Source organism: Actinomyces faecalis (genome assembly GCF_013184985.2).
In the GTDB taxonomy this organism is placed as follows: Bacteria; Actinomycetota; Actinomycetes; order Actinomycetales; family Actinomycetaceae; genus Actinomyces; species Actinomyces faecalis.
On record NZ_CP063418.1, the window covers coordinates 2,012,448 to 2,070,118 of the forward strand.

Here is a 57,671-nt window from a genome sequence, read left to right on the forward strand (position 1 = left end):
GTGGTGCCGAGGGTGGTGTGCTGCATGTTCTCTCCTGAGTCTTGGCCCGAGTGTGCGTCTTTCCCGCGAGCGCACAGGGTGCGGCGACGCAGTCGCGGGGAATCTGCACTTCCGACGGCGCTTCTAGCGTGATCGAGGCGCCTCCCCTCTTCCAGGGCCTGGCGAGACCTGGCTGCACAGCCCCGCTTCACCGGGACCCTGCTTTTCTGTCCGGAACCGGTGGTCAGTCCGCGCGTCAGGGCCGGTCCCGAGCGGAAAAGTACGGTCCCGACGGCGGAGAATACCCCTACCGAGTGATCGCCGCCTGACATCCACTGAGGATCTCCCGCCGAGCCCTCACTCCGCAGGCTGGCCTCACTCCTAGGAGTGAGCCAGGTCGTAGAGCACCCGCATCTGCTCGGGCATCTCATCAGGCAGGTTCTGCGCGAAGTCCTCACTACCGTCTTCGATGGCACGTTCGTAGTACCAGCATTTGAATCGGATCATTGCTCTGATCCGTTCCAGGTGGGCGATCTGGGCCTCAACGGTCGCTAGCTGTGTCTCAAAAAGCTCCCGCCGCTGCCCAAAAGTCTCAGACCCCTGTTCACACCAGTCCATGAACCGCCTGATGTCTTTGATCTCGACCCCCGCCCCCTTGAGGCATTCGATGACACGCAGAGCCTCGAGCTGTGTGGGGCCGAAGCGGCGCACGCCGTTACGCCGCTGAAGTCCCGGCAGCAGTCCTTCCCGGTCGTAGTAGCGCAGCGTGGACACCGGCAGATCAAGCATCTGCGCGACATCACCGATGCTCAGGGTGTCTGTATGCACGAGATCACTCCTCCCACTTCCTTGACCTAAAGTCAGGTTTAGGTTCGAGCATAGCGGCATGAGCACACCAGACACGACTCCCGCAACATCAACCTCTGCCCCAGCGACCGCATCCTCGGCCACAGCAACCACCCAGGCAGCGACACCGCCATCCCTCACCATGACCAGCCAGTGGGACAAGACCTTCCCACGCTCACAATCGGTCGAGCACGCGAAGACCTCCTTCCCCACCGGCTACGGCCTCACCCTGGCAGCCGACCTGTACCGCCCCACCAACACCGACGCACCGCTCCCCGCGATTGCCGTGTGCGGGCCGTTCGGCGCCGTCAAGGAGCAGTCCTCGGGGCTGTATGCACAGACGATGGCGGAGCGCGGATTCCTCACAATCGCCTTCGACCCCTCCTACACGGGAGAATCCAGCGGATCTCCGCGGTATATCGCTTCTCCTGACATCAACACTGAGGACTTCATGTCCGCCGTCGACTATCTCACCACCCGCCCCGACGTGGACGCTGACAGGATCGGCATCATTGGCATTTGCGGGTGGGGTGGCATCGCGCTGAACGCTGCCGCTGCGGACCCGCGTATCAAGGCCACCGTAGCCTCCACGATGTACGACATGACGCGCACGGCCGGAAACGGCTATTTCGACGCCGACGACGACCCCACGAAGCGCCTGGAGGCTCGCCGATCGCTTGCCGCGCAACGCACGGCAACAGCGGCAACGGGTGCGCGCCCGCGCATGGGCGGCGTCGTCGATCCGCTACCCGACAACGCGCTGCAGTTCGTCAAGGACTACCACGCCTATTACAAGACCGAGCGTGGCTTCCACCCTCGTTCGCTCAATTCCACCGACGGCTGGGCGACGACCGGCATCCAGGCATACGCCAACGCCCGGTTCCTGTACTACATCGGCGAAATCGAGAACGCCGTGCTCGTCCTGCACGGGGAGAAGGCGCACTCACGCTATATGGGTGAGACGGCCTACGAGAAGATGGCCAGCGGGATCCGGCCCGAGAACAAGGAGCTCGTCATCGTTCCTGGCGCCTCCCACACCGACCTGTACGACGGCGGAGCCAAGCACGCGATCCCGTGGGAGCGCCTGACCTCGTTCTTCACACAGGCCATGCAGCGCTGAGCTCGCCCGACAATCCGGCGGGACCGTACTTTTCTGCTCGGGACCGGCCCCTGCGCACTGCGTCAGGGCCGGTCCCGAGCAGAAAAGTACGGTTTCGATGGGGACATGCCGACGGTGGCCGCCGCTGATGAGCCGAACGATCAGCCAGGCTCACTCCCACTCGATGGTGCCCGGCGGCTTGGAGGTGCAGTCCAGGACGACGCGGTTGACCTCGGGGACCGAGTTGGTGATGCGCGTGGAGATGCGTGCCAGCACGTCGTAGGGCAGGCGGGTCCAGTCAGCCGTCATCGCGTCCTCGGAGGAGACAGGGCGCAGCACGATGGGGTGACCGTAGGTACGGCCATCACCCTGGACCCCCACCGAGCGCACGTCTGCCAGGAGGACGACCGGGCACTGCCAGATCTCCTCGTCCAGTCCGGCAGCCGTTAGCTCCTCACGGGCGATGAGGTCAGCCGCACGCAGGATCTCCAGGTTCTCCCGGGTCACCTCGCCGATCACGCGGATACCCAGGCCAGGGCCCGGGAAGGGCTGACGCGACACGATCTTCTCCGGCACGCCCAGCTCACGGCCGATCGCGCGCACCTCGTCCTTGAACAGGGTGCGCAGCGGCTCGATGAGGTCGAAGTTGAGGTCATCAGGCAGACCACCGACGTTGTGGTGACTCTTGATGTTCGCCGCACCGGTGCCGCCGCCAGACTCGACGACGTCGGGGTAGAGCGTGCCCTGGACGAGGAACTTGATCTCGCCGCCAGACTCACCAACCATCTCGATGACGCGTCGCTGAGCAGCCTCGAAGGAGCGGATGAACTCGCGGCCGATGATCTTGCGCTTGGCCTCCGGGTCGGTCACGCCAGCCAGGGCGCTGAGGAAACGCTCGGACTCGTCCACGGTGATGACGCGGATACCCATGCCTGCCGCATAGTCCTGTTCCACCTGCTCGCGCTCGCCCGCGCGCAGCAGACCGTGGTCAACGAAGATGCAGGTGAGCTGGTCACCCACGGCGCGGTGCACCAGGGCCGCCGCCACCGAGGAGTCCACGCCGCCAGACAGGCCGCAGATCACGTGAGCGTCGCCCACCTGGGCGCGGATCGCCTCGACCTGCTCGTCAATGATGTTGCCCGCGGTCCACGTGGCAGGAATACCGGCAGCAACATGGAGGAAGTTCTCCAGCGCCTTTTGGCCGTGCTCGGAGTGGAGCACCTCGGGGTGCCACTGCAGTCCGTACAGGCCCCGCTCGCGGTTCTCGAAAGCAGCCACGGGAGTCTCGGCGGTCGAAGCGGTCACGGCAAAGCCCTCCGGGGCTGCCTGGACGGCGTCGCCGTGGCTCATCCACACGGCCTGCTCCAGCGGGGTGCCGGAGAACAGGCAGGAGGAGGAGTCCACTGTGGCCTCGGTGTGGCCGTACTCGCGCGTTCCCGTGCGACCAACGGTGCCGCCCAGGGCCTGCGCCATGGCCTGGAAGCCGTAGCAGATTCCGAGCACCGGGACGCCGGCTTCAAAGACTGCCGGGGCGATCCCCGGTGCACCGTCGGCATACACCGACGAGGGGCCACCGGACAGGATGATGGCCGCCGGGCTCTTGGCAAGCATCTGCTCGACCGGCATCGACGAGGGGACGATCTCGGAGAAGACACTGGCCTCGCGCACACGGCGGGCGATGAGCTGAGCGTACTGGGCACCGAAGTCCACGACGAGGACAGGCCCAACAGCATGGGTGTCCGCAGGTGGAGCGGTGGTCTGGTGCGTGGTCGTCACCCGCCCAGGATAGCGGGCAGGGGCGACGCCGGGCACGGCGGGCTGAGCCCGCACGACCGCGGAGCGGAAGGTGCGCTCCAGACCCCCGCTAACCGATCGGTTGAAATAGTGACCCACTCATCAGACTTTGTATGGACAATAACCTCGACATTGGTGACGGGATCTGTCTATGATCAAGCCACCGGCCCACCAGGGTCGGATCCGACCACAACGGTCGGGCACACAGCCGTGCGGGGCCTCCTTCACGGTTCCGCACAACGGAACCGAAAGGATCACACCATGATTGCTCCCGTCATCGACCAGGTCGTCGTCACCACCCCCGAGTCCACCGCCTCCTCCGAGGCTGAGGCCAAGGCCGCGGACCTGCTCACCTTCAAGATCGGCATGGCCGTCGTCGCCGCCGTCATCGCTGTGATGGCCGTCGTCGGCGCAGTCATCGCCTCCGCCCCGCTGCTCATCGCTTCCGGCGTCACCGGCTCGATCGCAGCCTTCGTGGGTGTCTACACCGGCATCAACCTGATGACCGCCTGACACCACCCGAAGAGTTCCGGGAAGCCTCCGGGCTTTCCTGAGCTGCGCGGCCAGCGAAGCCCGCGCAGCGACGTCGACCGGGACGCCACCATCGTGAGGCTATGAGCAGGTCACGTCAGAAACGCGAGCGCCACCCCATGAGGGGTCGGCGCTCTTGTCGTATCAGCCCGTATCTGCGTCAGCTCCGCATCAGCGCGATCGGTCTCACGCCCCAGATGACTCGGCCGCCAGGCGGGCAACCGGCAGTCCAGCATGACGGCGTATGCGGCCGACGACGACGCGGCTAGACCAATGGGAACGCGCTGCGACAGATGGCGACGAGCCCATGCACCGCCGTCAGGCACGCCCCAAAGCCGGTTCGCACGCCCTCAACAGCTCACGCACGTCCTCACCCGCCCAAGCACGTCCTCACCCGCCCAAGCACGCCGCCAACAGACGGACGCCCCATCAGCGCAGTGCTGCGGACAAACGCGGCATCGCCAGCAGAACAAGCAGCAGGCTGGCGACCTGGAAGCCCAGGCAGACCCCCAGCACCACAGAGGCTGGCACCCCCAGAGCCAGCATGAGGGTCGGAGTCAGGACGGAGACCATCTGCACGAGCGGGCGCGTCACCGCCTCGGCTCGACGCTGCGACCGCAGCAGCCACGGCGGCACCAGCGGATCGGTCCCGCCCGTACACGCGGGAGCAATCAGCAGGTAGTGCGCCGTCACCAAAATCGTGGCGACGATCATCAGCACCCACAGATCCCCGCCAGTACCGAATTGCCCCAGCAGAGCGAGCAGCACTAATCCGCACGCCGACAGACCGGTTCCTGCCAAGACCCACGCCAGGAGCATCCGCTCAGGCCGACGGCGGCGCGAGACGAGCCCCAACGCCATCCACACACACGCCAAGACAGCGATCGTCCACACCGGCGCATCCCCACCGGCCCACAGCGCCAGGGCTGCTGGCGTCAAGCAGATGGCCGTCAGTCCGAACGGGAGTCCTTGAATGAGCTCAAGGACTGCACCGACGACGACAGTGCGGCGCACCCGCTCAACACGCAGGTCACCCGCACTCAGCGGCTTCTGCTCACCGAGCATGCCTGCGTCCATCATGACCCAGTCGATTCCGACCGCAGCCTCGAGCGGGTCGGTCATGCGGCGCAGCGAGGCATGCGCCGCCTCTACCTTGCCTTGAGCCACGTACCAGTGCGGGGTCTCGGGGAGACCGATGCTGAGCAGCACCACCATGACGCAGAAGGTCAGCGGGGCGAGCCAGCCACACACGAGCGCCTGGCCAGGAAGAAGCAGCTCCCCGCACTCGCCGGCGAGCAGCGCCAGTCCAGCACCCGCAGGTAGTGAGGCTGCTAGCCGTGGGATCAGCCTGCGATGTCCCCGCTCCGCGAGCTCGTGAGCCAGCTTGGGGGTCACGATGGCGAACCCGCCGATTCCCAGTCCTGCGATCAGCGCGCCGGCGGGCTGCCCCCAGGTGCGAGCGACAGCGCCCACGAGAGCACCCGTCATGACCAGGGTGGCACAGACGAGCGTGGCCGGACGCCGGCCGAGCGCGTGCGAGACCAGGTCGAGAGGCAGGGCGCCGATGAGCGAGCCGATCGGCACGGCAGCCAGGAGGAAGACCACGCGCATCAGGTCATCTGCGGGGATCTGCCCCCGGAGGAGAGCCGAGCTGGCGCTGTCATGCACCAGAGCGAGGGCCACCGATCCCCAGACGCCACCGGCTGCGGCACCGGTGCAGGCGAGTAGGAGGCGCAGACGACGTTGCGCTGGGCTACGTGCGATCTTCATCGATCGTCTCCTGTCGCCGGTGGAGTCAGATCATGGCATCCGGTCATACTTCTCGCCGCGGCGGGTGTACGTGAGACACCTACGGTACTAGGATGCCTTTGTGCTGACAATGTTGTCTACCTCGACCTGGGTGGTCCTCATCATCGCCGCAGCGGCCATCGGGATCTCCAAGACTGCGCTCCCCGGAGCGGCCACTCTCGCCGTCGCCCTGTTCGCCGCAGTGCTTCCCGCCAAAGCGTCCACAGGCACGATGCTGGTACTGCTTCTGGTCGGCGACGTCCTGGCCATCTGGATGTACCGCCGCGACGCCGACTGGCCGACGCTGCGCCGTCTGGTGCCAGGCGTGCTCGCCGGCGTCGTTCTCGGAGCCGTATTCCTGCGCCTGGCATCTGATGCCGCGACGAAGACCTTCATCGGCGCGCTGCTCCTTGTTCTCATCGCCGTCACTCTACTGCTCATGCGTCTGCCCAAGCCGCCCCAGATCCAGGGACGCGTAGGCCGTGCGATCTATGGCACGTTAGCCGGGTTCACCACAATGGCCGCGAACGCTGGCGGTCCAGTGACCACCATGTACTTCCTGGCCTCACGCTTTTCCATCACCACGTTTCTGGGCACCACGGCCTGGTTTTTCTTTCTGGTCAACCTGGTCAAGCTCCCCTTCTCGATCGGCCTGGGGATCATCCACGTCGACACTCTGGTGATGGACGCAGCTCTCGTCCCGGTCGTCATCCTGGCCGCCTTCGCTGGCCGCGCTCTCGCCACGCGCATGAATGAGAAGATCTTCAACCCTCTGGTCACCATCCTGACGATTGGCTCGGCAACCTACCTCCTGGTGTGATCCGCCCTATCCTGAGGGCTGCATCCCACGACCCCCTCGGAGGATCCCGTGCCTGAGGCCACCCCTACCCCGCGCCGCGCGCCTGCCACCCAGCAAGACGTCGCTGACCTTGCTCGGGTCTCACGCGGTCTGGTCTCCCTGGCACTCAAGGGTGAGGGGCGCATGTCCGCCAAGACGCGTCAGCGGATCACGGACGCGGCCAGGACACTGCACTACCGCCCCAATAGCGCCGCTGCGGAGCTGGCGTCGCGGCGCTCGCGGCGCCTGGCGGTGATCGTGCCCTACCTGGATAACCCCTTCTTCGACCTACTGCTGCGCGCTCTGCGCCGTCACGCCTCCCAGGCGGGCTATGTCTTGGCGGCTTTCGTTTCTGACTTAACGGATCGGGTCGAGCGTTCGACCATCGATGATGTCCTGTCGATGCGACCAGAGGGTCTCATCCTGCCTGGCACGTCAATGTCCTTGGCTGAGCTCATTGAACTGGCAGCACAGATCCCGCTGGTGGTCATGGACCGCCACCTCCATGCCGACACGCTCAATGTCGTGCGCCTCGATGAAGACGACGCCGCCGGACAGATCATCGAGCACCTCACCAGTCAGCAGGTGAAGGATCTGGTGTTCTTCAGTCCGAGTGAGTCGATGCACGAGACCCTGGTGGATGAGCGCCGCGAAGCCTGCCGTGCCGCTGCGACTCGTGCGGGCATGAGCTTCACCTCCCTCGTATGCAACGACGGCGCAACACCAGCGCTGGAGCAGGCCCGCACAGTGGTGGGGGGCCGTTTTGGTGCTGTGGCCTATAACGACGTCTTGGCCCTGGACCTCCACACTGCGCTGTTGACAGCCGGTCTGCGCCCCGGGCACGACGTCGCACTCGTGTCCTATGACAACTCGCCGTGGGCTGACCGCTCTGAGTTCCGTCTGACCAGCATCGACCAGTCCCCTGACCTCCTGGCGTCTGAATGTGTGGAGATCCTTTTGCGTGATCCGGATGCGCCACCAGCCCACCGTGAGGTCGCCGCTTCTCTGGTCGTGCGCGCATCCTCCCTTCCTTCCGCGAGCTACTGACGCCGACGGCGCGGTGCGCAGACCTGCACCCACCCCTGCCGCGCGCTCTTCGAACTGTTGCAAGACGGTGGCAGCCGGCTGCTTGACTCGGTTCTTCCGCCGCACACCCATGGGGACTGCGCTGCCCAGCCCCCCCCCGGCAACAGCGACCGCATCTCATTGGTCCTGACAAACCTCTTGCCTTCCCCATCCCATCGCTGCTACTTTTGTGCTCACACATTGATGACGCGCGTTACTAACGACGGTACACGTGGTCACACGCGTTTGCAGATCGACCAATGACGGTACGAAGGAGCCCACTGACCATGGCAAAGAAGAAGATCGGCGTCGGCGTAATCTCCCTGGGATGGATGGGCCGCCTCCACGCCCGTTCCTACCGCTCGGTATCCGAGCGCTTCCCCGAGCTCGGCGTCGAAGCGCGCCTGGTCGCAGCCGCCGACCCCATCGAGGAAGCTCAGCGCGCCGCGGTCGAAGACCTTGGCTTCGAGCGCGCCTACGCCGACTATCGCAAGCTTCTCGCCGACTCTGAGGTTGACGTCGTCTCCATCTGCTCGCCCAACTTCCTCCACGCAGAGATCGCCCTGGCCGCCATCGAAGCAGGTAAGCCGTTCTGGATTGAGAAGCCCATGGGCGTCAGCGCCGAGCAGGCACGCACCGTCGCCCAGGCCGCCGAGAAGGCCGGGCTGGTCACCGCCGTCGGCTTCAACTACCGCCACACCCCCGCCATCGAGTACATGCGCGAGCTCGTCCGCACCGGCACGCTCGGCCGCATCACCAACGTGCGTGTCTGGCTCATCGCCGACTACAACTCCTCCCCACTGGGCCCGCTGACCTGGCGCGCCTCACGCGAGAAGGCCGGGGCGGGCGTCGTGTGTGACCTCATGAGCCACGGCGCTGACCTGGCCCAGTACGTCGTCGGCCGGATCGCCTCCGTCACCGCAGCCACCGACACCTTCATCACCGAACGTCCCATCCCCACCAAGATAGGCTTCGGCCACTCCGGCTTCGAGATCGGCGACGAGCGTGGCCCGGTCGAGAACGAGGACTACGTCTCCATGCTGGTCCGCTTCGACGACGGCGTCATCGGCACGATGGAATCCTCACGCGTCAGCGTCGGCCCCCGCGCCGAGTACGTCGTCGAGGTCTACGGCACCAACGGCTCAGCACGCTGGAACTTCGAGCGTCTCAACGAGCTCGAGGTCTGCACCACCGTCGACGGCGGCCCCACACACGGTTACACCCGCGCGATGGCCGGCCCTGCCTGGGGTGACTGGAGCCGTTACCAGCCCGCCATCGGCACCTCCATGGGCTTTGACGACATGAAGTCCATCGAAGCCGCCCAGTTCCTCACGTCGGTTCTCACCGGCGAGCAGCTTGCCCCCTCCGCCGCAGACGCCTGGTGCGCTGCTGAGGTCGACGAAGCCGTCGTCGCTTCTGCCGCCGACGGCCAGTGGCACGACGTTCCACGCGTCCAGGGCCGCACTACCTTCGACGCCTGAGACCCACCCACCCCACAGCTTTTTTCCTGAGCGGACAAAGACGCCGCACCAGAACAACAGAAAGGACGAGGCATGAGCACCACGGCTCAACGGATCTCCCTCAAGGGGATCACCCGTGAGCAGATGGCCCAGGCCGTCAATGACACTCCACCCTCCGGCAAGCACCGCGGCATCCTCTCCATCGCCGCCGTCGCCACGCTCGGCTCCCTCCTGTTCGGCTACGACACCGGAGTCATCTCCGGCGCCCTGCCGTACATGTACATGCCGGACGCCGCGAAGGGCCTCCAGCTCACCAGCCTCGAAGAAGGCGCCATCGGTGGCACGCTCCTCATCGGCGCCGCGCTCGGTGCACTGTTCGGCGGCCGCCTGTCTGACCGCTACGGTCGCCGCCACAACATCACGCTGCTGGCCGTCATCTTCCTCGTGGGTGCGCTAGGAACGACTTTCGCCCCCAATGTGTGGGTCATGTACCCCTTCCGCGTCATTCTCGGCCTCGCCGTCGGTGGCGCGAGCGCTACCGTGCCGGTCTACCTGGCTGAGACTGCTCCCAAGCGCATCCGCGGCTCGATCGTCGCCATCGACCAGCTCATGATCGTCACCGGTCAGCTCCTGGCCTTCACCATGAACGCGATCATCAACACCGCCAAGGGCGGCCCGCAGGTCACCATCGAGGCTGACCCCTCCGGCCTGTTCTCCCCCGGCACCTACTCCTATGACGCCCTCACCGCCTTGCAGGCGTCCAAGGGCGGGTCAATGACCAGTGAGCAGTTCCACGCGTTCTTGGACAACCTCACCATCGCCTCCGGAAACGGTGAGGCCTGGCGCTACATGCTCGTCCTGTGCTCGATCCCCGCCATCGCCCTGTGGATCGGTATTCGCCTCATGCCCGAGTCCTCGCGCTGGTACATCGCCAAGGAGCGCCTGTACGACGCCATCGGCTCCCTCAAGCGCGTGCGCGAGCCGGAGAAGGACGGCGCCATTGAGGACGAGCTCATGGAGATGGCTGAGTCTCGTCAGCGGGAGCTGGAAGAGGCGAAGCGGGCCAAGGGCCTGGGCTACGTCTGGTCCACCCCCTGGCTGCGCAAGCTCCTGCTTGTCGGTATCTTCCTAGCCGTCATCAACCAGACCACTGGCGTCAACACCGTCATGTACTACGCCCCCAAGGTGCTGGAGTACGCCGGTATGTCCACCTCCGCCTCCATTACGGCGCAGGTCGCCAACGGCGTCATGAGCGTGATCGGCTCCGCCCTGGGCATCTGGCTCATCATGCGCTTCCGCCGTCGTCAGATCCTCATCGCCGACGTCACAGGCGTGGGACTGTGCCTGCTCGGCATCGCGGCCACCTTCCAGCTCGCCATTGCTCCTCACATGGACGCCGGTACCACTCCGCCGGCTTGGGCTGCCTACCTCATCCTGGGCCTCATGGCAGTCTTCATGCTCATCGTCCAGTCCTCCAACGGAACCGTGGTGTGGACGATGATGGGTGAGATCTTCCCCGCCGACGTCCGTGGCGTGATGAACGGGACGGCCATCTTCTGCATGTGGATTGCCAACGCTCTGATCACCTGGACCTTCCCCACCATGATGGAGAGCCTTGGCGGCGGTCTGACCTACACCTTCTACGGCGTGCTCAACCTCGTCGTGGCAGTCGTGCTGTTCAAGATCATGCCGGAGACTTCCGGTCGCTCCCTCGAGCAGATCGAGCGCGACATGGAAGAGCGTTACTCCTGACATGCGCGTTTCCTCGTGCGAGCTACCTGCTGGCCAACGCCCTCGTCATTGACCGCGATTCGTTCGGACAAATAAGATAACTCGCGTGAGCACTCGGAAGGGCGAGCACACCATCACACCTCTTCCGACCGGCCTACGGGCCACCCTCATCCAGCCTCTATCAAAGGAGATTGACATGGCTTTCCGCCTCGACCCTGCTACCGCGATCAAGGACCCGCACGGCATCTCGTGGGGCATGCACCCCATTGCCTGGCGCAACGACGACGTCAAGGAAGTTGGCGCCTACAACACCCTCGAGGACGAGCTGCTCGACCTGGCCGACCTGGGCTTCCTGGGCACCGAGGTCGCCGGCTGGTACCCCTCGAAGGAAGAGACCAAGGAGCGCGCTGACGCCCGCGGCATCACGATCGTTGCCCAGTGGTTCTCCTCCTTCATCATCCGCGACGGAATCGACGCCGTCGTTCCGGAGTTCACCGCCACCTGCGAGTACCTGCAGTACCTGGGCGCCACTCGCGTCGTCGTCTCCGAGCAGACCGGTTCGGTGCAGGGCGACCGCGACATCTGCATCTTCACCAACAAGCCCGTGCTCAAGGAAGAGGAGTGGCCGGTCCTGGCTGAGGGCCTCAACCGCCTGGGCGACATCGCCCACGAGCACGGCCTCGAGCTGGTCTACCACCACCACCTGGGCACCGTTGTCCAGACCAAGGAGGAGACCATCCGCCTCATGGAGCTGACCGACCCGACCAAGGTCTCCCTCCTGTTCGACACCGGCCACGCCTTCGTTGGCGACGGCGACGTCATGGGCCTGCTTGAGGCGACGATCGACCGCGTCAAGCACGTTCACTTCAAGGACGTGCGTCCGGAGAAGATGGAGGAGTCCAAGAAGCTCGAGCGTTCCTTCCTCGACTCCTTCCTCAACGGCATGTTCACCGTCCCCGGCGACGGCATGATCGACTTCACCGAGCCCTACAAGCTCCTCGTTGACCACGGCTACGACAAGTGGATCCTGGTCGAGGCCGAGCAGGACCCGGCTGTGGCGAACCCGCACGAGTACGGCGAGAAGGCTCGCAAGTACATCGAGTCCACGCTCTTCACGCTGTGAGGTTCTGAGACTCGCTGAGCGACTCACTGATGGGGCTGGCTGTGTGACGCAGCCAGCCCCATCACGTATGGGCCGCCCTCCCCTCGGGAGCGGCGGCCCATACGTGTCTGCCGGAGGGGACGACGACGTCGGGCTCCGCACTGCGGGCACCCGTCGCATTCGCCGACACCCACCGCATCTACAGACACCCTGAGTACCCGACTACAGGTGTCCACACGTGCCTCAGAGGTCCACCGGGGAAATCGGTGTCCACACACGGGACTACGGGTGTCCGCCTCACGCAGCCTCACGCAGCCGCCGCAGGCCCGCCGCGCCCCACCTCTTCACGCCCGCGCACCATGAGACAACGTGAGGGGTGCCTACCACCTCACCGGTGGCAGGCACCCCTCACGTGTGCGCGTGCTCGGCTCAGGTGCTCAAACCTGCTGAGCGCTCACAGGCTCATGTCGACGACGGCGCGACCCTGAATCTCGCGGTTGCGCAGCGCCTCGTAGCCAGTGCCAGCCTCCTCGAGCGGGAAGCGACGGGAGACGACGTCCTTGTAGTTGATGATGCCGCGCGCAGCCAGGTCGACCACTGCCGGCAGGTCCTGGCGGGTGCGCGCACCGTAGGAGCCAAGGATCGACTGGGAGCGACGCACGGTGCGGTTGATCTCGACCTCAGCGGTCTGCACACCGGCACCCAGGCCGATCGGGACCATACGGCCACCGTCGGACAGAACATCCAGAGCGGTCTTCCAGGTTGCCGGGATACCCAGGGCCTCGAAAGCCACGTCCACACCCTTGCCGCCGGTGAGCTTGAAGACCTCTTCGCGGGCATCCTGGGTGACGGAGTTAACCACAGCGGTAGCACCGTAGCTGAACATCGGGGCCAGCTTCTCGTCGGAGACGTCGATGGCGATGACCTGGGAGGCACCCATGGCGGAGGCGATCTGGACGATGTTGGTGCCCACACCACCGGTGGCGACGACGGCGACGGTCTCACCGAAGCGCAGGTCGGCACCGCGGCGCACGGCGCCGTAGCCGGTCATCGCAGCGCAGCCGAGGATGGCGGCGGGAACAAGGTCAATGGACTCCGGCGCCGGGGCGACAGCGGTGGCAGGAACGACGGCGTACTCAGCCAGGCCACCCATGGAGTACATGAAGATGGGCTCGCCGTCGAGGCTGGACAGGCGGGTGGTGCCGTCGTAGAGCAGGCCCTTGAGACGGTTGAGGTCGAAGAAGGGGCCGCACAGCTCGTCGTGGCCGGAGGCGCATGCGTCGCACTGACCGCAGGGCATAAGGAATCCGCCGGCGACGTTCTGGCCAACCTCGAGTCCGGTGTGCTCGTTACCGGGGCCGATCTCGACGATCGTACCGGTGACTTCGTGGCCCAGGACGGCAGGCAGGGGGAAGGCGATGGCTCCGCCGATCACGTGCAGGTCGGAGTGGCACAGGCCGCAGGCCGCGACCTTAATGAGGACCTCGCCGTTCTTGGGGCGGGGGGTGCGGATCGTCTCAACCTCAAGACCCTTCGCATGGTCGCGCAGTACCGCGGCACGCATCGTCTCGGGGATCTGGACTGCTTCGTTGCTCGTCATGGTTCAGTCTCTCTCGGCTGGGCGGTTGGGGCGCTTGCGCGTCCCCGTTCGTTGGCAACAGTACCCCACCAACACATCTTTGTCAGGACATAAATGCGCTCCCACCACCGCCCCACCCCTCCTCCCCCCATGCAAGCTGCGAAAATCCAACGAAAACCAACCTTTCGCTCCATTGCGCCAATTAACGCGCTCCAACTTGTACTGTCAAAACACTTGACAGAACGCATTCACGCGCATGAACATGCTCTACGGCACACCGACGTGCTCCCAGTACCGGCGGTCGCAGCGGCCCCCGGCAACGGAAGGACTGACTACATGACACCCCCGTCTCCCAGATCGTCTACCGGACCCACACGCGCCGAGCTAGATCAGCTCGTCAAGGACACACCGCCATCAGGTAAGCGCCGTTCAGTCGGCTTCGTCGCCCTGGTCGCCACCCTCGGATCCCTCCTCTTCGGCTACGACACCGGCGTCATCTCCGGCGCCCTGCCCTACATGCACCTGCCCGGAGGCGCCGGCGGTCTGCACCTCAACTCCCTTGAAGAAGGCCTCGTCGGCGGTATCCTCCTGCTGGGCTGCGCAGCCGGTGCGTTCTACGGCGGTCGCCTGTCCGACATGTACGGCCGTCGCCACAACATCCTCCTGCTCGCCGTCGTCTTCCTCGTGGGCGCTCTGGCCTGCGCCTTCTCCCCCAACATCTGCGTCCTCTACCCCTCCCGCTTCATCCTGGGTCTGGCAGTTGGTGGCGCTAGCGCCACCGTCCCCGTCTACCTCGCGGAGACCGCTCCCAAGTCCATCCGTGGAACCCTGGTGGGTATCGACCAGCTCATGATCGTGACCGGTCAGTTCCTGGCCTTCGCCCTCAACGCGCTGATCGCCAACATGAAGGGCGGCCCTGAAGCCACCATCGAGTCCATCAAGGCCGGCACAACCGTGACTGTCGACGGCGTCTCGCAGGCCATCGAGGCCGGCCAGACCTACTCGTGGGACATCCTCAAGCACGTCCAGGACTCCGCAGACATGGTCGTCGCCTCCGGTAACGGTGACACCTGGCGCTACATGCTCGTCATCTGCTCGATCCCCGCCGTCGCCCTGTGGATGGGGATGCGCGCCATGCCCGAGTCCTCCCGCTGGCACGCCGCCAACCGCCGCTACATCGAGGCCATCGCCGAGCTCCAGCGCGTGCGCAAGCCCTCCGACGACGTCGCCGGCGAAATCGACGAGATGATCGAGGTCAACCGCCTGGAGGCCTCCGCCGAGCACTGGAACCTGCGCCGCTGCTTCCAGACACGCTGGACCCGCCGCATCCTCGTCATCGGCGTCATGGTGGGCATCTTCAACCAGACCACCGGCGTGAACACGATGATGTACTACGCCCCCAAGGTCCTCCAGACCGCTGGCTTCGGCACGCAGGCCGCCATCACCCTCAACGTGCTCACCGGTCTGGCCTCCGTCATCGGCTCCGCCTGCGGTCTGTGGCTGCTGGCCCGCTTCTCCCGCCGCGGGGTGCTGCTGGGCGGCACGATCGGCCTGACCATCATGCTGTGGGTCATGACTGCCGTGTTCCTCTTCGGCATCAACCCCCACCTGGACGCCGACGGCAACGTCCTGTCCTCCATGCCCCAGATGGTCCCCTACCTGGTGATCGTCGTCATCGTCGTCTACATGCTCTTCATGCAGGCCGGTAACGCACCTGCCACCTGGGTTCTCATGGGTGAGCTCTTCCCCGCCCGTATGCGTGGAGCAGCGATGGGCTTCGCGGTGCTGTGCCTGTGGGTTGTCAACGCCATCATCACCTTCCTCTTCCCCGTCATGATGTCCAGCCTGGGTCCGGTAGTCACCTACCTGATCTTCGCGATCATCAACGTCGTCGCCGTGACCTACATGTGGCGCAAGGTCCCGGAGACGAAGTACTCCTCGCTTGAGGAGCTTGAGGAGGAGTTCCAGAAGCGCTACGCCTGACACAGCGCAGCCCTCCCTTCTTCCCCTCATCACAGCGTCCCCTGCCCTGTCCCCGCCGTTCGCGGCAACGGACACGGCAGGGGACGCCGCATGTCTACCGGTCGTCACGACCAGGCGCACAGCCTCCCGCGACAGCATCGCGACCGTCGCATGATCCGCCCGTCACCTTGCTAGGGTGAGGCTCTCAGGTGAGCGATCCTGATGTTCTGACAGTGAAAGGAGCGCGATGGCGTCTCGTGGCTCGGGCATCACTCAGTCCGATATCGCTGAGGCCGCCGGTGTCTCGCGCAGCCTGGTCTCCCTGGCTCTGTCAGGTTCACCCAAAGTCGCCGAGAATACTCGAGCCCAGATCCAAGCCGTCGCCTGTTCGCTCGGCTATCGGGTTAACGCCTCAGCCTCCGCGTTGGCTCGACGTCGCTCCACCACAATCGGTTTGATCCTGCCCAACCTGCGCAATGCCTTCTTCGAGAAAGTGGCACGCTGCCTTGATGACGCCGCCGCGCAAGAGGGCCTCAATGTCTTCGTGGCTGTGGGCGCCGAGAACCAGGATCGTCTGGAGCGCGCCATCGACTCACTCCTCGGCGTGCGAGTCCTCGGCCTCGTTCTCGTCTCCCCTTCTTTGACCGCCTCACAGCTACGCGAGATCGGCCAGGAGACGCCTACCTCTCTCATCGGGCAGCAATGTCCCGGCGGGTATGTCGACGCCGTCCATATCGATGAGGCAGCAGCCGCCCGTGAGGTCGTCTCCCATCTCATCTCCCGCGGAGCCACCTCCCTGGCCTATATCGCCCCGCGCATTGTCGACGACGCCTCCCGCGAGCTTCGTCAGGACGCGCTCGCCCAGGCAGCGCGTGATGCAGGAATCTCGATGACGACGTGGGAGGGCGACGGCAATGGTGCTGGCGGGGCCATCCGCGAGCTTCTGAGCGTCGACGACGGCGTGCTCGGCCTAGTCGCTCACAACGACATGCTGGCGATCGACGCCGTCGCTGTGCTGCGTGACCGCCGTTCAGCCGGCCAGGGGCGTCACCCCAGCCCGGTGCTTCTCGTCTCCTACGACAACACCTATCTTGCGCGGCGCTCGGAGTTTGATCTCACCAGCCTGGCCCAACCTGAAAGCGACCTCGCCCATGAGGCGATTGCCCTGCTCTTACGCCGGGCAGCGCACAGGGCCAGCAGCACTCCCCTACCAGGTGAGGAAGTCCTGCTGGCCCCGCAGCTCATCGTGCGCTCGTCGACGTACCTCTCCTCGCGTAGTGGATCAGGCCGTCCCGGTCACGGTCCCGATCCCACAACCTCGATCAGGCGGTAAGAATCCGCATGTGGTTCAGCAAGGTCTGGGCCACGAGGTGGAAGTCCAGCTCCGCTGACTTGGGGTGGAAGATCTCCGAGCAGTACCAGCCGTCGTATCCGGTCGCCTTAACGGCGTCGACCCACTCCTGCAGCGGAATGGAGCCGCCGCCAGTCCACACGTTGCGGCTCACCCCCTGATCGGGGACCTCGCCGTCCGGCACCGGCACACCATCACAGACGTGCACGGCACTGATGAGGTCCTTATCGAGCTTCGCGACGTCTTCCGGAGTGGAGCCGGTGACCCAGAAGTGCCAGAAGTCGACGACGATCTTGGCGTTGGGCCGGTTGATGCGTTCCAGGATCTCCAGGGCCTGGTCGAGGTGGTGGACGGGGGCCCAGCCCAGAGGCTCAAGGAAGAGGTCGAGACCGTGGTCCGCGGCAATGTCTGCGGCCAGGGCCACGTTAGCGGCGGTTCCTTCAATGACCTCCTGGTCTGAGCGTCCGAGCAGGCCACGGAAACGCGGGTCATCATCAGCCAGCTTGCCCGCCCTGAAATCCTGGACGACGCGAACATCGACGGGTCCGGTGCACATCTGCATCGCCGGCGCCCCCAGGATCTCTCCCACGGTGGCGAGCTTCTCAGCCTCGGCACGGAAAGCCTCGGGTTCTGCTTCCTGCAGGGCGCCGATGCCGGAGACCTCAATGCCTTCCAGGTGCGGCAGGAGGGACTCGGGCGTGTAGCCGGCGTCGAGATAGCGCCAGAGCTTTGGGCTCTGCAGCTCGATTCCTTCAAATCCCACGTCCTTGGCAACAGCGATGTCGTTGAGGGCGGTGCCGTGGAAGGTGGAGGTGACGTTCATCGACAGCTTCATGGTGATCTCCTGTGATCGTGTTGGGGGCAATGGGACGGTGTGGGATGCGTGCTGCCGTCTTCACGGCATGGACGATGCTGTGGCCAACGCGGCCTGAGCAGCGCTCCCGGGGCGCTACAGCCCTGGGTCGATTGCGACCGGACGGCCTTCCTTCAGCGAGCGGGTTGCCGCCTCCGCGATGACCTGGGCACGCAAACCGTCTTCGAGCGGAGCGGGGACTGGCGTGCCGTCCTCCAGTGCCTGGACAAAGGCGTCGAGGCAGGAGCGGTAGGTGTGGCGTACGCGTTCAAACCATCCGGCATCCAAGCCGTTGGTCCGCATTTCGCCTGGTCCGTAGTGGTTGACGAAGCCGGTGCGACGGCGTGCTGCTTCCACCATCCGCTCCGAACCGCCGACCTCAATGCGCTCGTCGTAGCCGTAGCCGATGCGGCGCTGGGAGTCGATCTGGACGAGGGCGCCGTTGGACATGCGCAGCACGGCAACGGAGGTGTCGACGTCCCCGATGTCGGCCACTGCGGAGTCAACCATGGCGGAGCCGGCGACGAATACGTCCACCGGTTCCAGGCCAGTGATCCAGCGGGCGAGATCGAAGAAGTGGATCGTCTGGTCACGCATCTGACCGCCGGAGACTTCGAGATAGGACAGCGGCGGCAGGTTTGGACCGCGGCTGGACATGGAGACGAGCTCGACGGTGCCGACCTCACCCGATTCCACCGCCTCACGTAGAGCGGCATAGGCCGGGTCGTAGCGACGGTTGAAGTCCATCATCACTGGCACACCACTGGCCTGAGCTGCTGCGGCGGCTTCACGCGCGACATCGAGGGAGAGGTCGATGGGCTTCTCGCAGAACACCGCTTTGCCAGCCTGTACCGCGCGGGTGAGCAGATCGGCGTGCGTGTGGGTGGACGAGGCGATGAGGACGGCGTCGATGGAGTCGTCTGCGAAAACTTCCTCCACGCTTGAGGTGGCACGAGCACCGTGGCGGCCTGCCAGCTCTGCGGCGCGGACGGTGTCGACGTCGAAGACCGTGGCGAAGGCGATGTCCGGGTGGGCGGCGAGATTCTCAGCGTGGACGTGGCCGATGAACCCGGCTCCAAGAAGAGCGAAGGTCTGCATGGGGGTCCTTCCGGGAGCGGAGCGTCAGTGCTCCAGACGATGGTTGGGACTGGATCGACATCTACAGTGATGCCGATTCCTCGATTTCACGCGCGTGAATTGATGGGTTCCATCATGCTCCCGCCACCATGTCGTGTCAAGTCCCGCCCCCCCACCGTCCTTGTGGCAGTGATGCTGGCCGAGGCTGACGACGTGCTCGCGCTAAGACGGCGTGGCCCCACTCATGGGGGCGTGACACCCCCGCCCTTGTGTCTGATCGGTTGTGACGGCGTGGCCCCACTCATGGGGGCGTGCCTTGCGCATGGGGGCGTGCGCTACGGCGCTCCGCAGGCACGCCCCCACACCGCAAACACGCCCCCCATTACCCCAAGCACGCCGCCGCCCCGCGCCCACCAACGGACGACGGCGCCCCCACCGCACATGCGGCAGGGGCGCCGTATCCGTCTCAGGCAGAGCCTCCAGCAACACTCAGGCGCTGGAACTGCTCATGCCGTTGATCAGCTGAACTCCTTCTCGAAGCGCGCCTCCAGCTCCTCCAGGGAGTGGTACTTCGTCTCGGGGACGAACTTGATGTAGAAGATGAGGGACAGGACGTTGAGCAGGCAGAAGATCAGGTAGGTGCCTGCACCACCCAGGTTCTTCATCATGATCGGGAAGACGATCGAGACCAGCGCATTGCCCACCCACAGCGTCCCCACCGCCAGGCCCATGGCCGTACCACGGATCTTGGACGGGAAGATCTCAGCAACCAGGACCCAGGTGACCGTACCGGACTGCTTGACGAAGACGAACAGGCAGACGATGACCAGTACGAGGACCGGCGCAAAGGCCGGGGCACCAACAATGTCACCCGAGTCATTCTGGTAGGGCTGGATGAGGAAGAAGAACACCGCTGCTAGCAGGCCCAGGGAGACCACGATGCCCGCCTCCTGGTAGATACCCACGTGGCGGCGGGCGAAGCGGGTAACCAGCCACAGGCCGACCGCAGAGCCAATGAAGGAGATACCACCGGAGATGACGTTGAGGCTGATAGCGTCCGTCACCGGGAAGCCGGCGGCTGCAAGCACCTTGGGGGTGTAGTACATGGCCGTGTTGATACCGGTGACCTGATCTGCCAGGCCCAGGATGATGCCGATGAGCAGCAGGTGACGAGTCCACTTGGTGTTCCAGATCTGGCCAAGGCCCCACTTCTCCTGGTTGGCTTCCTTGCGGCGGATCTCCAGCATCTCGTCGATCTCGTCAACGATGGAGCCGTCCTTGTCCTCGTTGCGTACGCGCTTGAGGGCGCCGATGGCCTCGGGGATCTGGAGGTTAGCGACGTACCAGCGCGAGGACTCCGGCATCATGCGGATACCGATCCACAGCGCGATAGCGGGCAGGGAGGCTAGAACCAGCATGTACTGCCAGGTGTGGCCGTTACCTGCGGTCACCACGGCGCCGTCAGCAACCTGAGCGGCAACCTTGTTGGTGTACTCCACCATCTTGCCGTCGATCTCGACGGCGGGGCCACCGTGCATCTGAGCAAGAGCAGCGTTCATGGAGAACGCGAGGAACTGACCGAAAACGATCATCATCTGATCCAGGGCAACCAGGGTGCCGCGGATGCGCTTGGGAGCGGTCTCACCGAGGAAGACCGGCACGGTTGCGGATGCGCCACCGACAGCGAAGCCGAGGATGATGCGGAAGATGTAGAGCATCCAGATGTTCAGGCTCAGTGCGCAACCCACCGCACCGAAGAAGAAGATGATGGCCAGCAGGGTGATGTTGTGGCGACGGCCGTACTTGTCCGACAGCTTGCCACCCACCGAGGCACCCAGCGCAGCACCCAGGCAGAGCAGACCACCGATCCAGCCCTCCTCGGCTGCGGTCAGAGCCAGACCACCAGCATCCTTGGGCAGGTACATGTAGGGCAGCGCACCGGAGATCACACCGGTGTCGTAACCGAAGAGCAAGGAGCCCAGAGTCGCGACAAGCGCGATGAGGCCAAGTGAACGCTTCTTGCCGGAGGGGGGAGTCGTCTCAACGAGCTCCGCCAAGCGCTCGCGCGACAGGTCCGTCGCTGATACAGGGGGGTGTGACACAAGATCTCCTTTGAGAGAGTGACCTAGCGCCTTCGCCAGGTTCGGGATCTGTCAGACCAGAGCATGTGGTCCAACTGGTAGAGGGCGCCCGCAGCACGCGCCCCACCGGGTGAGGGAAGAGCAATGGGCCGGCCCGCATCGCACGATCATGCGTGGCGCTGGCGGCGCGGGCCGGCCCAGTGATATCAGCCGAGTTCTTCCTTCAACCGGGCCAGAGCAGCCCGGTTGTAGTCGTCGGCGTACTCGTGCCATCCGAAGACGCACACGCTCAGCACGCCGTCGAACTTGACCTCGCGCAGGGTGGAGAACACCTGGTCCCAGGGGACCTCGCCCTGCCCGATGGCATTGTGCTGGTGAACCGTGACGTCAGCACCCGGAGGGTTGATGATGTAGCGGTTACCGTCGTTGGCGCGGTGGTTGAAGCCGTCAGCGACGTGAACCTCACGCAGCTTTCCAGCCTCAGCCGCCGTGCGAATCATGCGTGCCACGTCACCTGCGCCATCGGAGAGGTGGAAGGTGTGCGGGCAGCAGTACTCGTAGCCGATCCAGTCCTTGTCGATGGAACGAACCAGCTCGAGAGCGCGGTCGTGAAGCTCAACGAAGTCGTAGGGGTGAGCTTCCATGTTCAAACGGATCCCGTAACGCTCGAAGTCGGGAGCAAGCTCCTCCATCGAGCGGTACCACTGCTGCTCAGAGCGGCTGGCCTGGTTACGGTCGCCGGAGAACTCCGAGACGATGTCGCGCACATCCAGCGCGTCAGCGATCTCCAGCAGGCGGCGCCAGTTGCGCACCTGCGCCTGGCGCTCAGCCTCGTCCGGGGAGGACCAGTTGAACACCGGGTTGAGGGTACGGACCTTGACCCCGGTCTCCTTCTGCGCCTTGAGGATCTCATCAAGGAACGCACGGTCAGCCTTGGGGTAGTGGTGCCACAGGTGCAGCTCGTGGTTCGGCGAGAGCTCAACGAAGTCGAACCCCAGGTCACGCGCCTTGCGCAAGGTGTCCGGGGTGGACATCGTCATGTAGTACATGTTCGGATCCAGGGCAATGTCTACCATGGGTCTTCCTCTCTGGAGTCGACTTCCTCGTCGTCCGGGACGAGTATGTCCTAACAAGTGCCGTTTGTCCAGATGTGATGCTCAGGACAAATCAGGCGTAGAAATCCGGACGCTCCACCATCGCGACCTTGACGACCTTGCCGTCATTCTCCAGGGACTCGACCGCTGCGTCGACGACGGCGGTAGCGGCGTAGCCGTCCCACGACGTCGAACCGGTGTGCTCGTCGGCAGCCACAGCGTTGATCCAGGACTGGAACTCGGTGTTGAAGGCGGCCTGGAAACGGTCGATGTGGGACTGGCACATGGCGTTGCGGTCACCGTGGATGTCACGGATGAAGATCCGCTCCTGGTCACCCAGGCGTACCGCTGCGTTCTCCAGCACGAGCTCGCACTCGATGGAGTAGCCGTACTCGAGGTTGACGTTGACCTCGTCGTCGATGAGGACGCCAGACTCGGTGCGCATGACGACGACAACCGGGTCAATGAGGTGCTCGAAGCGACGGTGGGTGGACTTCGGGCGGTCAATACGGACCTCGGTGATCTCCTCACCCAGCAGCCAGCGCATGGTGTCGATCTCGTGGATCGCAGTGTCGTCGATCGCCATGCGCGAGGTGTAGGACTCAGGCACGGCAGGGTTGCGGTGACGGTTGTGGACGAGCAGCGCCTCACCGTTGTCACCCTTGTCCAGAACGGCCTTCATCTCGTTGTAGGCAGCGTCAAAGCGGCGCATGAAGCCGACGGTGACGAGCTTCTTGCCGGCCTTCTGCTCGGCCTCCATGATGGCCAGGCAGTCTTCAGCGGTGGTTGCCAGCGGCTTCTCGCACAGGACGTACTTGCCAGCCTCGATGCACTTGATGACGTCGGGAGCGTGCACCTTACCGAAGGTGGCGATGACGACGGCGTCGACCTCAGGGTCGTTGATGAGTGCTTCGGAGTTGTCATAGGCCTTGGCGCCGTAGGGCTCAGCGGCGGAGCGGGCGGCGTCCAGGACGATGTCGGCGACGGCGGTGATCTCTGCGCCGGCCAGGTCATTGTGAATGCGGGCGAGGTGCGCGCGGCCCATGCCGCCGGCGCCGATGAGTCCGATGCGAACAGTCATGTCAGTGTCTCTTCCTTGAGTAGTGGGTGGTGAAGGATGTCGTGGGAACCGCCTGCGCCGTCACCGCGGCGACGGCGCAGGCGGTGTCGGAGGTGGGGAAGTATCAGGCCAGACCCAGGCCGCACTCGGCCAGGTAGGTGCGCATGTTGATGGCGTTCTGCTTCGGGAAGGACGGGTCACAGGGGTAGCAGTCCTGCTCGCAGATCGCGTAGAGCGGCTTGTCCAGCTCGGCCAGAGCGTCAACGAAGGCGTGCATCTCGGGCAGACCCTTGGGTGGGCAGACCGAAGCACCCTTGGTCACAGCCTCACCGAAGGGCCAGTCCTTCTCGTGAGCCTCGCGGGTGATGTCCTCGTCGAAGGCCTTGATGTGGACGTAGGCGATGCGCTCGGGGTACTTCTTGCACAGCTCGATCGGGTCGCCGCCACCGTAGACCACGTGGCCGGAGTCGAGGCAGAGGTTGACGTAGGTCGGGTCGGTCGCGTCGAAGATGCGGCCGATTTCCTCAGGCGTCTCGATGTGGGAGTCGCCGTGGGGGTGCAGGACCATCTTGAGGCCGTACTCGTCCAGGAGCATCTGGCCCAGCGCGTTGGCGTGCTCGACGTAGAGCTTCCATGCGTCGTCGCTCAGGACACGGTCGTCAGTCCACTCCCAGGTCTTGTCGTCGCGGTAGAGCGGAGGGAGGTGAACGATGTACTCGGCACCGACGGCGGCGTGAGTCTCAGCGATGGCGCGGAATGTCTTGAGGGTGTCCTCCCAGGCCTCCTGCTTGTGAAGGATGCCCCAGCCGGTGCCACCGACGACGCGCATGCCGTACTCGTCGCACCACTTCTGCAGCTCCTTGGGGTCGGTCGGGAAGTAGCCGAACGGACCGGTCTCGATGACCTCGAAGCCTGCCTCAGCCATCTCCTGCCATGCCTGGCGGGGGTCCATCTGCTTGGGATCCTCGGGGAACCAGACGCCCCACTGGTCGGGGCACACGCCGATGGTGAGCTTGGAGTACTTGGGGTCGAGGGTGTTGACAGCCTTAGACATCGTTGTCGCTCCTTGAGTGGAAGGATCCTGCGCGCCCGAATCGTTTCGGACACGATGTAGCGTACATGCTCCCGCAGCGACACGCCAGCCATTTGTGTAGACAAATTAAGCCCACAAGCAATTACCCACACTGTATGGCACGCGGAGCAAGCAGCAGGTTCACGCCACTCAGCCTTGCCTCCGCCCTGGTCAGCGCAGCTAACGCAGTGCCACCGCTGGATCGATGCAACTGGCCCGGCGCGCCGCCAGCAGCGACGCAACCAGCCCCGTACACACACCGACGACCAGCCCCAGCGGCACGCTGAGGGGTTCAAGGACCGGCTGCCACCGCTGGAGGATCGTGACAGCAAGGACCGCAAGAACCCCACCGACGCTCCCCAGAATGCCTCCCACCAGGCCCACAAGAACGGCCTCCCCCGCGATGAGGACACGCAGATGGACCCGCCTGGCACCCATCGCGCGCCGCAGAGCCAGTTCGCCCTGGCGGGCCTGGACGGCAGTGTTCATCGCACTGGAGAGGGTCAGCAACCCGGCCAGGACGGCCACGAGCGTCAGCGTCAGCAAAATGGTGCGGACGTTGGACTCCAGCTCTGCTCGCATCGCCTGCGGATCAGGTGGCGCCACGGTCGTTGTGTGGTCGGCGAGCGTAGGCAGCCAGGCCGCTGCCACAACCTTACCGACTCCCTGCGCCGCCCCCGGCCGCACCCAGACCTCGATCCCCGCGTCACTAGCCGCATCGATTTCAGAGGCCTGCTCCTGGCTGAGAATGACGGCGCTCAGCAGCTCCGGACGCACCCCCGCCTCGCTGACCAGGCCAGCCACCTCATAGGGCGCGCCATCCACCCAGATGGTCGGGGAGCCGTCCAGGGGCCCTAGTCCTATCTTGGCGGCGGCTCCCACTCCAACGAGTGCCTGACCTCTGCCCAGACCGGCACGCAGATCCATGCCCAGGGCGCCGTCCTGGACGGTGAGCAGGTGAGGCAGATCGGTGACAGCAGTGACTCCGTAGAGAGGGACAGGTGCCTGTGTCACACGCGGGTCCGTCGTGACACTGACGTCGCCATGGGCGCTAAGGGCCATGACCTCCTCCACGCCAGACACTGCTGCCACGCGCTCCAGCCCATGGCGGTCGGGCTGATCCGCCACCTGAGCAGGTCCTGTCTCCTGTCCGTCTTCCGTCACCCCCACGGCCACACGACGGTTGCGCTGGGCGTCAAAGGTGTCGGAGACCTGGTAGCGCGCCGAGTAGGCCAGGCCCGTCATGGTCAGGGTGAGCATGACCGCCACTAGGACGACTCCCACGAGCCGGGCCATGCGACCGGGCTCGGTAACCAGAGCCTGCACAACGTCATGCAGCATCATCGGCCAGGCCACGTGGCTAGGACGTCGCCCTTCCATATTGCTCACACCATCACCTGCCGCCACGTCAGGGTCGCCGCCAGCCGGAAGGCCATCGTCTGCACGTGCGCGGAACAACTCCTCCGAGACACGCGCGGGGCGCAGGAGGAGCGCGCTGCCACCCTCACACTCAGGTCCACGGGGCGCACAGGGCACAGGATCGGTGACCGCTGGTGGGCAAACCGCGAGTGCGGGCAGGCCGTCCGCTTGAGCCTCGCTGACCCGCCCGTCTACGACTCGAATCCGACGGCGGGCTCGCGCTGCCACAAGCGGATCGTGCGTAACGACAACTACTGTCGTCCCCCGCCGGCTCAGTGCCTGGAGCAGATCCATGATCGCGCTGGAGGAGGCCGTGTCCAGGTTCCCGGTGGGCTCGTCCGCCAGGAGGACCGGGGCTCCCGCGCTCACCGCCCGTGCGATAGCGACCCGCTGCCGCTCCCCTCCCGACAGCTGCCCTACCGCCATGTCGCTTCGAGGAGACAGACCGACGAACTCCAGCGCCTGGAGCGCCTGCTGCCGGGCCTGTGCCGGGGAAGAACCCTGGTACGCCATTCCGAGCATGACGTTCTCCAGGGCGCTTCGATGGGCGATGAGATGGAAAGACTGGAAGATGAACCCGAACGTGTGCGCACGCGTACGTGCGGCCTCACTGTCACTGAGACCAGCGGTCGGGCACCCGTCGATGAGGTAGCTGCCGCTGGTGGGACTGTCCAGCAGCGCCAGGAGGTTGAGGAGAGTGGACTTGCCCGCGCCCGAAGGCCCTTCGATAGCGACGAAGTCACCCTGGTGGATCGTCAGAGTCGCCCCCCGGAGTGCCTGGACAGGCACCGCTGCCGGATAGGTGCGTCCTAGCCCCTCCAGGCGCAACTGCGTCATGACTGGTCCACCCTTAGCTGCTCTCCTTCCTTGAGCGAGTCAGACTCCACCGCGCACTGTCCACCAACGCATCCCGTCAAGGTCACGCTCACCGACTCGAAAGTCCCGTTGGCGCGCATCACGAGGACGGTATGAGACTGGTCGCTGGAGGTGACAAGAGCACGCTTGGGTACGAGCAGGCTGCCAGACACCGCCGGGGTCCGCTCAATCGTCAGAACCATAGTGGTTCCGGTGGCAGGGAGCTGCTCACCTGGCTCCACCGCGAAGACGGCCACCATCTGCACGTGAGCAACCTGCATCCCCATAGCGCCCGTCCCACTGCTGTCCTGCTGGTTACCTGACGCACCTGCTGCAGCAAGCCCCGGCCCAGAGCCATTTGCGGTGTGTGACGTGTCGGCAGAACCTGAGGAGGAGGCGACGGGCTTGCGTACCTCCTGCAGAGTCAGCGTGATCTCACCGTTGGCCGTCGTCGCCCGGGCCTTGGCCCCGATGCTCAGGGTATCCGCCGTAGACTGAGGCATCTCAGCCTCCACGTGGGTCTGGCCGCTGGCCAGACCCATGACCGCGGTGGAGGAATCCAGCACCTGTCCCTGCCCGGGCAGGGCAGTGAGAACCTGGCCCTGGAGCAGGCCAGGGACGTAGACGACCTCCGAGAGCGGAACCGTCACCTTCAGTGTGGCGGCCTTCTGGTCGGCCTGGCCATCGACCTGTGCCTGGTCAGACTTGTCCGTCCCTGTCTTGTCCGAGTCCGTCTGATTCTGGTCAGAGGACTGGGCTGAGGCTCTCTCACGGACCGTCCGCGCCGTGTAGCCGCGCTTGACGTACAGGTCCTTGACCGCGCTGGCTGTCGCTGTCCCGAAGTCACCGTCTGCGCGCAGCTGGTATCCAAGCGCCGTCAGAGCCTGCTGAAGCTGGATGACGTCGTCTCCCTGGTCCCCCTCGACGAGGTCGCGGTAGGCCGGGAAGGCCCCCGGCAACGCGATGAGGGGACGACCGTTCACGTGCAGGACAACCTCGCCGGCGTGGATCTCCTGCCCAGCCTGGGCAAGTTGGCGGGTGACGACTGCTCGCCCCTCACCCAGAGGCAGAGCCACTGTACTTGCTGAGGCCTGAGCCACCGTGGCGGTCGCGGTGATCTCATCACGCAGGTCCCCTCTGGCCACGGCGACCGTCACTGGCTTCAGTGAAGGTGCAGCGGCCGCTGCCTCCCGCTGAGCGGGAGACTGGACGCTGCGAGCCAGCCACCAGGTACCGCTGATGACCAGAGCGAGGACCAGGACCACGGCCGCAGGGAGTGTCCAGCGGCGATGACGCGGCCGTGCGAGACCGGAAGCCAGCTCATTGTTATCATCCTGTATGTTTTCTGATGCAGCGCTCGTGGGTACGGCTCGCGCTAAACCAGCGTCTTCAAAGGGCTCCACTGTCTCAGCCCACCACTCCGCGATGGGCGTTAATGTAGTCCTTCAGTGCCTGCTCCTCCTCCTGGATCTTGGCATAGAGCGCTGAGTACTCTGAGGAGTGCGCCTTGACAAGCGCCTCGTCCTCCATCCATGCCAGGCCATAGGTAAGAGTGCCGTAGCCGCTGTCCTGCGTGCACTGAGCCTGGTGGACCGCCATATCAATCTCCTCAGTGGACAGGGTGGCAGCGTCAGACATGTTTGGATTGTCAGCCCCACCGAGCCCGAATCGTTCCAGTAACGAGGGGGCCGTCCCAGGAGCGTCCTGCGGAAGATCTGGGATCCCTAACGGTGCCATGCACTCTCGCCAGGCAGCCACGGCCTTCTTGACATCAGGGTTATCGTCAACCCCCGTGGTTGGGCCAAATCCGATGGCGGTGCTCGTGTGGTCCGCGAGCAGTGGATCCTCGTCGGCTTCCTCGCCGCACGCCACGTAGTCGGCGCGGTATCCCTCATCTTGCGACGCCATAAAGATAGCCATGGCATCCGCGAACTGCCCCCTGTCATTGCGCAGGAGGTGATAACCGTACTGGCGGGCCTCCTCAACCGTGTCTGGCCGACCCCAACCTCCTGAGACCGTCGCGCTCGGATCATTCCAGTTGTAGACCGGTACTGGAGGAGACTGCCTTCCTTTACCCACCATGCAGGTGGCCACGTAGACACCGCGGGCGTACCCGTACAGTTCCGAACTCACACCGCGGTAGGGATCCGTCGGCAATGTGCCACGCTGGTAGTCCTTGACTACCAGACCAGACGAGGAGACTGTCCCGTCCGGAGGGATCTGCGAGGAAGTCACAGACGATGCGTCAAACTCTGTCTCGAGGGGGGCACCGGTGCCGCCACCCGCCCCTGGGACCGTTGACTGGCACGCTCCACACAGCACGAGCACGAGGACAGCCGAGACACTAACTGTATGGCGAGGCCGACCGCGCAGCAGCCTCCCTAGCATGAGCGAAATCCGGTGAAGTACGCGGATGAGACCTGGTCGTTAAATCCGCGCGATGACAGATTATCAATCCACGTCTTCTTGCCCACCCTTAGGGATCTCCCGAGGCCATTCGCGCCGGTAAACAAGCAGACATCTTCATAGTTCCCGTTATTCCACACAGAACTCACCGCATTGTCGGCGCGATTACCATTGGTGAATGACCACAGAGACAGGTCAGGAATATAGCGCTGGAAAGAGACACCTCCCCCTTGATAACCAGCATGCTCCCACATGCACGCATACCCAGATCCACAGTCCCCCTGGGCAGCTTGGGCTGTGGAGGGCAATACCAAGGCACCCGTAGCAAGCAACACAGACGCAGCGACCGAGATAACTTTCCTCGACATCACAACCACTTCCTTGGGATCTTCAGGGAGAAGCGAGAGTGACAACTCTCACGCACATGAGAGTAAAACTGAGGGCAGTGCCATGTCAACATCTTCACACCATCAACTTTTCGTCAGGACAATCATGGCCGCTACCCTTTGATACTCACCGATCCTCCTTCACATTAACCACTATCCAATCAACCAACATCTTGGGTCGCGATCAGCATGAACGCGGGCACACATCACGCCCACGCCTGACTGGCCACACGACACACGTGAGGGGCGCGCCCTCCCGGGCACGCCCCTCACGATTGGTCAGCTACCAGGAACCTGGCGCCGCCTCACTCCTCGCGCTGGAAGGACATCGTGGCCGCGTAGGTCTTCTCGCTGGGCCAACGCTGCGTGATGGCCTTGGCGCGGGTGTAGAAGCGCACGCCCTCGGGACCATGGATGTGGGTGTCGCCCAGCAGCGACTCCTTCCAACCACCGAAGGAGTAGTAGGCCACCGGCGTCGGAATCGGCACGTTGACACCGACCATGCCGGCCTCGACGTCGAGGGTGAAGCGACGTGCCACACCCCCGTCGTTGGTGAAGATGGCCGAACCGTTACCGAAGGGCGAGGAGTTGACCTGCTTGATGGCCTCCTCGTAGGTGTCTGCGTGCACGATGGCGAGCACCGGGCCGAAGACCTCCTCGGAGTACAGCTCGGAGTCGAGCGGGACGTTGTCCACGATGGTCGGGCCGAGGAAGTGGCCGTTCTCGTGGCCCTCGATGACCAGGTCGCGGCCGTCGAGGACAACCTCAGCGCCCTTGGCCTCGGCGTCGTCGATCAGGCCGATGATGCGCTTCTTGGCCTTGGCATCGATGACCGGACCCATCTCGACGCCCTCGTCCATGCCGTAGCCGACCTTGATCTTCTCGGCATGAGCCTTGACGCGCTGAGCCAGGTCAGGACCGCAACCGCCGACAGCGACGACGACCGGCAGGGCCATGCAGCGCTCGCCGGCTGCACCGAAGGCAGCGGCAGAGATGTGCTGAGCGGCGAAGTCCAGGTCAGAGTCAGGCATGACGATGGCGTGGTTGTTCGCCCCACCCAGTGCCTGGACGCGCTTGCCGTGGGTGACACCCGTGTTCTGAACGATGTGGGCCACCGGGGTGGAACCCACGAAGGAGATGGCGTCAATACCGGGGTGCTCAAGGATGTCGGTGACCAGGTCGCGGTTACCGGACAGGACGTTGAACACGCCGTCGGGCAGGCCGGCTTCCTTGTACAGCTCGGCAGTCAGCAGAGCGGCCGAGGGGGTGGTGGACGCAGGCTTGAGGATGAAGGCGTTTCCGGTGGCGATGGCGATGGGGTGCATCCACATCGGCACCATGGCCGGGAAGTTGAAGGGGCAGATTCCGGCGACGACGCCGACCGGCTGGCGCAGGGTGTGAATGTCCACGCCGGTGGAGATGTCAAAGGAGTGCTCGCCCTTGAGGGCAACGTTGATCGCGGTGGCGAAGTCCAGGGTCTCACGACCACGCTGGATCTCGCCGATGGCGTCGGAGTAGTTCTTGCCGTGCTCGGCCACGATGAGACGGGCCATCTCGTCCTGGTGGTCCAGGACAAGCTGACGCATCTTGAACATGATGGCAGTGCGCTTGGCCAGGGAGACCTTCGCCCACTCCTTCTGCGCCTTGCGAGCAATCTCGACCACGCGGTTCAGGTCATCGGAGGAGGCCTGGAGGAGCTGGGCCTCAACCTCTCCAGTTCCAGGGTTCTCGACGTCAAAACGGCCGACGGGGTTTCCCTCGTCATACCGTCCGTCGATCCAGTGGGCAATCGTCTTCATCGTCGTAGACTCCTGAGTCGTCACGGGACAGGGCTGGTGGCCTCACCGTGGAGCGGGGTCGAAGCACCTGTCGTGCATGTGCAGTGTCACCCTAACCCCTCCTCCCCCGGCAGGGACACCTTTTGTCAGCACAATGAGACAGGATTTCTCCTCCAGCGCACATGCCGGGGCTGCTTCCTCGGCCAGTCCTCGATCAACCTTCGGTCAGCCATCGGCCGGTCCTGGGCCAATCCGCCATCAGTCCAGGACCAGGCCTTGCACCGATCCGCACCGAGTCTTCGCCGTCTTCGCTCCGTCCAATTCCATCCCCTTCCCCGACCCGCACCAGACATGACGACGGCGGGGCTGCGGCACGTCACCGCAGCCCCGCCGTCGCGACCGGGACCCGTCATCCTGTCATGGAAGGGACCTGGGGACACTATGCAGTAGGAGGCGAGGGCCCTCAGCCTGGGGAATCAGCTCACAGGTAGTGACGCTGAGGCTTCTTGTCCTCCAGGTAGTCCTGATAGGCCTTCTGGGTGGACTCGAGGCTCGAGACCTGAGACACCGCGACATCCCACCACGAAGAAGCCGGCGGGTTGGGGCCGTAGAGGTCGGTCTCAATGTGGATCATGGAGGCCTCATCTGCAGCGTGAGCCTTGGCGTAAGCCTCCTTGAACTCCTCGATGGAGCCGACGCGGTAGACCTTCAGGCCCCAGGACTCAGCGTTGGCAGCGATGTCCACCCCCTTGACCGTCTGCTCGTCAGCCAGGTGCGAGCCCTCGCCGCGCTGACGGTACTTGGTGCCAAAGCGCTGGGAGCCACGGGACTCAGACAGCGCACCAATGGAGGCGAAGCCGTAGTTCTGCAGCAGCACGTAGATGACCTTGACGTTCTCCTGAACGACGGTGGCCAGCTCCATGGGGAGCATCTGGTAGGTGCCGTCACCGACGATGGCGACAACCTCAGACTCGGGGCGAGCCAGCTTGCAGCCCAGGCCAGCCGGAATCTCGTAGCCCATGCAGGAGAAAGCGTACTCCACGTGGTACTGCACCGGAGTGCGGGCCTGCCACAGCGCCTGCAGGTCACCAGGCATGGAGCCAGCAGCGTTGATGACGATGTCCTCGTCACCGAGCATCTCGTTGAGCGCACCGAAGACCTCGGTCTGAGCCGGCAGCGGGCCGTGACCCAGGTGGTAGCACTCGGAGGTGCGAGCCAGCCAGGACTCACGCTCGCGAGCGATCTCAGCGGTGTACTCCTCGTCAACGTGGTAGCCCTTGAGTGCCTCGGTCAGAGCGACCAGGGCTTCGCGGGCGTCCGCAACGACCATCTCGGCGCTCTGCTTGGCGGCATCGAAGGGGGTGACGTTGATGTTGACGAACTCGACGTCGCGGTTCTTGAACTGGGTCTTGGAGGCCGTGGTGAAGTCGGAGTAACGCGTACCGATACCGATGACCAGGTCAGCCTTGTCGGCGATGTGGTTACCGGAGTCGCCACCGGTCGAGCCCACACCACCGATGGCGCAGAGGTGATCGAAGTTGATGGCACCCTTACCGGCCTGCGTGTCTGCCACCGGGATACCGGTAGCGGTAGCGAAGGCGCGCAGCTCCTCGGAAGCCTCGGCGTAGATCGTGCCACCACCGGAGATGATCATCGGGCGCTTGGCAGCCTTGATCCTGGCGACCGCGCGCTCCAGAGCGGCGGGCTCAGCCACGGGGCGACGCACGTGCCACACGCGCTTGCGGAAGAGCTCCACCGGCCAGTCGAAGGCCTCGGCCTGGACGTCCTGCGGCATGGCGATGACCACTGCACCAGTCTCGGCCGGATCAGTCAGGACACGCATGGCCGACAGCAGCGAGGGGATGAGCTGCTCGGGGCGGTTGATCCGGTCGAAGAAACGGGAGACCGGACGGAAGGCGTCGTTGACGGTCAGGTCCAGCGTAGTGGGGTCCTCAAGCTGCTGGAGCACCGGGTCCGGAACGCGGGTGGCGAACTGGTCGGAGGGGAAGATCAGGACCGGCACACGATTGGTGGTGGCCAGAGCCGCACCGGTGACCATGTTGAGCGAGCCGGGGCCGATGGACGCCGTCACCATGTAGGTGGACAGGCGGTTGCGCACCTTGGCGAAGGCGGCTGCGGCGTGAACAGCACCCTGCTCGTTACGCGGCATGATGTACGGCATCGGGTTCTCGCCCTCAGCCGGGTTGATCTCGTTCTGCAGCAGCGCCTGGCCGATACCGGCCACGTTGCCGTGACCGAAGATGCCGAAGGCACCCTCGATGAGGCGGTGCTCGACGCCGTCGCGCTCGGAGAACTGATTGGACAGGAAGCGGACAGTCGCCTGGGCGACGGTCAGGCGGATGGTGCCCTGGTAGGCCTCATTGCTCATGTGTCGTCTCTCTTCTGTGGACGTGATGGGTAGATAGGTGGTCAGTCGACAGTCGTCAGCGGGCCATCGGCAGGCGCGGGTCAGGCTCCTGCCCTTCCCAGGACTGGCGAATCCAGTGGTGCGCCGGGTCGTCGGGGGCAAGCCAGACCAGGTCCTCGCTTGGCCCAGCCATGACGTTGAGGTAGTACATGTCGTATCCGGGCGCTGCCACGCACGGACCGTGGTAGCCGTAGGGCACCAGTGCCACGTCGCCGTTACGGATCTCGACGCACACGTCGATCGGCTTGTCGGGGCTGGAACCGTAGGTGCGGTGCAGACCGAAGCCGGGGTCGCCAGCGGGAGACGCGGCGATCTCGAAGTAGTAGATCTCCTCGAGCTCACGCTCGTCGGCCGTGTGAGCCTCGTGCTTGTGCGCCGGGTAGGAGGACCAGTTTCCGCCGGGAGTGATGACCTCGGTGACCAGGAGGTGGGAGGTCTCAACGTCGTTGTTCAGCGCGTAGTTAGTGACCTGACGCGAGCAGTCCCCCGCACCGCGAATGCCGGTGGTGGCCTTCTCACGCGGGAGGTAACGCACCGGCAGGTCGCGGGTCGCCACCGAGGACGGCAGGGCGAAGCGACCACCCTGTGCGCTGGTGAGGGTGAAGGACTTGCCCCGCGGAATGTACAGCGAGTCCGTGATCTGCTCGAAGACTCCGGTGCGGCCGTTGATCTCGTAGGTCTCGCCGTCGACCTCCACGCTCACGCCGCCCTCGAGCGGCAGGACGAGAAGCTCAGAGTCGCCCGAGGCCAGCGCCACGGACTCACCGGCAGCCAGGTTGACCACCCGAAGACCGGAGAAGCCCCAGCCCGCATCGGTCGCGGAGATGTCAACAGAAAGCTGGTCGTGCGCGGTCTGACCGGCACGGACGTGCATGTCAAGGGTCATGAGAGAAGTCCTACGGTGTTGTCGACGGCCCCGGCGACGTCGTCGTCGGGAGGGAACAGAAGGGAACGGCCGATCACCAGTCCCTTGACGGTGGGCAGATCAAGCGCACGGCGCCAGCTGTCACGAGCGGCGTCGGCGTCCGCAGACACCGCACCACCCAGGATAAGTGCGGGCAGGGTCGATGCCTCCATGACCCGTTCCATCTCCGGCACAGCCGGAAGCTTAAGCCATGTGTAGGCGCTGGTGCGCCCCAGCCCGGAGGCAATCGCCATTGAGGCGATGACGGCGTCAGGACTCAGATCATTGATGATCCTGCCCTTATCCCAGCGCGAGATGAATGGCTCGACCATGGCCATCACCTGACGCTCGGCTAGCTCGTCAACAGCCTTGGCGCAGGTCGCCAGGGTGTCCACAGTGCGCGGGTCCTCGTAGTTGATCCGCATGAGCATCTTGCCGCCGTCCAGGCGCGAGGCCACTACTCCGGCGGCGTCGTACCCGGTCATGCGGTCATCCATCTCGAAGGTGGCGCCGGCCAAGCCGCCGCGATTCATCGAGCCGTAGACGAGCTTGCCGTCCAGGGCACCCAGCAGTGCGAGATCCTCGATGAGGTCGGCAGTTCCCAGGAAACCGTCAACACCGGGGCGCGAGAGTGCTTCCACGCACCGAGCCAGGACCTCTTCACGCGAGGCCATCGCCATGGGGTCGCGGCCAGCAGCCAGCGCACCACGTGCGGGGTGGTCACAGGCGATGATCATCAGCTTGTCATCGCCGGCCGGCATGGTGCCGCGCGGGCGGTCAGCCATCACCTGAGCAATGCGCTCAGGCGTGTGCGTCCGGATCTCAACGATCTTGTCAGTCAGAGGTGTTGATGACATGACTCGCTCTCACAGGTCCTTCAGCTCGGGAGCGCACTGGTCACGGTAGGTCCGCATGACATCCAGCAGCTCAGGCTCGGCAGGCATCGCCGTGGAGCACTCCAGCCGGGAGGCGACAATCGCTCCGGCAGTCGAGGCCGCGAACACGGTCTTCTCCAGCGGCCAGCCCGACAGCAGGCCGTGGCAGATCGCGCCACCGAAGGCGTCGCCCGCGCCCAAGCCGTTGAGGGTCGTTGCCGGCGTCACCGGCATCTCCACCCGCTCGTCGCGAGTCTTGGCGAGCGTGCCATGCATGCCCTGCTTGACGATGGCAACCTCCACTCCCGCTTCGAGCAGGGCGTCGGCTGCACGCTCCGGGTCGCTCTCGCCCACAGCAATGCGGCACTCCTCGCGGTTACCGATGGCCACATTGACGTGAGGAAGGGCCTCAAAGACGTACTGGTGGGCCTCGTCCTCGCTCTCCCAGAAGCTGGCACGGTAGTCCAGATCCATGATGGTAACGCGCTTGCGCTCGCGGGCACCGAGTGCGGCATGGTGCGCCGTACGTGAGGGTTCTTTACTGAGACCGGTTGCGGAAATCCAGAAGATCTCTGCCTCGCGCACGGCATCCATGGGGATGTCTGCCTGGGTCAGCTCCAGGTCTGGAGCCGAGGGCTCGCGGTAGAAGTACAGGGGAAAATCGTCAGGCGGGAAGATCTCGCAGAACGTCAGCGGGGTGAGGAAGTCGGCCTTGGTGACGACGTAGTCGTCGTAGACGCCCAGTCGCCGCATCTCACGGCGGACGAAGCGACCGAAGGGGTCATCGCCCACACCGGTGATGACGGCGGAGCGGTGGCGGTAGCGAGCGGCTGCCACTGCCACGTTGGTGGGGCTGCCTCCCAGGAACTTGCCAAAGGACTCCACATCCTCCAGACCGACCCCGGTCTGGAGGGGGTAGACGTCAATGCCGCAACGTCCGATGGTCAGGACGTCAAGCGGTGGGGTACTGGTCGAGGCTGTCATGGCCTTCCCTTCCACATCGTCGGGGCGGGCGCGCACGGAGCGGCCGACTTCGCGCACGCCCCAAGCGTGCCCCTTACAGTCACCGGCGTCAAGTCTTTGTCCGTACAAATAATCGCGTGGCTCGCGAAGACACTCGGAGTGGCACAATCCGCTCCACCGAGCGCTCTTGCCACCCTGTCGACAGCGATTGTCCTGACCGTTCGTGCCATCTTGGGACTTCGAGCACCTGACGCGAGCGCCGTCATCACGTACGGTAAGAACGAGAACACGGCCCCGCGTCCACAAGCACGCCCGGGGCTGCCCCCTGAAGGAACACAGATGCCCGCTCCCTCCTATCAGCTCGAGGTCACCGTCGACCGCGCAAGCTCCGTCCCCCTCCACATGCAGATCTCCGAGCCGCTTGCGGCCCTGATCCTCGACGGCACTCTCGAGCCCGGCACCCGTCTTGAGGACGAAGTCTCGATGGCGCACCGCCTCAACGTCTCCCGACCCACCGCACGCCAGGCGCTACAGCGCCTAGCAGACCGCGGTCTGGTCGCCCGACGTCGCGGCGCGGGGACAACCGTCACCTCCCCTCACGTCCGCCGCCCGATGCAGCTCTCCAGCCTCCTCACCGACCTCACTGAGGGCGGGCACCAGGTAGAGACCGCTGTCGTGAGCTACGACCAGCACCCGGCGTCTGACGAGGAAGCGACCTTCCTGCAGATCGACCCTGGCACCGACGTCGTGCGAGTCCAGCGCCTGCGGCGCGCTGACGGCGAGCCCATCGCCTTGATGACCAACCTCATTCCGGCACGCATCGCCCCCGCACGCGAAGAGCTGGAGCACGAGGGTCTCTACGACCTCCTACGGCGCGAAGGTCAGGTTCCTGCGTCAGCCAACCAGGTCATCAGCGCCCGCAATGCCACGGCGAAGGAAGCCGAGGCACTGGGTGAGCATCGCCGGGCAGCACTGCTGACTGCCACGCGTACGGCCTACGACGCCAACGGTCAGGTCATTGAGTACGGCACACATATTTACCGCGCCTCCCGCTACTCCTTCGAGACCACACTCTTCACAAGCTGAGGCCTCCAAGGGGCTAGGCGCCACGGCACCCCGCGCCTGACGCCTGTCTGTCACCCGATTTCTGAATTTGTCCAGACAAATACTTGACGTGGAGGCCTTGGGGCACTTGAATGGAGCCATCGGCCGGCACGGCGAGGAAGCCGACCGCAGTCTCACATCTTCAGGAGATGCGCCAATGAGCATTGATTACACCCCCGGCCCTCTTCTCGAGGCCGCCCGCACCACCCCGACGGTGCTGTGGAACGACTCCGCTGACCCCGACGAGCTTCGTCAGTCCATCGCCTTCGGAGGCGTGGGCGCCACCTGCAACCCGACCATCGCCTACACCTGCATCAACCAGAAGAAGGAGCGTTGGATCCCTCGGATCAAGGAGATCGCCGAGGAGAACCCAACGATGTCCGAGTCCGAGATCGGCTGGCAGGTTGTCCGCGAGCTGTCCATCGAGGGCGCCAAGCTCTACGAGGGCATCTTCGAGGAGCACAAGGGCCGCAACGGACGCCTGTCCATGCAGACCGACCCCCGTCTGGCCCGCAGCGCCAAGGCTCTGGCCGACCAGGCCGAGGAGTTCTCCCAGCTCGCCAAGAACATCATCGTCAAGATCCCGGCCACCAAGACCGGTATCGAGGCCATCGAGGACGCCACCTACCGCGGTGTGTCCATCAACGTCACTGTCTCCTTCACCGTCGCCCAGGCTGTCGCCGCTGGTGAGGCCATTGAGCGCGGACTCAAGCGCCGCGAGGCTGAGGGCAAGGACGTCTCCACCATGGGCCCGGTCGTCACCCTCATGGGTGGGCGCCTGGATGACTGGCTCAAGATCGTGGCCAAGCGTGACCGTCTCTTCGTGGACCCGGGCATCTTCGAGTGGTCTGGCGTGGCCGCCCTCAAGCGCGCCTACCACGAGTTCCAGGCCCGTGGCCTGCGCGCCCGCGTGCTGTCCGCAGCCTTCCGCAACGTGATGCAGTGGTCTGAGCTCGTTGGCGGTGACCTGGTGGTCTCTCCGCCCTTCGCCTGGCAGAAGCTGATCAACGACTCCGGCTACAAGGTCGTGTCCAAGATTGACGACGAGGTCGACCCGAGGATCATGAAGGCCCTGCTCGAGATCCCCGAGTTCCGCCGCGCCTACGAGCCCGACGGCATGTCCATCGAGGAGTTCGAGACCTTCGGTGCCACCGTGCGTACCCTGCGCGGATTCATGCAGTCTGACGAGGACCTTGACGGCCTCGTCCGCGACGTCATCATGCCCCAGCCGTGAGGCACCGGGTCCGGGTCAGGTAGCAAGGTCACCTGACCCGGACCCTTTTCCTCCGTGCTCGCCAGTGGGACAACCCACGACGAGCACATTTCACTACCGCCGCGCTGACGCGCGTCATCAATGCCGCAAGGCATACTCACGTCATCACCAGCACACACAACAAGGAAGTTCCTATGCTGAACATCGCCCTCATCGGCGCCGGCCGCATCGGCCACGTCCACGCCAAGACCATCGCCGCCCACCCCCAGGCCGCCCTGGCCCTGGTGTGCGACCCCTTCGGCGACGCCGCCGAGAAGCTGGCCAGCCAGTACGGCACCCGCTCCTGCAAGGACGCTGAGGACGTCTTCGCCGATCCCGAGGTCGACGCCGTCGTCATCGGGTCCCCCACACCGCTGCACATCCCGCACCTGCTGGCCGCCGCCAAGGCCGGCAAGGCCGTGCTGTGCGAGAAGCCCATCGCCCTGGACATGAAGGACGTCGTTGCCGCCCAGACCGAGCTCGACGCCATCACCACCCCCGTGATGTTCGGCTTCAACCGCCGCTTCGACCCCAACTTCGCCGCCGTCCGCTCGGCAGTAAACGACGGCCGCATCGGTGACCTGGAGCAGCTCACCATCATCTCCCGCGATCCCGCCGCCCCGCCGGTGGAGTACATCAAGGTGTCCGGCGGCATCTTCCGCGACATGACGATCCACGACTTCGACACCGCTCGCTTCTTCCTGGGGGACATCGTTGAGGTCCACGCCGTCGGCCAGAACCTCGACCCCGCCATCAAGGAGACCGGCGACTACGACGCCGCCGTCGTCACCCTACGTGCCGCTTCTGGCGCCGTGGCCACGATCATCAACAACCGCCACTGCGCCTCCGGCTACGACCAGCGTCTGGAGGCCTCAGGTCGCGACGGCGCTCTGTTCGCTGAGAACGTCCGCGCCACCACGGTGCGCCTGTCCAACGCTGAGGTGACTGACGCCCAGGAGCCGTACCTCGACTTCTTCCTCGAGCGCTATGCCGACGCCTACCGCATCGAGCTGTCTGCCTTCATCGAGGCCGTTGAGGCCGGCGCTCCGACCCCGACCACCATCGCCGACGCCGTTGAGGCTCTGCGCCTGGCCGAGGCTGCCACGGAGTCCGCCAGGACCGGACAGCCCGTCCGCCTGGCCTGATTCGCAGCCACGCACGAGCCGACCTGGACGGCACCGTCCTTCCAGCGCTTCAGACGACGGCGTCCGCCACCGGCGGGCGCCGTCGCTGTGTCTGCGCCCCCACGACCCGCTGCCTCTCCGTCAACCCATATGACACATGTCTGGCCTGCACCGCACACCGACAACTCACCGCCGATCATATGTTGCCAAACACGTGTGACGAGACTACTCTTGTGAGACCACAATCACTCCCCTTGCCTCTTGCATGGAGGTCACCACGAGTACCTGGGCAAAGACTCTTGCCACAATTGCAGCCCTGAGCTTACTCACAGTCACTCCCGCAACCGGCTCACCGAGCAGCGACATACCAGCACAGCCGGACTGTAACACAGTCACAGCAATTGATTCCCTTGACAGGGATGAACTCATCACAGCCACACAGACGCTCAGGACTTCATTGGAGGATTTGATCAGGAGCGCGCTACCGGAAATACTGAGTCACTCCCTTTTGTCGATATCACCATTGACACATCAGACCCTAAGAACCCATCACTTGCAGTCGCACAACCCGACGCCGTCTCCGCATACGAGAAAGAACCCGCGTTCGCAAGAATCGCAGAGGCGAACACCTCCCTCACAACGACAACCGGCGCTTGTCCCGCTGGCCTGGTTCATCGATGTGAGAATTATAGCTTGAACTGCCTCAAATCAATCCCCCAGGATGGCTGGAGTCAATCTGCTCGGGGCTACCCGGAGCAGTCCCAAAAATTGCATGCTTCGTGGCAACGCTTGCAGGTAAAGCAGGAAAGTGCTGCACTAAATGGACGTGCAGCCCCAGCCTTTAATAGAGAGGATGCGTCACCATGCGGACATCAAGAACGGTTGGAGCCCTGGTCACTCTTGCTCTTTGTTTGTCATTTACCGTGATCGCGACCTACCGGGCGACCAGCGGCGTCAACCCATTTTCAGTCGCCACGTGGGCGCTCGGAATCGGCATTTCCCTCGGCTGGATCGCAGAAGCAGGCGCGAGAATCGTCACGTCACGAGCTCGTGCACGGACAATTGTCACCATCGGAACCGTAGCCCCGGGATTAGCTCTCGCCTTTGCCTGCGGCGTAGCATATACGTTCAGCACCACGTTACGCATGACCGATGTGTTAAGCTCATACACCTTTGAGCTGACACATCCAGCACTGTTGTGTGCCGCACTGTGCGTCTACCTCTCTATCCGCGCGCTCCTCCTGACGCACGCCCTTGCAGACCCAGCACAGGACGCAAGCCCAGAGGCTTAGGCACACGGGACCAGGGGAGGTGAGTTCCGGCGCTCACCTCCCCCAGTCCCGCTCGTCGAGTCAGCACACGGCGGTGGAACCACGGACCACCAGCTGCGCCGGCACGGTGAACAGGCTGCCGCCTCCGGCCTGGGCGAAACGCAGTACCCCCTGCCCCACCGTGGTACGCCAACCAGGATCCTCACAGCCCAGCTGCTCAATGAGGTGACGAACGGCAACGTCAGTTATCACGTCAACGTCCTGGCGCATCGTGGTCAGGTCCACAGCGCTCAGTGCCGTCATCTCGATCCCGTCAAAGCCGGCGACCGCGACCTCCTGCGGCACCCGCACCCCTCGTCGCCGCAGCTCCATTAGGGCACCCAGAGCGGCGCGGTCGTTGTAGAGCAGGAGCGCCTGGGGCAGCCCGCCACAGTCCGCGAGTGCTGCCACCGCCCGGATCCCCACCTCCTCGTTATCCCCACCCGGTACCACGTGGGCCCTCATGCCACGGGCCTCCATCGCCTGCTGGTAGGCCTGAGCGCGCAGCTGCGCGGACGAGGCCGCCCCGCCGTCGACGTACACAATCTCCCGCCGCCCGGTGGACAGCACGTGCTCGACTAGCCGGGCCACGGCCACCTCATCCTGGGAGCGCACGGCGTCCACACCCTCGGCATGACTCTGCCGACACAGCAGGAGCAGGGGAACCGCTCCGGCGGCCTCCCGCAGCTGCTCATGGGGAAGGTGTGAGTCAACCACGATGATCGCCTCGCAGCGGTTGCGCACCAGGGCGCGGATTCCCTCCGCCTCTGCGTGGCGTGGAGTCGAGGCAGCCAGCCCCAGGCCATGCCCGTGAACCTGGGCGGCGCGGTACAGTCCGTCTACCAGCTCCGCCTGGAAGGCCTGGCCGGGGAAATAAGACACCCCGATGATCCCCGCGTGCGAGGCACGCATGAGCCGGGCGCGAGGATCGGCCTCGTAGCCAAGCTCCGCCGCGACCTGGAGAATCTCCCGGCGAGTAGTCAAAGCGACGCCGGGGGCGTTGTTGAGCGCAGCCGAGACCGTCGAGATCGATCGGCCTGCACGTGTGGCCACGGTCGCGATCGTGACCGCGCGCCGAGAGCGGGGCACCACGGAACCTCCTCACATCGCTGACGATCTACTTGAACCACCGCGATTGTGGCACGTCCACCCCAGGTAGCCACATCGAGTTCCTAGGCGATGAGGCTTGACACGCGTCAATCGCAGGCAGCATACTCCTACCATGCGTTAACGCGCGTTAACACTCCAGTGAACACCCCCGTCAATGAGGACACCATCATGGATCAGACACTCTCCGTCGCCGTCATCGGTGCAGGTATGGCCGGCACCACCCACGCCAACGCCTGGCGACAGGTCGGCACCGTCTTCGACCTCGGCCTCCCCAAGGTCCGCCTCGCAGCCATCGCCGACGCCTACGAGCCCTTTGCCGTCGACGCCGCGGAGCGCTACGGCTACGAGAAGGCCGTCACTGACTGGCGCGACATCGCCGACGACCCCAGCATCGACATGGTCTCCATCGTGGTCGGCAACGCCCTGCACCGAGAGATTGCCGAAGCGATGATCCGCTCCGGCAAGCACGTCCTGTGCGAGAAGCCCCTGGCGGACACACTCGAGAACGCCAAGGCCATGGCCGAGGCTGAAGCGGCCATCCCCGGCGTCGTCACCTCCACCGGCTTCACCTACCGCCGCAACGCGGCCGTGGCCGAGATCAAGAAGCTGGTCGAGACCGGCCACCTGGGCGAGATCAACCACATCAACGCCCGCTACTGGTGCGACTACGGCGCTGACCCGTCCACCCCGATGGCCTGGCGCTACTCCGGCCCCATGGGCTCCGGCGCCCTGGGCGACGTCGGCTCCCACCTCATCGACACCGCAGAGACCATCTGTGGTCGCCTGGTCTCCGTCTCCGGTGGCGCCCTCGTCACGGCGATCAAGGAGCGCCCTGTCGCCAAGGGCCACGTCACCCGCGGCACCGCGCTGGACACCTCCAACGCGGAGATGGCTCCGGTCACCAACGACGACGTCGCCTCCTTCACTGGAGTCTTCGAGAACGGCGCCGTCGGCACCTTCTCCGCCTCGCGCATCACTTGGGGCATGCCCAACGCCATGATGATCGACGTTCACGGCTCCCAGGGCCGCGCCTACTGGGACCTGGCTCGCACCGGCGAGATCATGGTCGACGACGCCTCGGCACCTGCCGGACTGTCCGGCCCCCGCCAGGTCCTGGTCAACCCTACCTTCCCCTACTTCGAGCGCGGTTCCTCCATGGCCTTCGGCGGCGTGGGCTGCACCCAGATCGAGCAGTTCACCTACCAGGCCTACGCCTTCCTCCAGCAGGTCGCTGGTGTGGCAGAAGCCGAGTCGCTGCCTCGCTGCGCCACCTTCGCCGACGGCTACCGCGAGATGCTCATTGCCAACGCTGTTGCCGAGTCAGCAGCCAACGGAGGCGCCGCCGTCGACGTCTCTCGCTTCAACAAGTGATCACCACCCACCACAGCTCTGAGGAGAACACCACCATGGCACTCACCTACGGCGCCTACACCGCCTGCCTCGGCGACCACAGCCTGTCCGAGACCCTCGACGTCCTCAAGGCTGCCGGCCTGACCGGCGCAGAGGTCAACGTCGGAGGATTCATCCCCTCCCCTCACTGCCCCGTTGACTCGCTGCTCGCCTCCAAGACCGCCCGCGAGGACTACCTGGGGATCTTCGAAGACAAGGGCATGGTCCTGTCCGGTCTCAACACCTCCGGCAACCCCACCTCGCCGCTGCCCAACGAGGGCCTCAAGCACGCCGAGGACCTGCGCAACGCTATCCGCCTAGCCGGCGCACTGGGCGTGAAGGAAATCGTCACGATGTCGGGCACCCCCGGCACCGACCCGACCGCCAAGTACCCCACCTGGGTTGTCAACCCCTGGAACGGGATCGACATGGAGATCCTGGACTACCAGTGGAGCGTCGTCGTTCCTTTCTTCAAGGAGATCGACGCGCTCGCCCGGGACAATGACGTCAAGGTCTGCCTGGAGCTCCACCCGCGCAACCTCGTCTTCAACGTTCCCTCCTTCGAGCGTCTGATTGAGGAGACCGCCGCGACGAACCTGCGCGTCAACATGGACCCCTCGCACCTGTTCTGGCAGCAGATGGATCCCATCGCCGCCACCAAGCGCCTGGGCAACCTCATCGGTCACGTCCACGCCAAGGACACCAAGATCTTCCCCGGAGCCTCCTACCGCGGCGTTCTCGACACCGACTTCGGCCACGTCCCGGCTGAGGCTGAGGGCAAGGTCCCCGTGGCCTACGGCTACTGGTGCAACTCCTGGCCCCAGGACCCGGCATGGCGCTTCGTCGCCTTCGGCCTGGGCCACGACACCGACTACTGGACCGAGTTCCTGCGCGCCATCGAGCAGGCTGACCCGAACATGAACGTCAACATCGAGCACGAGGACGCCGAGTACGGCAACGTCGAGGGCCTGCAGATTTCCGCCTCGAATCTGCTGGCTGCTGCCAAGGCGCTGTGACCCGGCCCTGACTGGTCTGGGCCGACTCAGTGCCCAGGCCAGTCAGACCAGGACTTTTCCTTGACGTCCCTTGCCTTTCCCTTCCCCGGCACACCCAACCTCGTCGATCCGCTGAGGTAGGGAAGCACAAGCCCGGGACTGCGGTGACGCGCGTGGCGCCACCGCAGTCCCGGGCTGACGTGTATCTGCTCGTCCCCGGCGCGCATGATCCGCCGATATCCGCCTCCGCGTGTGCAGAGCTGTTGCGGCTCACCCCAGGCGCACGTGTATCCGACCTGGACGGGGCCGGTACGACGGCGACTCAGCCCCGCAGGATCGACGAGGCACGCACCGCCAAAACCGGCGCGACCGTGACGTGACGCCCGGCACCCACGTGCGAGCGGCCCTGAGATGCGGCAGGTGGCAAGGCAGAAGCATCCTCTGCAGCGTCGCCGTCGGTTCCACCGGCTGCATCTGCGTCGTCTGCCTGCACTCGCCCTGAGCGCTCACACACAAAACGGATCGCGTCACGCGCCATCGTCTCAGCAGGCTGCTCCACGCTGGTGATCGAGAACTCCTCCCGGCGAGCCAGGTAGGTGTCGTCGTAAGAGACCAGAGGAACCCATAGTGCCGATCCACGCAAGACCGCGAGCGCATCCAGGGCAACGACGTCGTTGTGCGCCACCACCCCAGGGTGGAAGCCACGATCCCATGCGCGTTGCAAGGCCTGACGCAGCCCCGAGCTGCTCTGTGCCCCAGCAACCACCGTCTCCAGCTCCGTGTCTGCCTGGACGGCTGCGTGCCGCAAGGCTTCACCACGTTCAACAGCGTTGGGATCCTCGTGACGGGGCGGCGTGAGGTAGACCAGGCTGTCCGCTCCGGCCTCGCGCAGGTGTGCGACGACGGCGCTCGCAGCCGCCGCTTCATCCAGGCGGACGGTGTCAGTTGCGCCACCCGCGCTTGCACGGCCCACGAGGCAGACGGATGTCTCCTCGCCCAACGCACGGATAGCGGCGTCTGACATCGCCGGTGAAACCAGGACGAGCCCTTCGAGCTGCATGGCGAGCAGGGCTTCCAGGGCCTGGCGCCCTGCGCCGTCGTCGTCGGGACTGCCGGAGGCGATGGCGATGATGAGTGTCAGCCCCGCTTGTCTGGCAGCTTCTTGCAGACAGTGAGCGATGTAGTCGAAGAACGGGTTGCGTAGATCCGGGAGGACCAGGCCGAGGAGTCCGGAGTGTCCTGACGCGAGTGCCGCAGCGCTGCGGTTGACGCGGTAGCCCAGGCGCTGGGCCGTGGCAAGGATATGGTTGCGGGTGGTAGGAGCGACACGGGAGGACCCTGCCAGCGCCATGGAGACCAGGCCGCGCGAGACCCCCGCCTCCTGAGCGACCTCAGCCTGGGTGACGGCACGTGCACGGCCAGAGCCTTCCATGTCCCATCCCACTTCCTGCCGGTCCTGATGGGGCTGGAGTGCCCCGGTCCCGATCATCGTCGCTGGCCCTGACCACGTGCAAGCACCTTGATGCCGCGCAGAGGACTATTGCTCCCGCCCCACCCAGCCGCCCCACTATGCCTCTCGCCACAACGTGACCTTTGACGGTTGACCACCATACGGCTACACCACGCACACGCTTCGAGGCACAATCAGTCTGGGCGGGTTCGCTCGATCGACCCGCCCGGCTCGACTCCGAGATCCCAACGAAGGAACGCATCAACGTGGCGCGCAGTATCTACATCGCCTCACCCAATGCCGCAACCGGCAAGACGACCGTGGCCCTGGGCCTCATCGCCTCACTGACCAAGGTCGTCGCGAAGGTGGGCGTGTTCCGCCCCTTCGTCGCCACCCACGAGCAGGACCCGGTCCTGGAGCTCCTGCTGACCCGCGCAGGCTCAAGCGCAGACCCCGCCAGCTGCGTGGGTGTGACCTGGGACGAGCTGCGTGCGGATCCCGAGGAGTCCCTGACTCGTATCGTCGACTCCTACCGTGCCCTGGCCCGTGAGCACGACGTTGTCATCATCGACGGCTCCGACTTCGACGACGTCGCCGGCACCCCGGAGCTCTCTCTTAACGCCCGGGTAGCAGCCAACATTGGTGCCCCGGTTCTGCTGGTTGTCTCCGGTAGTCAGAGCGCTGCTGACGTACGCTCCTCCGCCGAGGTCTCCATCGCCGAGATCGCAGAGAACCACGCACGCACCGTTGCGGTGCTGGCCAACCGCTGCCAGGCTGAGACCCGTCAGGCCGTGGCTGACGCCATCGCAGAGATCCCCGGAGTCACGACGACGACCCTGCCCGAGGTCCCTTTCCTGTCTGCCCCGACGCTGCGCGAGATCGCCACGGCCCTGGAGGCCACCCTCATCGCCGGTGACGAGGCGCTGCTGGACCGTGAGGCGGAGTCCCTGCTCGTGGGCGCCATGGATGTCTCTCACCTCCTGGAGCGCCTGACTGAGGGGCAGGTGGTTATCACCCCGGCCGACCGCTCAGCCGTCCTGATCTCCCTGGCTGCCGCCAACGCAGCTTCCGGCTTCCCGAACCTGGCCGCCCTCATCCTCAACGGCGGCTTCGAGCCTGCCCCGTACGTCTTGCAGCTGCTCAAGGGCCTCGACCAGCCCATCCCGGTGCTCACCACCGAGCGGGACACCTTCGAGGCCGCCAAGGTCGCCGGCGCGGTCACCGGCAGCCTGGCACACGCCTCGGACCGCAAGATTGACGTCGCCGTCACCACCTTCGAGCAGGAGGCGGACCTGGACGCCCTGCTCAGCGCCCTGGAGGTCGAGCCCTCAGCCGTGGTCACCCCGGTCATGTTCCAGGCCGAGCTGGTTGAGCGCGCCCGCGCCGACCGCCGCACCATCGTCCTGCCCGAGCCGGACGACGACCGCATCCTCCACGCCGCCGACGCCATCCTGCGTCGCGGGATCTCCGACGTCGTCCTTCTGGGCGAGGAGGAGACGGTACGCACCCGTGCCACCGAGCTGGGCCTGGACATCGCCGCCGCGCGCGTGGTCTCGACCTCCGACCCGGAGCTGCTGGAGAAGTACGCCGCCGAGTTCGCGCGCCTGCGCGCCAAGAAGGGCGTGACCCTGGAGCAGGCGCGTGAGAAGGTCCAGGACGTGTCCTACTTTGGCACGATGATGGTCCACATGGGAGACGCCGACGGCATGGTCTCTGGCGCTGCCCACACCACCGCCCACACGATCGTCCCCTCCTTCCAGATCATCAAGACCAAGCCGGGCACCTCCATCGTCTCCTCGGTCTTCCTCATGCTCCTGGAGGACCGGGTCCTCGTCTACGGCGACTGCGCCGTCAACCCCGAGCCCACGGCCGCTGAGCTGGCCGACATCGCCATCTCCTCGGCCGAGACCGCCCGCCAGTTCGGCGTCGAGCCGCGCGTAGCCATGCTGTCCTTCTCCACCGGTACCTCGGGCAAGGGCGTGGACGTGGACAAGGTCCGTGAGGCCACCGAGATCGTGCGCTCCAAGGCGCCCGAGCTCGCGGTGGAGGGGCCGATCCAGTACGACGCCGCCATCGACCCCACCGTGGCGGCCAAGAAGGCTCCTGGCTCCGCGGTGGCCGGCAAGGCCACTGTCTTCATCTTCCCGGACCTGTCAGCCGGCAACATCGGCTACAAGGCCGTGCAGCGCTCCTCCGGCGCCATCGCGATCGGCCCGGTGCTGCAGGGCCTGAACAAGCCGGTCAACGACCTGTCGCGAGGCGCGCTGGTCGAGGACATCATCAACACCGTCGCCATCACCGCCGTCCAGGCACAGGGCTGAGCCACCGGGGCGTTGGACGCGGCCCTCAGGTCCGCGCCCGGCGCCCCGTGCTGCCGCCTCTCTATCCACCCCTCACGCGCGCCACCAGAAAGGCACCCCATGACCACGCGTACCGTCCTCGTCATCAACTCCGGCTCCTCCTCCATCAAGTACCAGCTGGTGGACCCGGACTCCGGCGACTCACTGGCCTCCGGCATCGTTGAGCGCATCGGCGACTCCACCGGCTCCATCACCCACAAGCACGCTGGCGAGAAGGTCGAGATCAACGAGCCTGTCCCGGACCACGGCTTCGGCCTGGCCGAGGTCCTGCGACTGTTCGAGGAGCACGGCCCCTCCCTGGCTGATGCCCGCATCGTGGCCGTGGGCCACCGCGTGGTCCAGGGCGGCCGCTACTTCTCCGGCCCGGCCCTCATCGACGACGAGGTCGTGGCCAAGATCGAGGAGCTCGTGCCGCTGGGCCCGCTGCACAACCCCGCCCACCTCAAGGGCATCGAGGTCGCCCGCAAGCTGCTGTCTGACGTGCCGCACGTGGCCGTCTTCGACACCGCCTTCTTCCAGAACCTGCCGGAGGAGGCCGCCCGCTACGGCCTCAACCGTGAGATTGCGGACAAGTACTCCATCCGCCGCTACGGCGCCCACGGCACCAGCCACCAGTTCGTCTCCCAGGCCATCTCTGAGCGCCTGGGCCGAGATGACCTCAAGCAGATCGTCCTGCACCTGGGCAACGGCGCCTCCGTGTCCGCCGTCGTCAACGGCAAGGCCGTGGAGACCTCCATGGGGCTCACCCCGCTGGAGGGGCTCATCATGGGCGGACGTACCGGCGACATCGACCCCGCTGCCGTCTTCCACCTGGTCCGCGTGGCCGGCATGAGCATCGACGAGATCGACCACCTGTTCAACCGCGAGTCCGGCATGAAGGGGTTGACCGGCGAGTCGGACATGCGCGAGGTGTGGAAGATGATCAACGCCGGGGACCAGCAGGCTCGCGAGTCCATGGACATCTACCTCCACCGCCTGACCAAGTACGTCGGCGCCTACACCGCCGTCATGGGCGGCCTGGACGCCCTGACCTTCACCGCCGGGATCGGCGAGAACGACAAGGGCGTGCGTGAGGGCCTGTGCGAGCGACTGGCCTACCTGGGCATCAAGATCGACCCGGAGAAGGACCCGATGCGCATCTCCGAGCCGACGACCATCTCGACGGAGGACTCCTCCGTCGTCGTCACGGTCTACCCGACCAACGAGGAGCTGGCAATCGCCCGCCAGGCGCTGACCCTCATTTAAAATCGTGGTTTTGCGTACGGGACCGGGGTATACAAGCTGTTGTATACCCCGGTCCCGTACGCAAAACCACGGTTCAGATGGGCCTCAAGGACAACCGCCCGCCGGCAGCCTCGCCCTCCTACGCCCCCGGCCAGCCCGGTCCCGAGGGCACAGCGGTTCCCTGCTGGTAGGCCGTCGCCGCAGCACGCGCGAGGTCGTCTGCGCGCTCGTTGGCCGGGTGACCCGCGTGACCCTTGACCCACTCGAAACGCACCTGACGGCCGGCCAGCGCCGCATCCAGAGCCTTCATAAGGTCCTCGTTGAGCACCGGCTTGCCGTCAGCCTTGCGCCAGCCTCGCCTCTTCCAGCCGTGACGCCACGTGGTCAGGGAGTTGATGACGTACTGGGAGTCGGCCTGGATGAGCAGCTCCTCCCCTGCCAGCCCGGCCGCAGCCGTCGCCTGCAGGAGCTCCAGGACAGCGGTGAGCTCTCCGCGGTTGTTCGTCGACTCCGGCCAGCCACCAGCCGCCCAGCAGGACTCGTCCACGTACCAGGCCCAGCCAGCGGGACCGGGGTTACCCAGGGCGGATCCGTCCGCCGCAGCGATGATCGTCATGGTCACACCCTAGCGGCAGGCCCGTCCCCGGCCACAGGCCGCGCCGCGCACCTCGGTCTGATGAGGAGGAGGGGGATGATCCGCCACCTCTCCGGCTACAGGAGGCGCCGCAGTCCTCTTCACGCGTTGGAGGGGTGCCCACCCCATGCGGATAGGCACCCCTCCAACGCGTGAAGAGAACGGGACTCAGGCGTCCAGGTCGGTCTCCAGGAGGGCCTTGAGGTCAGCCAGAGCCTTGTCGCTATCAGCGTCGGAGGACTCCAGGACAACCACGTCGCCGTATGCGGCACCCAGGGTCATGACACCGAGGATCGAGGCGGCGTCCACCGGAGCGCCCCCCTCCTTGGCGATGGTGACCTTGACACCGGAGTCGGCGACGGCCTTGACGAAGGTGGCGGCGGGACGGGCGTGCAGCCCGACCTTGGAGGCAATAGTGGCAGTAACCTGTGCCATAGGTGACTCCTTCTCAATGGTTGGGGGCATGCTGGACAGCGGTCCCGACAACACGTGCGGTCATCAGCGGGGCGCTGATGTTGACCATGACACTACCCGACTTCGCCCTGTCTGGGGCACCGGTTCAGCACATCGGGCACGTCACGGAGACCACTCAAACCCGCCGCCGGTCGACGTCCCTCTTCATCGTCATCGGCCAGAACCCACCCCTGCCTCCATGAGCCGGTATCCGGGCTCGCCTCAGCCCAGGCCACACAGAACGAGGCGCAGCCGCCTCCGCGCTCACCTGGCTTCTGGCTCAGCTTGGGTCATAAGGGGCGAGGACGACCTCAACGCGCTGGAGCTCCTTGACGTCGGCGTAGCCCGTCGTCGCCAGGGTACGGCGCAGCGCGCCGACGATGTTGAGCGTGCCGTCGGCCCGGTCCGAGGGCCCGCACAGGATCTCCTCCATCGTGCCCACCGTACCCACGTAGGAGCGGTAGCCACGAGGCAGGGCGTCGTGGCGCGCCTCCGCTCCCCAGTGGTATCCGCCGCCGGGAGCCTCCTGCGCTCGCGCCAGCGCCGCTCCGAGCATGACCGCGTCCGCTCCGCAGGCGATGGCCTTGACCACGTCGCCGGAGTTTCCTACCGAGCCGTCCGCAATGACGTGGACGTAACGCCCCCCGGACTCGTCGAGGTAGTCACGGCGTGCCGCCGCCACGTCCGCCACCGCCGTCGCCATGGGCATGTGCAGGCCCAGGACCTGACGGATCGAGGAGGAGGCCCCTCCCCCCTGACCCACGAGCACAGCAGCGGCGCCGGTGCGCATGAGGTGGAGCGCCGCAGTGTAGGTCGTCACACCGCCCACGATGACGGGGACGTCGAGCTCGTAGATGAAACGCTTGAGGTTAAGGGGCTCGGCGTCGCCCGAGACGTGCTCGGCAGACACCACCGAGCCACGGATCACGAACAGGTCCACGCCGGCCTCGACCACGGTGCGCCAGTGGCGAAGGGTCTGGGCAGGGCTCAGCCTGCCGGCGACGACGACACCCGCCTGACGAACCTGCGCCAGACGCTCGCGGATCAGCTCTGGTCGCACCGGCGCCCTGTAGACCTCCTGCAGGACGCGAGTGGCCTGCTCCGGGGCGGCCTGACGGATACGCCGCAGGGCGGGCTCGGGGTCCTCGTACCGGGTCCACAGACCCTCCAGGTCAAGCACCCCGATACCACCAAGGCGGCCGACCATGATCGCGGTGTCCGGACTCATCACAGAGTCCATAGGTGCGGCCATCACAGGCATGTCCACGTGGTAGGCATCGATCTGCCAGCCCAGGCGCACATCCCGGGTGTCCCGGGTCCGTCGTGCGGGAACGAGGGCGATGTCGTCAAAGGAATACGCCTGGCGGGCTCGCTTGGAACGTCCGATCTCGACCTCTGCGCTCATAGACGGATGGTAGGACACCCCAGGCGCGGACCGCCTTGCGCGCTGAGTTCGTGTCAGACCCTGGTGGCAGACTCGGGGTCATGAGCGAGCACCACCTCACCACGTCCTGGGCCACCGGCCCCTTTCTCGGCTTCGACACCGAGACCACCGGCGTCGATCCCTCCCGTGACCGTCTGGTCACCGCTGCCCTGGTCCACCGCGGCCCGCTCCAGGCCGACGGCGGGAGGAGCCAGGAGGTCCTGACCTGGCTGGCCGACCCGGGGGTCCCGATCCCCTCCAGCGCCAGCGCCGTCCACGGCATCAGTACCGAACGGGCGCAGGCCGAAGGTCGCCCGGCGCACGAGGTGCTGGAGGAGGTCGCCGTCCACCTCGCCACGGCGATGGCTGGCGGGACGCCAGTCGTTGTCTTCAACGCCTCCTTCGACCTCACGCTGATGGAACACGAGCTCACCCGTCACGGGCTGGACACCTTGCACCAGCGCCTGGGCGGTCCCCTGGCGCCTGTGCTGGACCCTTTGGTCCTGGACCGGGCGGTGGACCGATGGCGCAAGGGCAAGCGTCGCCTTGACGCCATGTGTCATGTCTACGGCGTCCAGGTCGACGAGGCCCTGCACACCGCCGAGGTCGACGTGGCCGCGACTCTTGACGTCCTTGAGGCCCTGGCCCAGGCGTATCCCGAGGTGGCGCGCATGAGCCTGGAGGACCTCCAGTCCTTCCAGGTGACCGCGCACCGCCGTTGGGCGGAGTCCCTCAATGACTGGCTACGTCGCCAAGGTCGTGTACCGGACGCGGGTACCACCTGGCCGCTGGCCACCGGCTGCTGACGCTGCTGTCTGACCGCGCAGGCCGGACCTGTCCCGGTCCGGGTGAGGGCGCAGAGCCCAGCCACCCTCGCACGCACGGGCCCGGCGGAAGCAGACCGCCTCGCCAAGGCCAACGAGGCCAGCCACCCTCGCACGCACGGGCCCGGCACCTTCACAGGTACCGGGCCCGTCAGCCAGACAAGGAAGAGGGTCAGCTACGGCCTGCGTAGTTGGGTGCCTCCACAGTCATCTGGACGTCGTGAGGGTGGGACTCCTTGAGGCCTGCCGCCGTGATCCGCACGAACTGGCCGTTGGCCTTGAGCTCGGGGATCGTGCGGGCTCCGACGTAGAACATCGACTGGTGGAGACCGCCCACGAGCTGGTAGACGACGTCAGCCAGGGAGCCGGAGTAGGGAACCTGCCCCTCGATGCCCTCGGGCACGATCTTGTCATCACCGGTGACGTCAGCCTGGAAGTAGCGGTCCTTGGAGTAGGACGTGCGTCCGCGCGAGCTCATGGCACCCAGCGAGCCCATGCCGCGGTAGCGCTTCCACTGCTTGCCGTTGACGAAGACGAGGTCGCCAGGAGACTCGGTGCACCCGGCCAGGAGGGAGCCGAGCATGACCGTGTCAGCACCGGCGACCATGGCCTTGGCGATGTCTCCGGAGTACTGCAGCCCGCCGTCGGCGATGAGCGGCACACCGGCCGGGGTGCAGGCGCGGGCGGCCTCGTAGACCGCCGTCACCTGCGGGACGCCGACGCCGGCGACCACACGCGTGGTGCAGATCGAGCCAGGGCCCACACCGACCTTGACCGCGTCCACACCCGCGTCGATAAGCGCCTGCGCACCCTCCCGGGTCGCCACGTTGCCGCCGATGATCTGGACACCAGCGAAAGCCGGGTCCTTCTTGAGGCGCGAGATCATCTCCAGTGCGAGCCTGGCGCCGCCGTTGGCGGTATCGACGACCAGCACGTCCACGCCTGCCTCAGCCAGCGCGCCCGCACGCTCCCAGGTGTCTCCCCAGTAGCCGACAGCGGCACCGACCACGAGCCGTCCTGCCTCGTCCTTGGTGGCGTGGGGGTACTGCTCGGTCTTGACGAAGTCCTTGACCGTGATGAGACCGGTCAGGTGCCCGGAGTCATCGACCAGCGGCAGCTTCTCGATACGGTGCTCAGCCAGGAGCGCCTTGGCGTCCTCACGCGAGATACCGGTGGGACCGGTGATGAGGCGCTCGCGCGGCGTCATGCAGTCGCGCACGTGCAGCGTGCCCCAGGTGTCCGCCGGCACGAAGCGCAGGTCGCGGTTGGTGATGATGCCAAGGAGGTTGCCCTCGTCGTCGACCACGGGCAGACCAGAGACCTTGTAGTGACCGCACAGCTTGTCCAGCTCGGCGATCGTGGCGTCCGGCCCGACGGTGACGGGGTCCGAGACCATACCTGACTCCGAGCGCTTGACCCGGCGGACCTGCTGCGCCTGGTCCTCAATGGACAGGTTGCGGTGCAGGATGCCGATACCGCCCTGCCGAGCCATGGCGATCGCCATCTCAGACTCGGTGACGGTATCCATCGCGGCGCTCAGCAGCGGGGTGGACAGGCTGATCTTCTTGGTCAGCCGCGAGGTCGTGTCGACCTCGGAGGGGATGACGTCGGTCAGCCTGGGCAGCAGGAGCACGTCGTCGTAAGTCAGTCCGGTGGGTGCGAAGAGGTCAAGGCTGGTGATCGAGTCGCTCACAGTGTGCATGGTAGGGCCAGGTACGCCTGCCGTGCACCCCGCAGTGGCGTCAGGATGCTCACGAGCCCCACGACAGCCAGCATCCCTAAGCCGCACCAAGGAAGGCAGGACCACACTGGTGCACCGGCTGCTTGCCGTTCTCCCGAAAGCCTCCTAGTCTTCCCTCAGACACAGGCGTGACGGCAAAGTCCGCCGTCGTCGCTGAGAAGGGACTCACTGATGCCTGAGCGGTCGCGCCAGCCTGGTCCCGTGACCGCGTTGTGGGAGTGGCAGTACCAGGGCGCGTGCCTGGGGATGGACTCCGCCCAGTTCTTCCACCCTGACGGCGAGCGGGGCAGGTCGCGCCGGCGACGTGACGACGGCGCGAAGGCCGTGTGCCGTCGCTGCTCGGTCCTCGCGCGCTGCCGCGAGCACGCCCTGTCCACGCAGGAGCCCTACGGGGTGTGGGGTGGCATGACCGAGGAGGAGCGCCGGGCCCTCCTCTCCAGCCGTCCGCACTGAGCCGTGCCTCCGGCGCAGGCACGGCCCACAGGCCGACCAGTCCGCCATGACGTAGCCGCCATCACGACTCTCGGCGGGGAGAAGGCCTTTGCCTTCTCCCCGCCGAGAGCTGCTAGTAGGTGTCTAGCCCAAGGTCACTTGGTGACGACGGCGAGCACGTCGCGCGCGGAGAGGATGAGGTAGTCCTCGCCCGCGTACTTGACCTCGGTGCCGCCGTACTTGGAGTAGATGACGACGTCGCCCTCGGCGACGTCCACCGGGATGCGCTTGCCGGAGTCGTCGACGCGGCCGGGGCCCACGGCCACGACCTTGCCCTCCTGCGGCTTCTCCTTGGCGGTGTCCGGGATGACCAGGCCGGAGGCGGTGGTCTGCTCAGCCTCAAGCGTCTGGACGACGATGCGGTCCTCGAGCGGCTTGATGGAGATCGACATGGTGTCCTCCCCTTCTCGCTTGTTCAGCGTACGGATGGTGTTGTGGTCCGCGTCCTGACTTGCCGGTCCGCCGTCGCGGGGGTCGGTCCGTCAGCGCCGAGGGCGCGTGCCGCAGGGCCTTCGTCGACCCTGCGTCCGGAAGAGAATCTACGCGCGCCGTTAGCACTCAGTCAACGTGAGTGCCAAAGTGTGCCCTCAGGTTCGCCGACGGCGAGGCACGGGCATGCCATCATCGTGCCGATGGCCTCTTCCACCTCGTCCTCCTCCCCCAGCGCCACCTCGCTCGCCCCTCTCCTGACTGCCGAGGGGTGGCAGCTGCTGTCCTCCCTCCCGCCCTACGACCCTGAAGGGGTCCTGAGCCTGGGCGAGGAGCTCCGCGCAGCCGGTCACAGCCCAGAGCTGGTGTCCGCAGCGCTGACCCAGCAGCGCCTGCGTGAGCGGGCCGCCGCGAAGTTCGGTCCCTTCGCCGCCCAGATGCTCTTCACTCCCGACGGGCTGGAGCAGGCCACGCGTCTGGCTGTCTCCGCCCACCACGCCGCGCGCTACGCACGTGCCGGAGTCCGCCGGGTGGCGGACCTGGGCTGCGGCATCGGCGGGGACGCCGTCGCCCTGGCAGGCCTCGACCTGCCGGTGCTCGCCGTCGAGCGGGACGAGGCGACAGCGGCCCTGGCCACTGTCAACCTCATGCCCTTCGACCACGCCGAGGTCCTGTGCGCCGACGCCCTCGGGCTCGACCTGGAGGCCCACGACGTCGACGCCGTCTTCGCTGACCCTGCCCGTCGTGCCGGCGGACGACGCCTGAACGACCCGGAGCAGTGGTCTCCGCGCCTGAGCCAGGTCCTGGCCCTGCGTGAGCGGGTCGCCGCCCTCGGCGTCAAGGTGGCTCCCGGGATCGACCACGGCCTCCTTCCGGCTGACTCCCACGTGCAGTGGGTGAGCGTGGGAGGCGAGGTCGTCGAGGCCGGGATCTGGTGCGGGCCACTCGCCCCGGAGGGGCCGGGCCGCTCCGCGCTCGTGATGAGCCCTGACCCAGCCTCGTCAGGCGACCAGGCCTCACACGTCCTGACCGACCCCGAGTGCTCAGACCCCTCGGTCGCTCCCACCCAGCTCGATCCCGTCATCGGGGCGGAGGGGCTCGGACCCCTGCTGCACGAGCCCGACGGCGCAGCCATCCGGGCAGGCCTCGTTGCCCACCTGGCCCGGCGCCTGGGTGCCCGCCCCCTGGCACCGCGTATCGCCTACCTCACCGGCTGCGCGCCGGTCCCCTCCGAGCTGCGTCCCTTCGTGCGCAGCTGGCGGGTCCGTGAGGTCCTGCCCCTGCACCTCAAGGTGCTCAAGGCTCGCGTGCGAGCCAGGGAGATCGGGTGTCTGGAGATTCACCGTCGCGGTGTCGACGTCTCTCCCGACGCGTTGCGTGCCTCGCTGCGCCCCAAGGGGTCTCAGGGCGAGACCTGGGTGCTCACCCGCCTGGGGGCGGCCTCTGACCGCGGCAGGGGCAAGGCCGCCAGCCCCAAGGGCGTCGTCCTCGTCGTCGAGAAGCTCGAGCCTGAGCGCGGGGTCCAGGCACTGCGGCCCGGCCACCAGGCCGGGGCCTAGACTGTTCACCACTGGTCTGGTCCGTGGCGGACTCTCGCCAGCCAGACCAGCGCTCGGCTCCCCTGACGAACGGCGCACGATGACCACGGCACCACGATTCAGCCACCTCCACCGCCAGGCTCTGCCCTTTGCCTCCTCACCGCGCTCCAGCGTCGGCATCGAGTGGGAGCTCCAGCTCCTGGACCGGGACTCCCTCGACCTGCGCCAGTGCGCTGCCGAGATCCTCGGTGCCGTGGGCGAGGACCCGCATATCCACGGCGAGATGATGCTCAACACCGTTGAGCTGGTCTCGGGAGCACGCCAGAGCGTCGCCGAGTGCGTGGAGGACATCGCCTTCGCCTACGACCGGCTGCTGCCCGTGGTCGACCCGCTGCGCGTCGACCTGGTCAGCGCCGGCACCCATCCCTTCGCCGACCCCCTGG

General features: G+C 65.7%; 47 protein-coding genes (2 of these 47 cut by a window edge). 20 read left to right on the forward strand and 27 right to left on the reverse strand.

Annotation, left to right across the window (positions count from 1 at the left end):
- Both HRL51_RS08635 and HRL51_RS08640 read right to left on the reverse strand, forming a co-directional pair.
- Positions 1 to 26, reverse strand: partial view of an aldo/keto reductase gene (locus tag HRL51_RS08635; RefSeq protein ID WP_172191299.1) — the 5' portion only. It extends 988 nt beyond the left edge of the window; only the first 26 of its 1,014 coding nucleotides appear in the window; the start codon lies at positions 24 to 26; its stop codon lies beyond the left edge, outside the window.
- Positions 27 to 360: 334 nt separating this feature from the next.
- The gene (locus HRL51_RS08640) at positions 361 to 807 is read right to left on the reverse strand and encodes a MerR family transcriptional regulator (protein WP_218957625.1); all 447 of its coding nucleotides are present in this window, start codon (positions 805 to 807) and stop codon (positions 361 to 363) included.
- A gap of 58 nt (positions 808 to 865) precedes the next feature.
- On the opposite strand from HRL51_RS08640, the gene HRL51_RS08645 reads away from it, so the two are divergent.
- Positions 866 to 1,945 (forward strand): alpha/beta hydrolase, encoded by a 1,080-nt coding sequence (locus tag HRL51_RS08645; RefSeq protein WP_172191301.1) that lies wholly within the window; start codon positions 866 to 868, stop codon positions 1,943 to 1,945.
- A 150-nt stretch (positions 1,946 to 2,095) separates the two neighbouring features.
- Here the strand turns inward: HRL51_RS08645 and guaA are convergent, their stop codons facing one another.
- Positions 2,096 to 3,700, reverse strand: a complete 1,605-nt coding sequence (guaA, locus tag HRL51_RS08650) for a glutamine-hydrolyzing GMP synthase (protein WP_172191303.1) — start codon at positions 3,698 to 3,700, stop codon at positions 2,096 to 2,098.
- 279 nt (positions 3,701 to 3,979) lie between these two features.
- Between guaA and HRL51_RS08655 the strand changes: the two genes are divergently transcribed.
- Positions 3,980 to 4,231 carry a mandelate racemase gene (locus HRL51_RS08655; protein ID WP_172191305.1) on the forward strand — a complete coding sequence of 84 codons (252 nt, stop codon included), beginning with the start codon at positions 3,980 to 3,982 and terminating at the stop codon, positions 4,229 to 4,231.
- Between the two features lie 447 nt (positions 4,232 to 4,678).
- On the opposite strand, the gene HRL51_RS08660 is transcribed toward HRL51_RS08655, so the two are convergent.
- Positions 4,679 to 6,019 (reverse strand): MFS transporter, encoded by a 1,341-nt coding sequence (locus HRL51_RS08660; protein WP_172191307.1) that lies wholly within the window; start codon positions 6,017 to 6,019, stop codon positions 4,679 to 4,681.
- Between the two features lie 100 nt (positions 6,020 to 6,119).
- Here HRL51_RS08660 and HRL51_RS08665 point away from each other — a divergent pair, with 100 nt between their 5' ends.
- The 5 genes from HRL51_RS08665 to iolE all read left to right on the forward strand — a co-directional run bounded on the left by HRL51_RS08665 (position 6,120) and on the right by iolE (position 12,254).
- Positions 6,120 to 6,857 carry a sulfite exporter TauE/SafE family protein gene (locus tag HRL51_RS08665; RefSeq protein WP_172120302.1) on the forward strand — a complete coding sequence of 246 codons (738 nt, stop codon included), beginning with the start codon at positions 6,120 to 6,122 and terminating at the stop codon, positions 6,855 to 6,857.
- 48 nt (positions 6,858 to 6,905) lie between these two features.
- A complete protein-coding gene (locus HRL51_RS08670) occupies positions 6,906 to 7,922 on the forward strand; it encodes a LacI family DNA-binding transcriptional regulator (RefSeq protein ID WP_172191309.1) in 1,017 nt (338 codons plus the stop codon).
- A 305-nt stretch (positions 7,923 to 8,227) separates the two neighbouring features.
- Positions 8,228 to 9,421, forward strand: coding sequence for a Gfo/Idh/MocA family protein (locus tag HRL51_RS08675; RefSeq protein WP_172191311.1), 1,194 nt, complete (start codon positions 8,228 to 8,230; stop codon positions 9,419 to 9,421).
- 72 nt (positions 9,422 to 9,493) lie between these two features.
- Complete coding sequence (locus HRL51_RS08680) at positions 9,494 to 11,152, forward strand: MFS transporter (RefSeq protein WP_172191313.1); 1,659 nt, start codon at positions 9,494 to 9,496, stop codon at positions 11,150 to 11,152.
- 175 nt (positions 11,153 to 11,327) lie between these two features.
- Entirely contained in the window at positions 11,328 to 12,254 is a 927-nt protein-coding gene (gene iolE / locus HRL51_RS08685; RefSeq protein ID WP_172191315.1) for a myo-inosose-2 dehydratase, read from the forward strand.
- Positions 12,255 to 12,687: 433 nt separating this feature from the next.
- Here iolE and HRL51_RS08690 read toward each other — a convergent pair whose 3' ends face one another.
- The gene (locus HRL51_RS08690; RefSeq protein ID WP_172191317.1) at positions 12,688 to 13,833 is read right to left on the reverse strand and encodes a zinc-binding dehydrogenase; all 1,146 of its coding nucleotides are present in this window, start codon (positions 13,831 to 13,833) and stop codon (positions 12,688 to 12,690) included.
- A gap of 315 nt (positions 13,834 to 14,148) precedes the next feature.
- Here HRL51_RS08690 and HRL51_RS08695 point away from each other — a divergent pair, with 315 nt between their 5' ends.
- Both HRL51_RS08695 and HRL51_RS08700 read left to right on the forward strand, forming a co-directional pair.
- On the forward strand, positions 14,149 to 15,795 hold the full coding sequence (locus HRL51_RS08695; RefSeq protein WP_172191319.1) for an MFS transporter: 1,647 nt from the start codon (positions 14,149 to 14,151) through the stop codon (positions 15,793 to 15,795).
- Positions 15,796 to 16,021: 226 nt separating this feature from the next.
- Positions 16,022 to 17,107: a LacI family DNA-binding transcriptional regulator gene (locus tag HRL51_RS08700; RefSeq protein WP_172191321.1), complete on the forward strand. Its 1,086-nt coding sequence runs from the start codon at positions 16,022 to 16,024 to the stop codon at positions 17,105 to 17,107.
- On the opposite strand, the gene HRL51_RS08705 is transcribed toward HRL51_RS08700, so the two are convergent.
- From HRL51_RS08705 to iolC, 15 genes are all read right to left on the reverse strand, one after another.
- On the reverse strand, positions 17,097 to 17,960 hold the full coding sequence (locus HRL51_RS08705) for a sugar phosphate isomerase/epimerase family protein (protein ID WP_172191323.1): 864 nt from the start codon (positions 17,958 to 17,960) through the stop codon (positions 17,097 to 17,099). The genes HRL51_RS08700 and HRL51_RS08705 overlap by 11 nt on opposite strands.
- Positions 17,961 to 18,074: 114 nt before the next feature.
- Complete coding sequence (locus HRL51_RS08710) at positions 18,075 to 19,076, reverse strand: Gfo/Idh/MocA family oxidoreductase (RefSeq protein ID WP_172191325.1); 1,002 nt, start codon at positions 19,074 to 19,076, stop codon at positions 18,075 to 18,077.
- Between the two features lie 497 nt (positions 19,077 to 19,573).
- Entirely contained in the window at positions 19,574 to 21,157 is a 1,584-nt protein-coding gene (locus HRL51_RS08715) for an MFS transporter (RefSeq protein ID WP_172191327.1), read from the reverse strand.
- A 185-nt stretch (positions 21,158 to 21,342) separates the two neighbouring features.
- A complete protein-coding gene (locus tag HRL51_RS08720; RefSeq protein WP_172120313.1) occupies positions 21,343 to 22,212 on the reverse strand; it encodes a sugar phosphate isomerase/epimerase family protein in 870 nt (289 codons plus the stop codon).
- Between the two features lie 91 nt (positions 22,213 to 22,303).
- On the reverse strand, positions 22,304 to 23,311 hold the full coding sequence (locus tag HRL51_RS08725) for a Gfo/Idh/MocA family protein (RefSeq protein ID WP_172191329.1): 1,008 nt from the start codon (positions 23,309 to 23,311) through the stop codon (positions 22,304 to 22,306).
- Between the two features lie 103 nt (positions 23,312 to 23,414).
- On the reverse strand, positions 23,415 to 24,344 hold the full coding sequence (locus HRL51_RS08730) for a sugar phosphate isomerase/epimerase family protein (RefSeq protein WP_172120315.1): 930 nt from the start codon (positions 24,342 to 24,344) through the stop codon (positions 23,415 to 23,417).
- A gap of 198 nt (positions 24,345 to 24,542) precedes the next feature.
- Positions 24,543 to 26,618 carry an ATP-binding cassette domain-containing protein gene (locus HRL51_RS08735; protein ID WP_172191331.1) on the reverse strand — a complete coding sequence of 692 codons (2,076 nt, stop codon included), beginning with the start codon at positions 26,616 to 26,618 and terminating at the stop codon, positions 24,543 to 24,545.
- Positions 26,615 to 27,901 (reverse strand): peptidoglycan-binding domain-containing protein, encoded by a 1,287-nt coding sequence (locus tag HRL51_RS08740; RefSeq protein ID WP_172191333.1) that lies wholly within the window; start codon positions 27,899 to 27,901, stop codon positions 26,615 to 26,617. Before HRL51_RS08740 ends, HRL51_RS08735 begins: the two co-directional genes overlap by 4 nt.
- A 142-nt stretch (positions 27,902 to 28,043) precedes the next feature.
- Entirely contained in the window at positions 28,044 to 28,274 is a 231-nt protein-coding gene (locus HRL51_RS08745; RefSeq protein ID WP_172191335.1) for a hypothetical protein, read from the reverse strand.
- Between the two features lie 743 nt (positions 28,275 to 29,017).
- Entirely contained in the window at positions 29,018 to 29,410 is a 393-nt protein-coding gene (locus HRL51_RS12015; RefSeq protein ID WP_425321756.1) for a peptidase inhibitor family I36 protein, read from the reverse strand.
- 323 nt (positions 29,411 to 29,733) lie between these two features.
- Complete coding sequence (locus HRL51_RS08755) at positions 29,734 to 31,227, reverse strand: CoA-acylating methylmalonate-semialdehyde dehydrogenase (protein ID WP_172120320.1); 1,494 nt, start codon at positions 31,225 to 31,227, stop codon at positions 29,734 to 29,736.
- Positions 31,228 to 31,687: 460 nt separating this feature from the next.
- Positions 31,688 to 33,595, reverse strand: a complete 1,908-nt coding sequence (iolD, locus tag HRL51_RS08760; protein ID WP_172191339.1) for a 3D-(3,5/4)-trihydroxycyclohexane-1,2-dione acylhydrolase (decyclizing) — start codon at positions 33,593 to 33,595, stop codon at positions 31,688 to 31,690.
- A 55-nt stretch (positions 33,596 to 33,650) separates the two neighbouring features.
- Positions 33,651 to 34,520 carry a 5-deoxy-glucuronate isomerase gene (iolB, locus tag HRL51_RS08765; protein WP_172120322.1) on the reverse strand — a complete coding sequence of 290 codons (870 nt, stop codon included), beginning with the start codon at positions 34,518 to 34,520 and terminating at the stop codon, positions 33,651 to 33,653.
- Entirely contained in the window at positions 34,517 to 35,395 is an 879-nt protein-coding gene (locus tag HRL51_RS08770; protein WP_172191341.1) for a Cgl0159 family (beta/alpha)8-fold protein, read from the reverse strand. Before HRL51_RS08770 ends, iolB begins: the two co-directional genes overlap by 4 nt.
- Before the next feature lie 9 nt (positions 35,396 to 35,404).
- Positions 35,405 to 36,397, reverse strand: coding sequence for a 5-dehydro-2-deoxygluconokinase (gene iolC / locus HRL51_RS08775; protein WP_172120324.1), 993 nt, complete (start codon positions 36,395 to 36,397; stop codon positions 35,405 to 35,407).
- 318 nt (positions 36,398 to 36,715) lie between these two features.
- On the opposite strand from iolC, the gene HRL51_RS08780 reads away from it, so the two are divergent.
- The 3 genes from HRL51_RS08780 to iolG all read left to right on the forward strand — a co-directional run bounded on the left by HRL51_RS08780 (position 36,716) and on the right by iolG (position 39,877).
- Entirely contained in the window at positions 36,716 to 37,462 is a 747-nt protein-coding gene (locus tag HRL51_RS08780) for a GntR family transcriptional regulator (RefSeq protein ID WP_172191343.1), read from the forward strand.
- Positions 37,463 to 37,637: 175 nt separating this feature from the next.
- A complete protein-coding gene (locus tag HRL51_RS08785; RefSeq protein WP_172191345.1) occupies positions 37,638 to 38,714 on the forward strand; it encodes a transaldolase family protein in 1,077 nt (358 codons plus the stop codon).
- Between the two features lie 173 nt (positions 38,715 to 38,887).
- Positions 38,888 to 39,877: an inositol 2-dehydrogenase gene (iolG, locus tag HRL51_RS08790; protein ID WP_172191347.1), complete on the forward strand. Its 990-nt coding sequence runs from the start codon at positions 38,888 to 38,890 to the stop codon at positions 39,875 to 39,877.
- Positions 39,878 to 41,208: 1,331 nt separating this feature from the next.
- Here the strand turns inward: iolG and HRL51_RS08795 are convergent.
- Positions 41,209 to 42,255, reverse strand: coding sequence for a LacI family DNA-binding transcriptional regulator (locus HRL51_RS08795; protein ID WP_172120331.1), 1,047 nt, complete (start codon positions 42,253 to 42,255; stop codon positions 41,209 to 41,211).
- Positions 42,256 to 42,444: 189 nt separating this feature from the next.
- Between HRL51_RS08795 and HRL51_RS08800 the strand changes: the two genes are divergently transcribed.
- The gene (locus HRL51_RS08800; protein WP_172120332.1) at positions 42,445 to 43,647 is read left to right on the forward strand and encodes a Gfo/Idh/MocA family protein; all 1,203 of its coding nucleotides are present in this window, start codon (positions 42,445 to 42,447) and stop codon (positions 43,645 to 43,647) included.
- 35 nt (positions 43,648 to 43,682) lie between these two features.
- Positions 43,683 to 44,681: a sugar phosphate isomerase/epimerase family protein gene (locus HRL51_RS08805; protein ID WP_172120334.1), complete on the forward strand. Its 999-nt coding sequence runs from the start codon at positions 43,683 to 43,685 to the stop codon at positions 44,679 to 44,681.
- Positions 44,682 to 44,982: 301 nt separating this feature from the next.
- Here the strand turns inward: HRL51_RS08805 and HRL51_RS08810 are convergent, their stop codons facing one another.
- Complete coding sequence (locus tag HRL51_RS08810; protein ID WP_172120336.1) at positions 44,983 to 46,092, reverse strand: LacI family DNA-binding transcriptional regulator; 1,110 nt, start codon at positions 46,090 to 46,092, stop codon at positions 44,983 to 44,985.
- Positions 46,093 to 46,376: 284 nt separating this feature from the next.
- Here HRL51_RS08810 and pta point away from each other — a divergent pair, with 284 nt between their 5' ends.
- Positions 46,377 to 48,431 (forward strand): phosphate acetyltransferase, encoded by a 2,055-nt coding sequence (gene pta, locus HRL51_RS08815; protein ID WP_172120338.1) that lies wholly within the window; start codon positions 46,377 to 46,379, stop codon positions 48,429 to 48,431.
- A gap of 99 nt (positions 48,432 to 48,530) precedes the next feature.
- A complete protein-coding gene (locus HRL51_RS08820; RefSeq protein ID WP_172191349.1) occupies positions 48,531 to 49,715 on the forward strand; it encodes an acetate/propionate family kinase in 1,185 nt (394 codons plus the stop codon).
- A 118-nt stretch (positions 49,716 to 49,833) separates the two neighbouring features.
- Here the strand turns inward: HRL51_RS08820 and HRL51_RS08825 are convergent, their stop codons facing one another.
- The 3 genes from HRL51_RS08825 to HRL51_RS08835 form a co-directional block, all read right to left on the reverse strand.
- Positions 49,834 to 50,310, reverse strand: a complete 477-nt coding sequence (locus HRL51_RS08825; RefSeq protein ID WP_172120341.1) for a ribonuclease H family protein — start codon at positions 50,308 to 50,310, stop codon at positions 49,834 to 49,836.
- A gap of 186 nt (positions 50,311 to 50,496) precedes the next feature.
- Positions 50,497 to 50,763: an HPr family phosphocarrier protein gene (locus HRL51_RS08830; RefSeq protein ID WP_172191351.1), complete on the reverse strand. Its 267-nt coding sequence runs from the start codon at positions 50,761 to 50,763 to the stop codon at positions 50,497 to 50,499.
- Positions 50,764 to 51,061: 298 nt separating this feature from the next.
- Positions 51,062 to 52,186, reverse strand: a complete 1,125-nt coding sequence (locus tag HRL51_RS08835) for a GuaB3 family IMP dehydrogenase-related protein (RefSeq protein ID WP_172120343.1) — start codon at positions 52,184 to 52,186, stop codon at positions 51,062 to 51,064.
- Positions 52,187 to 52,266: 80 nt separating this feature from the next.
- On the opposite strand from HRL51_RS08835, the gene HRL51_RS08840 reads away from it, so the two are divergent.
- The gene (locus HRL51_RS08840) at positions 52,267 to 53,010 is read left to right on the forward strand and encodes an exonuclease domain-containing protein (protein ID WP_172191353.1); all 744 of its coding nucleotides are present in this window, start codon (positions 52,267 to 52,269) and stop codon (positions 53,008 to 53,010) included.
- Between the two features lie 190 nt (positions 53,011 to 53,200).
- Here HRL51_RS08840 and guaB read toward each other — a convergent pair whose 3' ends face one another.
- Positions 53,201 to 54,730: an IMP dehydrogenase gene (gene guaB, locus HRL51_RS08845; RefSeq protein WP_172191355.1), complete on the reverse strand. Its 1,530-nt coding sequence runs from the start codon at positions 54,728 to 54,730 to the stop codon at positions 53,201 to 53,203.
- A 210-nt stretch (positions 54,731 to 54,940) separates the two neighbouring features.
- Between guaB and HRL51_RS08850 the strand changes: the two genes are divergently transcribed.
- Positions 54,941 to 55,222 carry a WhiB family transcriptional regulator gene (locus HRL51_RS08850; RefSeq protein WP_172120346.1) on the forward strand — a complete coding sequence of 94 codons (282 nt, stop codon included), beginning with the start codon at positions 54,941 to 54,943 and terminating at the stop codon, positions 55,220 to 55,222.
- 134 nt (positions 55,223 to 55,356) lie between these two features.
- Here HRL51_RS08850 and groES read toward each other — a convergent pair whose 3' ends face one another.
- Complete coding sequence (gene groES / locus HRL51_RS08855; protein ID WP_006548435.1) at positions 55,357 to 55,653, reverse strand: co-chaperone GroES; 297 nt, start codon at positions 55,651 to 55,653, stop codon at positions 55,357 to 55,359.
- 240 nt (positions 55,654 to 55,893) lie between these two features.
- Here groES and HRL51_RS08860 point away from each other — a divergent pair, with 240 nt between their 5' ends.
- Both HRL51_RS08860 and HRL51_RS08865 read left to right on the forward strand, forming a co-directional pair.
- Positions 55,894 to 57,249, forward strand: coding sequence for a class I SAM-dependent methyltransferase (locus HRL51_RS08860; RefSeq protein ID WP_172191357.1), 1,356 nt, complete (start codon positions 55,894 to 55,896; stop codon positions 57,247 to 57,249).
- 79 nt (positions 57,250 to 57,328) lie between these two features.
- Positions 57,329 to 57,671, forward strand: the 5' end (the start) of a protein-coding gene (locus HRL51_RS08865; protein ID WP_172191359.1) for a glutamate--cysteine ligase. 899 nt of this gene lie beyond the right edge of the window; the window shows 343 of its 1,242 coding nt (coding positions 1-343); it begins with the start codon at positions 57,329 to 57,331; the stop codon falls past the right edge of the window.

Excerpts from the sequence above, each read along its gene's own strand:
- HRL51_RS08680 (WP_172191313.1), top strand. The coding sequence starts at position 9,494 with ATGAGCACCACGGCTCAACGGATCTCCCTCAAGGGGATCACCCGTGAG.
- HRL51_RS08820 (WP_172191349.1), top strand. The coding sequence starts at position 48,531 with ATGACCACGCGTACCGTCCTCGTCATCAACTCCGGCTCCTCCTCCATC.
- HRL51_RS08755 (WP_172120320.1), bottom strand. The coding sequence starts at position 31,227 with ATGAAGACGATTGCCCACTGGATCGACGGACGGTATGACGAGGGAAAC.
- iolC (WP_172120324.1), bottom strand. The coding sequence starts at position 36,397 with ATGACAGCCTCGACCAGTACCCCACCGCTTGACGTCCTGACCATCGGA.
- iolD (WP_172191339.1), bottom strand. The coding sequence starts at position 33,595 with ATGAGCAATGAGGCCTACCAGGGCACCATCCGCCTGACCGTCGCCCAG.
- HRL51_RS08805 (WP_172120334.1), top strand. The coding sequence starts at position 43,683 with ATGGCACTCACCTACGGCGCCTACACCGCCTGCCTCGGCGACCACAGC.
- HRL51_RS08780 (WP_172191343.1), top strand. The coding sequence starts at position 36,716 with ATGCCCGCTCCCTCCTATCAGCTCGAGGTCACCGTCGACCGCGCAAGC.
- HRL51_RS08745 (WP_172191335.1), bottom strand. The coding sequence starts at position 28,274 with ATGTCTGACGCTGCCACCCTGTCCACTGAGGAGATTGATATGGCGGTC.
- HRL51_RS12015 (WP_425321756.1), bottom strand. The coding sequence starts at position 29,410 with ATGTCGAGGAAAGTTATCTCGGTCGCTGCGTCTGTGTTGCTTGCTACG.
- HRL51_RS08700 (WP_172191321.1), top strand. The coding sequence starts at position 16,022 with ATGGCGTCTCGTGGCTCGGGCATCACTCAGTCCGATATCGCTGAGGCC.
- iolE (WP_172191315.1), top strand. The coding sequence starts at position 11,328 with ATGGCTTTCCGCCTCGACCCTGCTACCGCGATCAAGGACCCGCACGGC.
- HRL51_RS08660 (WP_172191307.1), bottom strand. The coding sequence starts at position 6,019 with ATGAAGATCGCACGTAGCCCAGCGCAACGTCGTCTGCGCCTCCTACTC.
- HRL51_RS08860 (WP_172191357.1), top strand. The coding sequence starts at position 55,894 with ATGGCCTCTTCCACCTCGTCCTCCTCCCCCAGCGCCACCTCGCTCGCC.
- HRL51_RS08710 (WP_172191325.1), bottom strand. The coding sequence starts at position 19,076 with ATGCAGACCTTCGCTCTTCTTGGAGCCGGGTTCATCGGCCACGTCCAC.
- HRL51_RS08840 (WP_172191353.1), top strand. The coding sequence starts at position 52,267 with ATGAGCGAGCACCACCTCACCACGTCCTGGGCCACCGGCCCCTTTCTC.
- HRL51_RS08770 (WP_172191341.1), bottom strand. The coding sequence starts at position 35,395 with ATGTCATCAACACCTCTGACTGACAAGATCGTTGAGATCCGGACGCAC.
- HRL51_RS08850 (WP_172120346.1), top strand. The coding sequence starts at position 54,941 with ATGCCTGAGCGGTCGCGCCAGCCTGGTCCCGTGACCGCGTTGTGGGAG.
- HRL51_RS08705 (WP_172191323.1), bottom strand. The coding sequence starts at position 17,960 with ATGAAGCTGTCGATGAACGTCACCTCCACCTTCCACGGCACCGCCCTC.
- HRL51_RS08825 (WP_172120341.1), bottom strand. The coding sequence starts at position 50,310 with ATGACGATCATCGCTGCGGCGGACGGATCCGCCCTGGGTAACCCCGGT.
- HRL51_RS08655 (WP_172191305.1), top strand. The coding sequence starts at position 3,980 with ATGATTGCTCCCGTCATCGACCAGGTCGTCGTCACCACCCCCGAGTCC.
- HRL51_RS08800 (WP_172120332.1), top strand. The coding sequence starts at position 42,445 with ATGGATCAGACACTCTCCGTCGCCGTCATCGGTGCAGGTATGGCCGGC.
- HRL51_RS08810 (WP_172120336.1), bottom strand. The coding sequence starts at position 46,092 with ATGGAAGGCTCTGGCCGTGCACGTGCCGTCACCCAGGCTGAGGTCGCT.
- groES (WP_006548435.1), bottom strand. The coding sequence starts at position 55,653 with ATGTCGATCTCCATCAAGCCGCTCGAGGACCGCATCGTCGTCCAGACG.
- HRL51_RS08720 (WP_172120313.1), bottom strand. The coding sequence starts at position 22,212 with ATGGTAGACATTGCCCTGGATCCGAACATGTACTACATGACGATGTCC.
- iolG (WP_172191347.1), top strand. The coding sequence starts at position 38,888 with ATGCTGAACATCGCCCTCATCGGCGCCGGCCGCATCGGCCACGTCCAC.
- HRL51_RS08690 (WP_172191317.1), bottom strand. The coding sequence starts at position 13,833 with ATGACGAGCAACGAAGCAGTCCAGATCCCCGAGACGATGCGTGCCGCG.
- HRL51_RS08645 (WP_172191301.1), top strand. The coding sequence starts at position 866 with ATGAGCACACCAGACACGACTCCCGCAACATCAACCTCTGCCCCAGCG.
- HRL51_RS08725 (WP_172191329.1), bottom strand. The coding sequence starts at position 23,311 with ATGACTGTTCGCATCGGACTCATCGGCGCCGGCGGCATGGGCCGCGCG.
- HRL51_RS08675 (WP_172191311.1), top strand. The coding sequence starts at position 8,228 with ATGGCAAAGAAGAAGATCGGCGTCGGCGTAATCTCCCTGGGATGGATG.
- HRL51_RS08835 (WP_172120343.1), bottom strand. The coding sequence starts at position 52,186 with ATGAGCGCAGAGGTCGAGATCGGACGTTCCAAGCGAGCCCGCCAGGCG.
- HRL51_RS08830 (WP_172191351.1), bottom strand. The coding sequence starts at position 50,763 with ATGGCACAGGTTACTGCCACTATTGCCTCCAAGGTCGGGCTGCACGCC.
- guaB (WP_172191355.1), bottom strand. The coding sequence starts at position 54,730 with ATGCACACTGTGAGCGACTCGATCACCAGCCTTGACCTCTTCGCACCC.
- HRL51_RS08735 (WP_172191331.1), bottom strand. The coding sequence starts at position 26,618 with ATGACGCAGTTGCGCCTGGAGGGGCTAGGACGCACCTATCCGGCAGCG.
- HRL51_RS08730 (WP_172120315.1), bottom strand. The coding sequence starts at position 24,344 with ATGTCTAAGGCTGTCAACACCCTCGACCCCAAGTACTCCAAGCTCACC.
- HRL51_RS08785 (WP_172191345.1), top strand. The coding sequence starts at position 37,638 with ATGAGCATTGATTACACCCCCGGCCCTCTTCTCGAGGCCGCCCGCACC.
- HRL51_RS08695 (WP_172191319.1), top strand. The coding sequence starts at position 14,149 with ATGACACCCCCGTCTCCCAGATCGTCTACCGGACCCACACGCGCCGAG.
- iolB (WP_172120322.1), bottom strand. The coding sequence starts at position 34,520 with ATGACCCTTGACATGCACGTCCGTGCCGGTCAGACCGCGCACGACCAG.